Origin of the sequence: Streptomyces sp. NPDC057099 (assembly GCF_042671245.1) — a bacterium.
In the GTDB taxonomy this organism is placed as follows: domain Bacteria; phylum Actinomycetota; class Actinomycetes; order Streptomycetales; family Streptomycetaceae; genus Streptomyces; species Streptomyces purpurascens.
In genome coordinates, this window is record NZ_JBHUTX010000018.1 from 57,189 (window position 1) to 113,065 (window position 55,877).

The window sequence follows — 55,877 nt, forward strand, 5'->3', positions numbered from 1 at the left end:
TGAAGATCCCTTCAGGGGGCTTCAGCTTCCTCTCAGCCTCGGTCAGCCACCTTGGAACACGTCGAAAACAAACCGACTCGGGAGGAACCCCCATGAAGCGCAACATCGTGATCGCCGCTGTGACCGCCGCCGCCCTGATCGGAGGCGGAACGGCCACGGCCCTCGCGACCACGGGAGACGGCGGGGGCTCGGCGCAGCAGGCGGCGAACACCCGGCTGTCGGACGACGACGTCCGTGACGACCAGGACGACCGCGACGACGACGGCCGGGACGACGACGCCGCGCGGGCGGCTTCCGGCGACGTGACGGCGCCCGAGGCGATCGCCTCCGCGCTGAAGCACACGCCCGGCACGGTCGTCTCCGCCGAGCTGGACGACGAGGACGACAGCGACAAGGTGATCTGGAAGGTCGACGTCCTGTCCGGTGACAACGCCTGGCACAGCGTCAGCGTCGACCCGTCCAACGGCAAGGTCCTCGGTGCGCAGACCGACGACGAGGACGACACGGCTCAGGTGCGGGCCGCCCTGAAGGGCTCCTCCGTGACGGCCGAGGAGGCCGCGAAGGCTGCCGCCGGCAAGGGCACGGTGACGTCCGTCGACCTGGACGAGGACGGCAAGGACAAGTCCTGGGAGGCCGAGACCCGCAAGTCCGGCGGCGCCGAGCAGGACTGGAAGATCGACCTCACCACGGGCAAGGTCACGGCGGACCGCTCGGACGCCCAGGACGACGACGCCGACGACGCCGACGACCAGGACTGACCACTCCTGCCCCATTCCGACCGCCCCGGCGTCTCCCCTGACGCCGGGGCGTCGCCGTACGCGAGGGCAATGCCACGGCGTTTCAAGGCACCCGGCGTCGATGCCGGTGCCGGGTGGGTCCGCAACCCGGCGTAGCGGGATGCCTCCCCCACTCTCGGCTTCGCTCGAGCGGGGGGGACCCCCACCGCCCACCCGTGCCGCCCCTGGGGGCACCTCCCAGGCCCTTAAGGCACTGGGGGAGGCACGCATGCCCGCAGCGGGGGCGGCTCGCGGCTAAGCCGGTACGCGCCCGCACCCGCGTACGGCGAGAAGGGGACGTGTCGGGGGGTGTCCGCCCGCGGCGGTTGGCGCGTCAACGGACAGCCAGTAGGCGTCCAACCCCATCGCGCCGTTCCGAGGACGGACACCCCCCCGGCGCGGCCCCGACCCACCACCGGCGAGAAGGCGCTACACGCACCCCCACCGAAGCCGCCGAGGCTGCCGCAGGCACCGGCGCTCAGCCCTCCGTCAACCCCGCCACCAGCTCATCAGCCGCCCGATAAGGATCCAGCTCCCCGGCCACGATCCGCTCGGCCAGCGCCCCCAGGCGCCGGTCGCCGTGCAGATCCCCGATCCGCTCCCGCAGCGCGGTCACCGCGATCGTCTCGACCTCACGGGCAGCCCGCGCGGCCCGCCGCTCCGCCAGCACCCCCCGCTCCTCCATCCAGGCCCGGTGCTTCTCCAGAGCCTCGACGACCTCGTCCATGCCCTCACCCCGCGCGGCGACCGTCTTCACGATCGGCGGACGCCAGTCCCCCGGCCCCCGGGACTCCCCGAGCCCCAGCATGTGGTTCAGCTCGCGGGCCGTCGCATCGGCCCCGTCCCGGTCCGCCTTGTTCACGACGTACACGTCACCGATCTCCAGGATCCCGGCCTTGGCCGCCTGGATCCCGTCCCCCATCCCGGGCGCCAGCAGCACCACGGACGTGTCCGCCTGCGAGGCGATCTCCACCTCGGACTGCCCGACCCCCACCGTCTCGACGAGGATCACGTCACAGCCCGCCGCGTCCAGCACCCGGATCGCCTGGGGCGCGGCCCACGCGAGCCCGCCCAGATGCCCCCGCGTCGCCATCGAACGGATGTACACACCCGGGTCGGACGCGTGGTCCGACATCCGCACCCGGTCCCCGAGCAGCGCCCCGCCCGAGAACGGGGACGACGGGTCGACGGCGAGCACGCCGACCCGCTTCCCCTGCTTGCGATACGCCGTCACCAGCGCCGACGTGGACGTGGACTTGCCGACCCCGGGCGACCCGGTCAGCCCCACCACGTACGCCCCGCCCGTCAGCGGCGCCAGCGCCGCCATGACCTCCCGCAGCTGCGGGGACGCCCCCTCCACCAGGGAGATCAACCGGGCCACGGCCCGCGGCCGGCCCTCCCTGGCCTGGGCGACCAGCGTGGAGACGTCCTGCATCACAGCTCCGTTCATGAAGGAGGGGACCAAAAGCGAGAGGCCGAGGTGAGGCCGTGGAACCGCCGCTCAGCCCTTCGGTACCCGCACGATCAGCGCGTCACCCTGACCACCACCACCGCACAGCGCCGCCGCACCCACGCCACCGCCCCGCCGCTTCAGCTCCAGCGCGAGATGCAGCACGAGACGGGCGCCGGACATCCCGATCGGGTGACCCAGGGCAATCGCGCCGCCGTTGACATTCACCTTTTCGGTGGACACCCCAAGATCCTTCATTGACTGCACGGCCACCGCCGCGAAGGCCTCGTTGATCTCGACGAGATCGAGGTCCGCGACCTCCAGGCCCTCCTTCTTCAGCGCGTGCGCGATCGCGTTGGACGGCTGGGACTGCAGCGAGTTGTCCGGCCCGGCCACGTTCCCGTGGGAGCCGATCTCGGCGATCCACTCCAGGCCGAGCTCCTGGGCCTTGGCCTTGCTCATCACCACGACGGCCGCAGCGCCGTCGGAGATCTGCGACGCGGAACCGGCGGTGATCGTGCCGTCCTTGGCGAACGCCGGGCGGAGCTTCCCGAGCGACTCGGCCGTCGTGTCGCCCCGGATGCCCTCGTCCTTGCTGAACAGCACCGGGTCGCCCTTGCGCTGCGGGATCTCGACGGGCGTGATCTCGGCGTCGAACAGGCCGTTCTTCTGCGCGGCGGCGGCCCGCTGGTGCGACAGCGCGGCGATCTCGTCCTGCTCGGGCCGGCCGATGCCCAGCCGGGTGTTGTGCTTCTCCGTCGACTCGCCCATGGCGACGTTCTCGAAGGAGTCGGTCAGCCCGTCGTACGCCATGGCGTCGATCATCTCGACGGCGCCGTACTTGAAGCCCTCACGGGACTTGGGCAGCAGATGCGGGGCGTTGGTCATGGACTCCTGACCACCGGCGACGACCACGTCGAACTCACCCGCGCGGATGAGCTGGTCGGCCAGCGCGATCGCGTCCAGGCCCGACAGACACACCTTGTTGATCGTCAGCGCGGGCACGTTCATCGGGATGCCGGCCTTGACCGCGGCCTGGCGCGCCGGGATCTGCCCCGCCCCGGCCTGGAGCACCTGCCCCATGATCACGTACTGCACCTGGTCGCCGCCGATCCCCGCACGGTCGAGGGCGGCCTTGATCGCGAAGCCGCCGAGGTCGGCTCCGGAGAAGGACTTGAGCGAGCCGAGCAAGCGCCCCATGGGCGTACGGGCGCCCGCGACGATCACCGAGCTGGTCGTTGCAGAAGACATGAGCTGCGATCCCCTTACCGGCTGCACAGCCGAGGAGTGAACGAGGGTTTACTTCGAATGTACTGACCGGTACTCCACCCCGTCATCGGGCTGTCGGTGTGATCGCGCGCACGTTGCGTAACCACCTCCGGAGCGCTGCACTGAATCCATGCTGACGCGAATCGACCACATCGGAATCGCCTGTTTCGACCTCGACAAGACCGTCGAGTTCTACCGTGCCACCTACGGCTTCGAGGTGTTCCACTCCGAGGTCAACGAGGAGCAGGGCGTGCGCGAGGCCATGCTCAAGATCAACGATACGTCCGACGGCGGCGCCTCGTACCTGCAGCTTCTCGAACCCACCCGCCCGGACTCCACCGTCGCGAAGTGGCTCGACAAGAACGGCGAGGGGGTTCACCACATCGCTTTCGGTACGGCAGATGTGGACACGGAGGCGGCCGGGATCCGCGACAAGGGCGTACGCGTGCTGTACGAAGAGCCTCGACGCGGTTCCATGGGGTCACGGATCACCTTCCTGCACCCCAAGGACTGTCATGGCGTACTGACAGAACTGGTCACTTCGGCGCCTGTTGAGTCACCTGAGCACTGACCCTCGTACATAAGGGCCGGTAGGGTTGGGTGCGGTCACCGCTCAATCTGCGGCGACCGCATTCCGGGGTCCGGGTTTCGGGGGACGAGCGTCGGGGCAGCAGCCCATGCTCCGCCGATGATCTGACACCATTCCCCGGGGGCCCCGTTCGGCGGATGGACGGAGCTCGTTTGGAGAGAGTTGCGACCAGGGGACGGATGGGACCGCGCAGTGCGGGGCTACGAGAGCCAGGAGCGAGAGCCGGCGGCTGACGTCGACCACCTCTCTCGGTTCGAAGCCGAGATGAAGCGGCTGAAGACCGAGCGGGAAAAGGCGATCCAGCACGCCGAGGACCTCGGCTACCAGGTCGAGGTGCTGCGTGCCAAGCTGCACGAAGCGCGGCGCACCATCATGACCCGGCCCTCCTTCGACGGGGGCGACATCGGCTGGCAGGCCGAGCAGTTGCTGCGCAACGCTCAGATGCAGGCCGACCAGATCCGGACGGACGCCGACCGCGAGCTGAGCGAGGCCCGGGCGCAGACCCAGCGGATCCTCCAGGAGCACGCCGAGCAGGCGGCCCGGCTCCAGTCGGAGCTGCACCAGGAGGCGGTGACCCGCCGCCAGCAGCTCGACCAGGAGCTGGCCGAGCGCCGCCAGACGGTCGAGTCGCACGTCAACGAGAACGTGGCCTGGGCCGAGCAGCTGCGGGCCCGCACCGAGCAGCAGGCCCGGCGCCTCATGGAGGAGTCCCGGGCCGAGGCCGAGCAGGCCATGGCCACGGCCCGCGCGGAGGCCGAGCGGCTGGCCGGCGAGGCCCGGCAGCGGCTGACGAACTCCGCCGAGGAGGCCCGGGCCGAGGCCGAGCAGATCCTGCGCCGCGCCCGTACGGACGCCGAGCGGCTCCTCAACGCGGCCTCCTCGCAGGCCCAGGAGGCCACGGACCACGCCGAGCAGCTGCGCACGTCCACCGCCACCGAGTCGGAGTCCGCGCGCCGCGAGGCCACGGAGCTGAGCAAGGCCGCCGAGCAGCGGATGGCCGAGGCCGAGGAGGCGCTGCGCAAGGCGCAGACCGAGTCGGAGAAGCTGGTCACGGAGGCCAAGGAGGCCGCCGCCAAGGCCCTGTCGAGTGCCGAGTCCGCGAACGAGACGCGTACGCGCACCGCCAAGGAGCAGGTCGCCCGGCTGGTCGAGGAGGCCACGAAGGAGTTCGAGAACACCAAGTCCGAGGCCGAGCAGCTCGTCGCCGACGCCCGCGCCGAGGCCGAGAAGATCGTCGCGGAGGCCTCCGAGAACGCCCGTACGTCCACCGCCGAGGAGACCGCGACCCAGCTGTCCAAGGCGGCCAGGACCGCCGAGGAGGTCCTCAACAAGGCGTCCGAGGACGCCAAGAAGACCACCAAGGCCGCGGCCGAGGAGGCCGAGCGGATCCGCACGGAGGCCGAGGCCGAGGCGGACCGGCTGCGCGCCGAGGCGCACGACATCGCCGAGGAGCTCAAGGGCACGGCGAAGGACGACACCAAGGAGTACCGCGCCAAGACGGTCGAGCTGCAGGAGGAGGCCCGCCGGCTGCGGGGCGACGCCGAGCAGCTGCGGGCGGACGCCGTCGAAGAGGGCGAGAAGATCCGCGCCGAGGCCCGCAAGGAGGCCGTGGCGCAGATCGAGGAGGCGGCCAGGTCCGCCGAGGAGCTCCTCGCCAAGGCCAAGGCGGACGCGGACGAGCTGCGCACGAACGCCCAGGGCGACAGCGAGAAGGTCCGCACCGAGGCCATCGAGCGGGCGACGACCCTGCGCCGGCAGGCCGAGGAGACCCTCCAGCGCACCCGGCAGGAGGCCGAGCGGCACCGCGAGGAGGTCGTCGAGCAGGCCGAGGGCCTCAAGGCGGACGCCGAGCGCGCGGCGGTCGAGCTGCACGAGGAGACCGAGCGCGCCATAGAGGCCCGCCGTGCGGAGGCCGCCGAGGACCTGACGCGGCTCCAGACGGAGGCCGAGGAGCGGCTGACGGCCGCCGAGCAGGCGCTGTCGGACGCCCGTGAGGAGGCCGCGCGGATCCGCCGCGAGGCCGCCGAGGAGAACGAGCGGCTGCGCGACGAGGCCGCCGAGCGGATCCGCACGCTCCGGCAGCAGGCCGAGACGGAGGCCGAGCGGCTGCGCGACGAGGCCGCTTCCGACGCGTCCGCCTCGCGTGCCGAGGGCGAGTCCGTCGCCGTACGCCTGCGCTCGGAGGCTTCGAACGAGGCCGAGCGGCTGAAGTCGGAAGCGCAGGAGAGCGCCGACCGGATGCGCGCGGAGGCGCAGGCCGCCGCCGAGCGCATCGGCACGGAGGCGTCCGAGACGCTGGCCGCCGCCCAGGAGGAGGCCAACCGCCGGCGCCGCGAGGCCGAGGAGCTCCTCGGCAGCGCCCGGCAGGAGGCCGACCAGGAGCGCGAGCGGGCCCGCGAGCAGAGCGAGGAGCTGCTGGCCTCGGCGCGCAAGCGCGTGGAGGAGGCGCAGGCCGAGGCCGTACGCCTGGTCGAGGAAGCCGACCGGCGGGCCACGGAGATGGTGTCGGCCGCCGAGCAGCACGCCCAGCAGGTACGGGACTCCGTCGCGGGGCTGCACGAGCAGGCCCAGGACGAGATCGCCGGGCTGCGCAGCGCCGCCGAGCACGTCGCGGACCGTACGCGGCGGGAGGCCCAGGAGGAGGCGGACCGGGTCCGCACCGACGCCTACGCGGAGCGGGAGCGGGCGAGCGAGGACGCCGGCCGGCTGCGGCGCGAGGCGCACGAGGAGACCGAGGCCGCCAAGGCGCTCGCCGAGCGCACGATGTCCGAGGCGATCACCGAGGCGGACCGCATCCGTACGGAGGTCTCCGAGCACGCCCAGCGGGCGCGCACGGAGGCGTCGGACGCCATCGCCGAGGCCGAGCAGAACGCCTCGCGCACCCGGGCGGACGCCCGTGAGGACGCCAACCGCATCCGGTCGGACGCGGCGACGCAGGCGGACACCCTCATCACCGAGGCGCGCAACGAGGCGGAGCGGCTCACGACCGAGACGGTCACGGAGACCGACCGCCTGCGGATGGAGACGGTCACCGAGGCCGAGCGGGTCCGCACCGAATCCCTGAACGAGGCCGAGCGGGTCCGGTCCGAGGCGGTCGCCAAGGCCGACCAGCTGGTCGGGGAGGCCACCGGCGAGGCGGAGCGGCTGCGGGCCGAGGCCGCCGAGACGGTCCGCTCGGCGCAGCAGCACGCCGAGCGGGTCCGCGGCGAGGCCGGCCGGGTCAAGGCCGACGCCGAGGCGGAGGCGGAGCGGCTCGTCGCCACCGCGCGCGAGGAGGCCGACCGCACCCTGGACGAGGCCCGCAAGGACGCCAACAAGCGGCGCTCCGAGGCGGCCGAGCAGGTCGACAAGCTCATCACGGAGACCACGGCCGAGGCCGACAAGCTGCTGAGCGAGGCGCAGCAGCAGGCGCACAAGACCACGGCGGAGGCCGAGTCGCAGGCCGACACGATGGTGGGCGCGGCCCGCACGGAGGCCGACCGGCTGGTGTCCGAGTCGACGGTCGAGGGCAACTCGCTGGTGGAGAAGGCCCGTACGGACGCGGACGAGCTGCTGGTCGGCGCGCGTCGGGACGCCACGCAGATCAGGGAGCGCGCCGAGGAGCTGCGCGACCGCATCACGGGTGAGATCGAGGAACTGCACGAGCGGGCCCGCCGGGAGTCGGCCGAGACGATGAAGTCGGCGGGCGACCGCTGCGACGCGCTTGTCAAGGCCGCCGAGGAGCAGCTCGCGAAGGCGCAGGCGAAGTCGAAGGAGATCGTCTCGGAGGCCAACTCCGAGGCGGGCAAGGTCCGTATCGCCGCGGTGAAGAAGGCCGAGGGGCTGCTCAAGGAGGCCGAGCAGAAGAAGTCCACGCTGGTCCGGGAGGCCGAGGAGCTCAAGGCCGAGGCGATCCGCGAGGCCAAGCGCACGGTCGAGGAGGGCAAGCGCGAGCTGGAGGTCCTGGTCCGCCGTCGCGAGGACATCAACGCCGAGATCTCCCGCGTCCAGGACGTCCTGGAGGCACTGGAGTCCTTCGAGGCCCCGGCCGGGGGCAAGGACAACGGGGTCAAGGCCGGTGCGACGGTCGGCGCACCTCGTTCGGGTGGCAAGTCCTCGGAGAGCTAGGGCCTTCGGGTGGTACGTGACACCCTGGGCGGGAGCCGATTCCGGGGCCATCCGGGGGCTTTGACCAAGTTTTGGCAAGCCCTCTGCCGCTCAGCCACCCAAAAGGGGTCTCATTTTCCAGATCAAACGCGCATCCGCTCGATGACACACCGTTTCGGCCCCTAGGATTCCACCTATCACCTCACCGGTCTCATTCGACAGGAACCCCATGAGCGACACTTCCCCCTACGGCTTCGAGCTTGTGCGGCGTGGATACGACCGCGCTCAGGTGGACGAACGAATCTCCAAGCTCGTCTCCGACCGTGACAGCGCTCTCGCCCGCATCACCGCTCTGGAAAAGCGCATCGAAGAGCTCCACCTCGAGACGCAGAACGCCCAAGCCCAGGTCACCGACGCCGAGCCGTCGTACGCGGGTCTCGGTGCGCGCGTGGAGAAGATTCTCCGCCTCGCCGAGGAAGAGGCGAAGGACCTGCGCGAGGAGGCCCGGCGCGCGGCCGAGCAGCACCGCGAGCTCGCCGAGTCGGCGGCCCAGCAGGTGCGCAACGACGCCGAGGCGTACTCGTCGGAGCGCAAGGCCAAGGCCGAGGACGAGGGCCTGCGGATCGTCGAGAAGGCCAAGAGTGACGCCTCCCAGCTGCGTTCCGAGGCGCAGAAGGACGCGCAGTCCAAGCGCGAGGAGGCGGACGCCCTCTTCGAGGAGACCCGCGCCAAGGCCGCGCAGGCCGCCGCCGACTTCGAGACGAACCTCGCCAAGCGCCGCGAGCAGTCCGAGCGCGACCTGGCGTCCCGTCAGGCCAAGGCCGAGAAGCGTCTCGCCGAGATCGAGCACCGCGCCGAGCAGCTGCGTCTGGAGGCGGAGAAGCTGCGCACGGACGCCGAGCGCCGCGCCCGCCAGACGGTGGAGACGGCCCAGCGCCAGGCCGAGGACATCGTGGCCGACGCCAACGCCAAGGCCGACCGCATCCGTTCGGAATCCGAGCGCGAGCTGGCCGCCCTCACCAACCGCCGCGACAGCATCAACGCCCAGCTGACGAACGTCCGCGAGATGCTCGCGACGCTCACGGGCGCCGCGGTGGCCGCCGCCGGTTCGCCGGCCGAGGACGAGCCGATCTCCCGTGGGGTCCCGGCCCAGCAGTCCCGGTAACACACGGGCATACGGAGTCTGAATCTCCGCAAAGCCCTCTGCCGCTCGGGTGGCAGAGGGCTTTGTCCCGTTCTAGCGTGGCGGCATGATTGAGCTCGAGGGGCTGACCAAGCGTTACGGCGAGAAGGTGGCGGTCAACAACCTGTCCTTCACTGTCAGACCAGGCATCGTCACCGGCTTTCTCGGGCCCAACGGCGCGGGGAAGTCCACGACCATGCGGATGATCCTCGGTCTTGACCACCCCACCGCCGGCGACGTCCGTATCGACGGCAAGCACTACCAGCAGCTCAAGGACCCGCTGACGTACATCGGCGCCCTGCTGGAGGCGAAGGCCTGGCACGGCGGGCGCACCGCCTACAACCATCTGCTGTGCCTCGCGCAGAGCAACGGCATTCCGCGCGGCCGGGTGCGGGAGGTGCTGGACACGGTCGGGCTGACAGCGGTCGCGAAGAAGAAGACCAAGGGCTTCTCGATGGGCATGGGGCAGCGGCTCGGCATCGCGGCCGCGCTGCTGGGCGACCCGCGGATCCTGATGTTCGACGAGCCGGTCAACGGCCTCGACCCCGAGGGTATCCACTGGATCCGCACCCTGATGAAGTCGCTGGCCGCGCAGGGCCGGACCGTGTTCGTCTCCTCCCATCTGATGAGCGAGATGGCCCTGACCGCCGAGCACCTCGTCGTCATCGGGCAGGGGCGGCTGCTCGCGGACACCTCCATGGCCGACTTCATCGCGCGCAACTCACGGTCGTACGTCCGGGTGCGCAGCCCGCAGCGGGAGCGGCTGCTCGATGTGCTGCACCAGGCCGGGATCGTGGCCGTGGAGAGCGGGGACGGGGTGCTGGAGGTGGACGGCGGCAAGGCCGAGCTCGTCGGTGAGCTGGCGGCGCGGCACGGGCTGACGCTGCATGAGCTGAGCCCGCAACAGGCCTCGCTGGAGGAGGCCTTCATGCAGCTGACCGCGGAGTCGGTGGAGTACCACGCACACAGCGAGACGAGCCCGCAGCCGCCACAGCAGCAGCAGTGGGGCGACGGCTGGAAGAGGGGCTGAGCATGTCGACGACCCAGGTCGTTCGGTCGGAGTGGACCAAGATCAGGTCAGTGGCGTCCACGGTGTGGACGCTCTCGCTCGTGGTGGTCGTGACGGTCGCCCTCGGCATGCTGATCTCGGCGCTGTCGAAGAACGAGTTCGACAGCATGAGCGCGCAGGCCCGGGCGGAGTTCGATCCGACGTTCATCAGTTTCGCGGGGATGAGCCTCGGCCAGCTGGCGATGATCGTGTTCGGCGTGCTGGTGGTGTCGAACGAGTACAGCACCGGAATGATCCGCACCTCGCTGGCCGCCGTGCCGCGGCGTGGCTCCTTCCTGTTCAGCAAGATCGCGGTGGCGAGCGGCCTCGCCCTGCTGGTCGGGCTCGTCACCAGCTTCGCGGCGTTCTTCCTCGGGCAGGCGATGCTCGGCGGGCACCGGGCGGAGATCGGTGACCCGGGTGTGCTGCGGGCCGTGCTCGGCGGCGGCCTCTACATGGCCCTGATCGCGATGTTCTCCATGGGCGTCGCCGCGATGCTGCGCTCCCCGATGCTGTCGCTGGGCATCCTGATGCCGTTCTTCTTCCTGATCTCCAGCATCCTCGGCAATGTCGACGCGACGAAGAAGATCGGCAGGTTCCTGCCCGACCAGGCCGGCAGCAAGATCATGCAGGTGGTCACGCCGATCGACGACGACACCCCGTACGGGCCATGGGGCGGCCTCGGGATCATGGGGCTGTGGGTGCTCGCGGCCCTGATCGGCGGGTACGTGCTGCTGAAGAAGCGCGACGCCTAGGCCGGGCGGAGTCGGGGAGGGGGCTGTCGGGGCCCTTCGGGGCCCCACCCTTTACTTTGATTTGGGCGGAACCGTCAGCGCCTCGATATCCTCCTAACCCTTACGGGGGGCGTGTGCCCCGCTGTCCTGAACCTTGCGATGGGTGCGGAGCATGATCGAAGCAGTCGGCCTGACGAAGCGCTACGGCGACAAGACCGCTGTGTACAACCTTTCCTTCCAGGTGCGCCCCGGAGCCGTCACCGGCTTCCTCGGGCCGAACGGCTCGGGCAAGTCGACGACGATGCGGATGATCCTCGGCCTGGACAACCCGACGGCCGGGCAGGTGACGATCGGGGGCTATCCGTACCGCAAGCTGCCCAACGCCGCCCGCCAGGTCGGCGCCCTGCTGGACGCCAAGGCCGTGCACGGCGGCCGGGCCGCCCGCAACCACCTGCTGTGCCTGGCCCAGCTGTCCGGCATCCCGGCCCGGCGCGTGGACGAGGTGCTCGGGGTCGTCGGTCTGCAGGAGGTGGCCAAGAAGCGGTCCAAGGGCTTCTCCCTCGGCATGGGGCAGCGGCTCGGCATCGCCGCCGCGCTGCTCGGCGACCCGCAGGTGCTGCTGTTCGACGAGCCGGTCAACGGCCTCGACCCCGAGGGCATCCACTGGGTGCGCAATCTGATGAAGGCGCTGGCGGCGGAGGGTCGTACGGTCTTCGTCTCCTCCCATCTGATGAGCGAGATGGCGCTGACCGCCGACCACCTCATCGTCATCGGGCGCGGACAGCTGCTCGCCGACATGAGCGTCACGGCCTTCATCTCCGCGAACTCCGCGGACTTCGCGCGGGTCCGCACGCCCGACACCGAGCCGCAGCAGCGCGAGAAGCTGTCGGCCGCGCTCACCGAGTCGGGCGGGCACGTGCTGCCGGAGCAGGACGGCGCACTGCGGGTGACCGGGCTGCCGCTCCCCCGCATCAGCGACATCGCGCACGACGCCGACGTACGGCTGTGGGAGCTGTCGCCGCACCAGGCCTCGCTGGAGGAGGCGTACATGCGGATGACGCAGGGCGCCGTCGACTACCGCTCGACCATCGACCAGAAGGAAGGCCTCCAGCAGCCGCTGCCGCCCGGCGCGCAGCCGCCGATGCCGGTGCCGGGGCAGGGCCAGCCGGGCTGGTACGCCCCGCCGCCGCCCCAGCAGGGCGGGCAGCCGCTCCCGATGCCGCCGCAGGGCGCACCGGGACAGGCTCCGGCGGGCCCGTACGGGGCTCCCGGGGCTTCCGGGGCCCCCAGCGCGCCCGGGTCCGCGCCTGGCGCCCCCGGCGCGGGAGCACCCAACCCGTACGCCCAGGCCGCGCCCCAGGCGCCGCAGGCTCCGGCGCAGCCCGCCTCGCAGGCGCCCCAGGCCCCGGGACAGCCCGCCGGTCAGGCGCCGCAGAGCGGCCCGGCAGCCTCCGCCGCGCCCGGCGGGCCGCAGGCCGGTGCCGCTCCCGCGCAGCCCGCCGCCGCTCCGGCTCCGCCGGCGGCTGCCCAGCCGCCCGTGCCGCCGCAGGCGCCCGCCGCCGCGCCGGCTCCCGCCCCGACCTCCGACCTGACCAAGCCCGAGGACGCCCGATGAGCAGCCCCCAGTCCCAGACGCCACAGGCCGCGCCCACCTGGCAGGCGGCGGCCCCCGGCTCTGCTTACCCCGCCCCCGGCTACACCTCGCCGATCCCGGTCGTGCGCACGCACCTCGGGCATGCCATCGCCTCCGAGTGGACGAAGATCAGGTCGGTGCGCTCCACGATGTGGACGCTCGGCGTGTTCGTCCTGCTCGTCGTCGGCATCGGTGTGCTGACCGGCGTGGTGGTGGCGAACTCCGACCCGGCCCTGTCCGGCGAGAGCCCGCTCGGCCTGGGCTTCTTCGGGCTGCTGCTGGGCAGCATGTGCCTCATCACGCTGGGCGTGCTGACCACGGCCTCGGAGTACGGCACCGGCATGGTCCGCACCACGATGGTCGCGTGCCCGAGCCGCGGCCGGGTGCTGGCGGCGAAGGCCATCGTGTTCTTCCTGGTCGCGTTCGTGGTGACGCTGGTGTCCTCGTCCCTCGTCGCCTTCCTGCACGTCGCCATGCTGGAGGGCGACGGCGCCAAGTCCCCCACAGGCGGGGAGTGGCTGAAGGCCACGGTCGGCATGTCGGCCTACGTCGCGCTGCTGGGCCTGCTCTCGCTCGCCATCGGCTCGATCATCCGGCACTCGGCGGGCGCCATCACCATCATGATCGGCGCCGTGCTCGCCCCGCTGGTGATCGCGCTGTTCATGTTCTCGGAGTCGCTGCGGGCCGTGCGCGACGCCCTGTTCGAGTACTCCATCCCGAACCAGCTGAGCATCTTCTACGCCAACTCCCTCAGCGAGTCCGGCCCCTCCGGCTGGGACCCGCTGTGGATCATCCTCGGCGCCACGGCCGTCGCCTTCGCCGCCGCCTTCGCGCTGCTGGAGAAGCGGGACGTCTGAGTTCCCTCAGAATCTCGGCGAGTTACGGGACCGCTGCACCCCCGGGGTGCGGCGGTCCCGCGCGTTCCAGCAGGCCTTGTGCCAGTGCCGGCGGTCGTCGACGCCCGCGTGCTCGGACCAGGCCACCACGTGCGGCACACCGTCGGGGATCATCTGGTCGCAGCCGGGGCAGCGGTACGACTTGCCCTGCGCGCTCGCGCCGGCCACATGCCGCACGCTCCAGTTCTCACCCTGCCAGTTCTCCGAGGACTGCCAGCCGCCGTAGCGGCCGGGGCTGTCGTCCTCGGCGCTCCGGCCGGACGAACCGGCATCCTTGGGTCGGTTACGACGCGGGGACACGGGACACCTCTCGGGGATATACAGGGAGCACGAGCCGTGTCCAGCCTACGCGGCGCGGACGAGGGTACGCGTACGGCACCAATCGCCACAAGTCCCTCTCCGGGCGAGGCGGGTGCTCACCGGCTCTCAGCGGAACGCCCCATTCTGCAGACAATCCGCAAAATACTCCGCCCGGCCGTGTCCTCGGCACGTGTCAGACGGTTATGCCCTGTGGGGGAGCTCCGTGTCGGAGCCAAGGAAGCAGGAAAGCAATGCACGTTGGAAGTTTCGTGTTGGCGGCCCAGTTCCCCGGCCAGGGCGAGGGCGAGGCGCTGCACCGCGCGGTCCGCTCGGCCGAGGTGGCCGAGGAATCGGGGCTCGACGCGGTCTGGCTGGCCGAGCACCACTTCGTGCCGTACGGCACATGCCCGTCGGCGATCACCCTGGCCGCCTTGCTGCTCGGCCGCACCCGCCGTATCCGGGTCGGTACGGCGGTCAGCGTTCTGCCCACCGCCCACCCCGTGGCCCTCGGCGAACAGGCCGCGCTGCTGCACCACACGAGCGGCGGCCGTTTCACGCTGGGTGTCGGGCGCGGCGGTCCATGGGTCGACCTGGAGGTGTTCGGCGCGGGCCTCGAGGCGTACGAGAAGGGGTTCCCGGAGGCCCTGGACCTCCTGGAGCGCTGGTTGCGCGAACCGTCCGTGGCGGCCGAGGGGGAGCGCTTCCGCTTCCGTGAAGTCCCGGTGGTCCCCCGGCCGTCGGAGGCCCTGACCGACGTCCAAGGCCCCGAGCTGGTCGTCGCCTGCACCTCCCCGGCGAGCGTGCGGCTGGCCGCCGAGCGCGGTCTCTCGATGCTGCTCGGGATGCATGTGGGGGACGAGGAGAAGGCCGAGATGGTCGCCCTGTGGCGGCAGCACGCGCGGGCGAGCGGCCGGCCCGCCGAGGAGATCCGCGGCGCGTCCCATGTGTCGGCGGGCGTCTGCCAGATCGCGGACCGGCGGGTCGACGCGGCGGAGACGCTGATGAAGGCGATGCCGGGCTGGCTGAAGCAGGGGCTGGAGGCACATGTCACGGTCGACGGGCGCACACGCCGGATGCGCGACCCGCTGGCGTACACCGAACTGCTCTGCGGGCTGCACCCGGTGGGGACGCCGCGGCTGTGCGCCGACCGGCTGGCGGCGACCAGCGAGCGGACGGGCATCTCCCGCTTCGCCCTGCTCGTCGAGGGCTCCGGGGACCTGGCGGCGACCGAGGAGAACGTACGGCGGCTGGGGACCGAGGTGCTCCCCCAACTCGTCTGATGGCGCGGTGACTTCCTGGGGGCTTGCCGCTCCGGTACAAAAGCGCACCTCCCGCGTACGGAGCGGCAAGCAAGCGGCGCCGCGTCAGCAGTCCCGGAACTCGGGTGACTGGTTCAGCACCTGGCTGCGGACCGAGGTGAAGCGGTCCAGCTTCTCGTCGACCGAGGAGTCAAGCGGGAACACGGCCACCCGATGGCAGTTCTGGAAAGCCAGCCGCACACCGAAGTGCCGTTGCAGCGCGCCGCGTATCGCGTCACTCGCAAGCGCACGCAGCAACTGCCCGCGTGCCCGCTCGTCCGGCGGAGGCGTCTGGTTGTCGGCGAACGCACCGCCGTCCACCTTCAGCTGGGCCACCAGGGAGCTGATCATCTCCCACGCATAGGGCAGGGAGGTCCGGACGCAGTCGACGAATTCCGCTTCGTCGACCTCGCCTCGCTCGGCCTGTTCGAGTAGGGCCGGTGAGACGTCGAGCGACATGAGTTCTCCTCTCGCACCCCCGATGAACGGGGGTTGCCGGACAGATAGGGGAGATTCGCGATACCGGACACGCTGCGTACACGCCTCGCGACCTCCCGTTCATACGGTAAGCAACCGGCGGTGACGGCACCAGGAGAATGCGCAGATGACACACTCTCAATGAGCACACCATGCACACAATCGGCCATTACCGAACATGCGTTTTCCAGGGCGAATCGCGTCGGCAGGTGCCCGTCGAGTAGCGTTGCCGACCATGCGTCTCGTCATTGCCCGCTGTTCCGTGGACTACGCCGGGCGGCTCACCGCCCACCTTCCCTCGGCCCCGCGCCTGATCCTGGTGAAGGCGGACGGCAGCGTCTCGATCCACGCCGACGACCGGGCCTACAAGCCCCTGAACTGGATGTCGCCGCCCTGCACGCTGAAGGAGGGCACCGGCGAGGAAGAGGGCGTCTGGACCGTCATCAACAAGGCGGGCGAGAAGCTCATCATCACGATGGAGGAGGTTCTCCACGACTCCTCGCACGAACTGGGCGTGGATCCCGGCCTGATCAAGGACGGCGTGGAAGCGCACCTTCAGGAGCTGCTCGCCGACCGCATCGAGACACTCGGCGACGGCTACACCCTGATCCGCCGCGAGTACCCCACGGCCATCGGGCCGGTGGACATCCTGTGCCGGGACGCCGACGGCAAGACCGTCGCGGTGGAGATCAAGCGGCGCGGTGAGATCGACGGCGTGGAGCAGCTGACGCGCTATCTGGAGCTGCTGAACCGCGACCCCCATCTCGCGCCGGTCCGCGGTGTCTTCGCCGCGCAGGAGATCAAGCCCCAGGCCCGCGTCCTCGCGACGGACCGGGGCATCGGCTGCCAGGTCCTCGACTACGACGCGATGCGCGGCATCGAGGACGACAAGCTGCGACTGTTCTGACCCGCCCCCGCCCGACAAAGAGGGCCGGGTCCGCGCACGCGGACCCGGCCCTGCTGTGTGTACGGGGTGTCAGATCACCTGGTCCGAACTGCCGGGCGTGCCCGCGCCACTGCTCTGCGGCGCGCTCGCGGTGGTGCTCGTGGGCGCGCTCGGCGCCGGGCCGCTGGCCGAGTCGGAGGTGGACGGGCTGGTCGTCGGCGGGGTCGTCGTCGGCGTCGGCTCCCCGGTGTCCGTCGGTGTCGGCGACGACGAGGACGGCGGCGGACTCGACGGCGGCTTGGTCGATGAGGACGGCGGCTTGGTCGGGGTCGTCGGCGGCTTGGAGGACGTCGGAGGCTTCGAGGTCGTCGGCGGCTTGGACGTCGATGCCGGATCGCTCGGATCCTGCGAACCGCTCGGGTCGTCCGTAGGCGTCGGGTCGTCCGACGTGCCGAGCGTGCCGTCCGGACCCGGATCGGTCGGGCTGCTGGTGGCCGCGCCGGTGTCGCCGCCGCCCTCGTTCGCCGCCGGGTCGGCGCCCAGGCTGCCGTCGCCCAGGCCCTGGCTGGCCGAGGGGTTGACGCCGACCTGGTCGGACGGTGGGTTCCGGTCCTTGTCGGAGGTGGCGCCGAGGGTCACCACCGTGCCGAGCACGGCGACGAGCAGGGCACCGGCGCCCGCGGCCACGAGGTTGCGACGGGCCAGGCCCTTGAGACCGCCCCGGGCCTTGCGCGAGGGCGCGGACGGGCTGTGGTGGGTGACCACGGTCGGCGAGGAGGGCTGCTGGAGCGTCGGGAAGGCCGCCGGGACACCGCCGGCCGGGGACGCCGACTCCTCGTACCGGGCGTCGGGCACCTCCTCCCCCGCGGTCGGGCCGAGCCCGATCGGGGTGCCCGAGCGGTCGGAGACCAGGGCGAGGGCACGACGGCCGGCGACGGTGCCGCGCTTGTCGGCCAGGGCGCCGCGCAGGCCGATGGAGGCCTCCAGTTCGGCCCGGGCCCGGTCGAGCCGGCCGCCGCACAGGGCGAGGATGCCGAGCTCGTGGTGGAAGTAGGCCTCCTCGGCGACGTCCCCGGCGAGCCGGGCGGCCTCGGCGCCGGCCCGCAGGGCCCGTTCCCAGGCGCTCCAGTGCAGTCCGGCGGCGAAGGCGGGGGCGGCGGTGCGGGCCAGGTGGACGGCCGCGCTCTCCTCGTCCTCGGCGGGCGGCCGGGTGGCCGGCCCGAGGAGGGCCAGTGCGGCGAGGAGGGCGTCGGACTCGGCGCACACGCGCTCGGGGGTGACCGAGGGGTGCCCGGCCCACCAGGAGTAGTGCTGGGCGGCGCTGCGGGCCCCGGCCTCGGCCTCGTCGGCGTATCCGGCGGCCTCCAGCTGGGCCGGCACGCCCGCGGCGAGCCGGTAGCGGGAGCCGACCGGGGAGACCAGGCCGCAGAGGGCCAGTTCGCCGAGGGCGGCGTCCGCGTGGGTGTCGCCGACCAGGGCGGGCAGATGCGCCTGGTGCGGGACCTCGCCGCCGAGGGCGACGGCGAACCGCAGGGTGGCGCGGGCGGAGGCGCTGAGCCGGGAGGCGAGCAGCGGGGCGGGGGCGGCGGCCTCGCCGAGCGCGGGCAGCGGTACGTCGTCGCCGTCGGCGGCGTCGTACGCCTCGGCCGGGGGCGTGTCCTCGAAGACGCCGAACTCGTCGACGGCACTCGTCCCGGCGCGCAGCCGGTCGCGCTGCCGCAGCAGGGCACCGGCCTGGACGAAGCGCAGCGGCAGGCCCTCGGACTCGAACCAGAGGTCCCCCGCCCAGTTGGACTCCTCCTCGGTGAGGGACCGGCCCACCGCGTGCTCCAGCAGGTCGAGTCCGGCCGCGCGATCCAGGCCGCCGAGGGCGACCTCCTCGACGGCGGAGCCTGCGGAGGGCGCGGGCACGTCCGGGGTTGCGCCCAGCAGGAAGGCGCACTCCGGGGTCGCCTCCAGCAGCTCGTCGAGCGCGGCGCCGCCGAACTCGATGTCGTCGAGGACGACGACCGCGCCGATCTCACCGAGGTGGGTCAGCAGTTCGTCCCGGTCCGGGCGGTACAGGGGGGCGCTGAAGACGGCGCGGAAGAGCTCGTACTGGAGGTCGCCGGAGGTGCGTCCGAAGCCGTTGAGGCGGACCACGCCGTCGGGGGCGAGGTCCGAGCAGTCCTCGGCGACGAGGTCGAGGAGGCGGGTGCGGCCCGAGCCGGCGGGTCCGGTGAGGCGGACGGAGCGGCCGCGGGCGAGCAGGCGCACCAGTCGCTCGCGTTCGTCCTGGCGGGCCAGCAGCGGCAGGGCGGGACGCGCCGGGCCGGGCGGGACGGGCGGCCGGGCCGCGCGCTCGGCCTCGGCGCGTTCGGCCGTGGTGAGCTTCACGGGCCGGGCGGGCTGTTCGGCGGGCGGGCAGGCCTCTATCTCGCTGCCGTCGACGGGGTTGACCGTCAGCAGGAAGTCGCCGGCGACGAGCCGCACCGTGCGGGCGAGCGCGGGCGTGTGCTGCGCGAAGTCGGGTGTGAGGGAGTCCCGGGGCGGGCGCTGGCGCGGCCCCTGGCCGTCGCCTTCGTGGCCGTACTCCTCGGGTCCCCGGGTGTTCGGGTCCATAAGTCAAGCCCCCCAAAAGCGGGTGTGTGCTGTGAAAGCCCTTCCCGGCCTTGCTGCACACCGCGCTGTCGCTTCTGGTCCGGGCCCGCTCGAAGGGTGGCAAGGCAGCGGGCAGCCGAACCCTAAACCTTCGCACAGTATCTACGACAGTCCGGGGTACCGCGGCGTCCGAGACGTCACGGTCTCGTGAGGATTGTGCGCGTCGCACGATTCGACAACGTCCGTCCGGGTCCTCCCCGGTCTCCCGGTTCACACCCGCACGCCGGCGTCACACGCGGGGCAGTGTCTCCACCCCGATGCCCCCTTCGATCGCCAGGATCCGGTGCAGACGGGTGGCCACCAGCAGGCGCTGCATCTGCGGCGGTACACCGCGCAGCACCAGGCGCCGGCCGCAGCGACCGGCCCGCCGGTGGGCTCCCATGATCACACCCAGTCCGGTGGCGTCCCAGGAGTCCAGTTCGGACAGGTCGAGCACGAGGTCGCCGACTCCGTCGTCGACGGCCGAGTGCAGGACCGTACGGGCGTCCGCCGCGCTCCGGACGTCGAGGCGGCCCCCGACGACCAGCTCGGCGTGGTCGCCCCTGATGTACATATGCGCTCCCCGTGCGTGCGTCTCGTGCTCCGCGTTTCTGATGCCGGTGATGCAACCTCTGACTGTGTGGAGGCGGCAGAGGTTGCTTCCTGTAAGCGAACCGATACCGAATTCACCCGGGGGTGTGATGGCCCCGGGGCATGTGCGGTTTCAGTGCTTGTAGAAGCCCTGCCCGCTCTTGCGCCCGATGTCACCGGCGTCAACCATCCGGCGCATCAGCTCGGGAGCCGCGAACTTCTCGTCCTGGGACTCGGTGTAGATGTTGTTCGTGGCGTGCAGCAGGATGTCGACGCCGGTCAGGTCCGCCGTCGCCAGCGGGCCCATGGCGTGGCCGAAGCCCAGCTTGCAGGCGAGGTCGATGTCCTCGGCGCTCGCCACGCCCGACTCCTGCAGCTTCGCGGCCTCGACGACCAGGGCGCAGATGAGACGGGTCGTCACGAAGCCGGCGACGTCGCGGTTGACGACGATGCAGGTCTTGCCGACCGACTCGGCGAACTCCCGAGCCTTGGCCAGGGTTTCGTCGCTGGTCTTGTAACCGCGGACCAGTTCGCACAGCTGCATCATCGGCACCGGCGAGAAGAAGTGCGCGCCGACGACCCGCTCGGGGCGCTCCGTCGCGGCCGCGATCTTGGTGATCGGGATGGCGGAGGTGTTGGAGGCGAGGATCGCCTCGTCCTTCACGAGCTTGTCGAGCGTGCGGAAGATCTCGTGCTTGATCTCGAGCTTCTCGAACACGGCCTCCACGACGACGTCCGCGTCGGCCACGGCGTCCAGGTCGGTGGTGGCGGTGATCCGGGCGACGGCGGCGTCGGCGTCGTGCGCCTCCAGCTTGCCCTTGGCGACGAACTTGTCGTACGAGGCCTTGATGCCGTCGGTGCCCCGCTTCAACGCCTCGTCGGTGACGTCGCGCAGGACGACGTCCCAGCCCGCCTGCGCCGAGACCTGGGCGATACCGGCTCCCATGAGGCCGGCTCCGATGACGGCGAGCTTCCCTGCCACGTTACGACTCCCTGCTGACACGGCTCTTATGTATGCCTCTCGGGCGGACACTAGCGTTCGTGAGGCGCCGTGTGACCGCTAAGTAACGCGCGTCACGTCTCACATGACGGACATCACACCGTGCCGGGTCATTCGGGGTCTCGTACGGCGTAGTTGAGCACCTTCTCGCTCAACAGCTCCTCGATGTCGTCGAGGAGGACGAGCATCTCTCGTGATACTTCGTCCGGGTTGCGCCCCTTGACCATCTCGCGGCCGATCGCGACGAAGAGGGTGCCGTGGATCCAGCAGATCTGACCGGCGATCAGCCCCGGCAGCGGATCGCCGTCACCCGCGCCGACCTCCTCACGGAGGGTCGCCTCCAGGTTGTCCTGGACCTCCTGCTGGATGCTCCACAGGCGGGAGCGCAGCGGCGGCGCCTCGTCGATGCAGCGCATGAAGCGGTCGTAGCCCTCGATGAGGCCCATCCGGGGCGAGACGGCCTCGGTCTCGGCGCGCAGTTCACGCAGCACCGCCCGGGTGGCCGACTCCCCCGTGTCCCGGCCGCGCACCCAGCGGGAGAGGCGGTCGACGACGCCCTGGGAGCGGTCGAAGAAGAGGTCCTCCTTGGCCGGGAAGTAGTTGTAGACGGTGTTCACGGAGACGTCGGCGGCCTCCGCCACGTCCGCGATCGTCACCGTCACGAACCCGTGCTCCAGGAACAGCCCGGTGGCGATGTCCGAGATGCGCTGCCTGGTCTCGCGCTTCTTCCGTTCCCTGAGCCCCTCAGCCATGTCCGAATCCTAGCTTCCCTGGGGCCTCTCAAAACTTGGGGTCATTGCAAACTTTAAGAGACTCTGTTTTTCTGTGGCCATGAAGAACAAGGGCATGGAGAACAAGGGCACAGCGAACAGAGGCATGGCGATCATCAGTACGGCCGGACTGGCCCGTACCTTCCGGACGAAGCGCGGCCCGGTCCAAGCCGTACGCGGCATCGACCTGACCGTCCGCGAGGGCGAGATCCTCGGCTTCCTCGGCCCGAACGGCGCCGGCAAGACGACGACCCTGCGGATGCTGACGACCCTGCTGGAACCGACCGGCGGGGCCGCCACCGTCGCGGGCCACGATCTGGCGACCGACCCGGCCGGGGTGCGGCGGGCCTGCGGCTACGTGGCGCAGTCCGGCGGCGTGGACCCGGGGATCACCGTGCGGGAGGAACTGGTCACCCAGGGGCGCCTGTACCGGCTGACCAGGGCGGACGCCGCCGAGCGCGCCGAGGAGCTGGCCCGCGACCTGGGCCTCACCGACCTGCTCGAGAGCAAGTGCGCCGCGCTCTCCGGCGGACAGCGGCGGCGCCTGGACATCGCGATGGCGCTCACCCACCGCCCGAAGGTGCTGTTCCTCGACGAGCCGACGACCGGTCTCGACCCCGGCAGCCGGGCCGACCTGTGGGACCTGGTGCGCCGGCTGCGCGACGAGCACGGCACGACCGTCTTCCTGACCACCCACTACCTCGACGAGGCCGACGCGCTCTCCGACCGGCTGGTCGTCGTCGACCGGGGCGTGGTGGTCACCGAGGGAACTCCGAGCGCGCTGAAGCTCCGGTACGGCGGCTCGCTCGACGCCTCGCTCCAGGACACGTTCCTCGCCATCACCGGCCGCAGCGCCACGCCCGCCGACCGGGCCCCCGTCGCCGTCTAGGCGCCAGAGAGGAAACAGAGGACTCCCGATGCTGTTGCACGACACCGCGCTCGTCTACGGGCGCTATCTCCGCCAGTCCCTGCGCTCCCGTTTCGCGCTGCTGTTCGGCGTCCTGATGCCGCTGCTGTATCTGCTGTTCTTCGGTCCCCTGCTCACGGACCTGCCACTCGGCGAGCAGGGCAGCTCCTGGCAGGTGCTCGTCCCCGGTCTGCTGCTCCAACTGGGTCTGTTCGGGGCATCGTTCGCCGGCTTCTCGATCATCATCGAGAAGGGCCAGGGGGTGGTCGAACGCATGCGCGTCACCCCGGTCAGCCGACTGGCCCTGCTGCTGGGCCGGGTGCTGCGGGACGCCACGGTGTTCGTCTTCCAGGCGGTGCTGCTGGTGCTGGCGGCGGTGGCGATGGGCCTGCGGGCCCCGCTGGCCGGTGTGCTGATCGGCTTCGGGTTCGTCGCCCTGCTCTCGCTCTCGCTGGCCTCGCTGTCGTACGCGCTGGCCATGAAGCTGGACACCCCGCAGAGCTTCGGCCCGGCGGTCAACGCGCTGACCATGCCGTCCATGCTGCTGTCCGGCCTGATGCTCCCGATGACCCTGGGCCCGGCCTGGCTGGACGTCCTGTCGCACCTCATGCCGTTCCGCTATCTGGTGGACGCGGTACGGGACGCGTACATCGGCAGCTACGCGACGGCGCCCATGCTGTACGGGGTTCTGGTGGCCGTCGGCCTCACGACTCTGGCCGTGACAGTGGGCACACGCGTGTTCCGAACCGCCGGAGCGTAACTACGCTGGCCACATGGTCAATCTGACGCGCATCTACACCAGGACCGGCGACCAGGGCACCACCGCCCTCGGCGACATGAGCCGGGTCGCCAAGACCGACCTGCGGATCTCCGCGTACGCCGACGCCAACGAGGCGAACGCGGCGATCGGTGCGGCGATCGCCCTGGGCGGCCTGGACCAGGAGGTCGTCAAGGTCCTCACCCGTGTGCAGAACGACCTGTTCGACGTGGGCGCGGACCTGTCGACGCCGGTGGTGGAGAACCCGGAGTTCCCGCCGCTGCGGGTCGAGCAGTTCTACATCGACAAGCTGGAAGCCGACTGCGACCACTTCAACGAGCGGCTGGAGAAGCTCCGCTCCTTCATCCTGCCGGGCGGCACCCCGGGCGCGGCCCTGCTCCACCAGGCCTGCACGGTCGTACGCCGGGCGGAGCGCTCGACGTGGGCCGCCCTGGAGGTGCACGGCGAGACGATGAACCCCCTGACGGCGACCTACCTCAACCGCGCCTCCGACCTGCTGTTCATCCTCGCGAGGACGGCGAACAAGCAGGTCGGAGACGTGTTGTGGGTGCCGGGCGGAGAGCGCTAGGTTCTCCCCCGCGCTGCATGCCAGAGGCCGTTGGCGGAGAGGACCCCGCCGACGATCATCATCACGATGCCGACCTTGGTGAGGGTGACGACGGGGACGTCCACGTCTCCGGTGAAGCGCCACAGCAGCAGGCCGATCAGGAAGGTGACGACGCCTTCGGTCAGATACTGCTTCGCCTTGGTCATGACGGGATCCTTTCCTTCGATGTGCTGACGGTGGTGTCCTGCTCCCCGGCGGAGGGCTTGCGCGGCCAGACGAAGTAGCTCAGCGCGATCAGGCCGTGGATGCCGGCCGCGCGCCAGGCCGTATAGCGCCAGCTCTCCAGGGAGGTGACGCGGCTCGGGTCGTCCACGTACCAGATGGCGCCCTGGAGCAGCACGGTCGCGACGACCGCGCCGACCAGCGTGCCCAGCCAGATCCTGGCCTCGTGGCGCGCGCGGGCCATGCCGTCGCGCGGGGGCTTCTGCGGAGGCGGGGCACCGCCGAACCGGTGGGCGGCATGGCCGTCGAGCCACTTCACGGTGCGGTGGCCGTGCCCGACGGTGTAGCCGATGTACAGCGCGGCCAGGCCGTGCGTCCAGTTCGGGTCGGCACCGTTCTTCAGGTCCAGCGCGGTGGCGACCAGCAGCACGACCTCCAGCAGCGGCTCACAGAGCAGCAGCGCCAGGCCGGTGCGCGGCATCTTCAGCAGGTAGCGGGCGCCCAGTCCGGCGGCCAGCAGTACCCAGAAGCCGATCTCGCAGGCGGCGATCAATGCGACGATCACGGTTCGCTCCTCTCGGTCACCTTCAAGGCTCCCGGTCGGGGCGGCCGGAATCGTCGTCGCGTCTGACGAACCCGCGGTACATCGAAAGATGCAGCCAGGGACCCTACGCGGGGATCACGCACGAGGCGTCACGGCCGTGTTGGATGGAGTCATGGCCGTACGACTCCCCCGCCCACGCCGCTTCGACGTCTACATCGCGACGGGCGGCCTGCTCGGCGGACTGCTGCTGTGGGGACTCGGCCTGGCCACCCGTCCGCACACCGAGCCGTACGTGCTCCTGCCGGGCCGCTGGCCGCTGCTGCTGCCGCTCTTCGTCATGGCCGGCTGCGAGCTGCTGCGCCGGGCCGCCCCGCGCACCGCCCTGCTGACCGGCACGGCCGCGATCGTCCTGGACACCCTCACCCAGGGCAACCTGGTCACGATCCTGATGTACACCGACCTGATGTACGCGGCCGTCCTGTACGGCACGCCCGCCTCGGCCCGCCGCATTCCGCGGATCACCGGGCTGCTCACGGTGGCCGGGGCCGTGGTGCCGTTCGCCCTGTGGCGCGAGCCCGAGGCGCTGCTGATCGGCGTGGTCACGGGCATCGTCGCCTTCGGCCCCGCCGCCACCGGGCTGATCGTCCGCAACCACCGCGACGCCGCCGAGTCCGCCCGGCTGCGCGCCGAGCAGACCGCGCTGCTCGCCGAGATGGACCGCACCCAGGCGGTCACCGCCGAACGCGCCCGGATGGCCCGCGAACTGCACGACATGGTCGCCAACCACCTGTCCGCCATCGCCATCCACTCCACGGCCGCCCTCTCCCTCGACGACCCGAAGACCTCTCAGGACGCCCTGGTCGTCATCCGCGAGAACAGCGTGGAGGGGCTCTCGGAGATGCGGCGGCTGATCGGCATCCTGCGCGACAGCAGCGGTGACCTGGAACCGGCCGCGGCCCCGACGCTCGACGGCCTCGGCTCGCTGGTGGAGGGCGCCCGCGCCAACGGCCTCGACGTCACGCTGGACACCGGCCAGGACGAGGTGCCGGCGCCCGTCGAACTCGCCGCCTACCGCATCGTGCAGGAGTCGCTGACCAACGCCCTCAAGCACGCCGCATCGGGCCGGGTCACCGTGTCCCTCACTCATCGGGAGGGCTCGCTCGTCGTCACCGTGACCAGCCCGTACGGCGACCGGGACGCCCCGCGCGCGCCCGGATCCGGCGCCGGCCTGGTCGGCATGCGCGAGCGGGTGGAGCTGCTGGACGGCACGTTCGAGGCCGGGCCCGAGGACTCACCGGACGGCAAGATCTGGGCCGTACGCGCCACACTCCCCGTCAACGACACCGTCGAAGGAGACATCGCATGAGCCGGCCCATCCGGGTCCTGGTCGCCGAGGACCAGTCAGCCGTCCGCGCCGGACTGGTCCTGATCCTGCGCAGCGCGCCCGACATCGAGGTGGTCGGCGAGGCGGCGGACGGCGAGCAGGCGGTGGCGCTGGCCCGCGAGCTGACGCCGGACCTGGTGCTGATGGACGTTCAGATGCCACGCCTGGACGGAGTGTCGGCGACCCGGCAGGTCGTCACCGAAGGGCTCGCCGATGTGCTGGTGCTGACCACCTTCGACCTCGACGAGTACGTCTTCGGAGCGCTGCGGGCGGGCGCGTCCGGCTTCCTGCTGAAGAACACCGAGGCCAGGCAGCTGCTGGAGGCCGTACGCACGGTCGCACGCGGGGAAGGGCTGATCTCCCCGGCGGTCACCCGGCGGCTGATCGCGGAGTTCGCCGCGAAGCCGACGCGGGAGCCCACGGCCGACCCGGCCGTCCTGGACCGGCTGACCCGGCGCGAGCGCGAGGTGCTGTCCTGCCTCGGCGAGGGCCTGTCCAACGCGGACATCGCCGACCGGCTCGACATGGCCGAGGCGACCGTGAAGACCCATGTCAGCAGGCTGCTGGGGAAGCTGGAGCTGCGCAGCCGGGTGCAAGCGGCGGTGCTGGCACAGGAGTTGGGTGTCTGACCCGACTCTGGAGTGCGGTGGTCCAGACCTATTGACCGGTGGTCCAGACCTTTCTATTCTCACCGCACCATGAGGGGCGTGAGGCTCAGTCACGCCCCGACCACCCCACAAGGGAGGCGCACCATGCGCTTCAGACACAGAGCCGCGGCAGGGTTCGCGACCCTGTTGCTCCCGCTGGCCGGTCTCGTCGGCCTCGCGAGCCCCGCCGAGGCCGCGACATCCGCGACCGCCACCTACGCCAAGACCCAGGACTGGGGCTCCGGCTTCGAGGGCAAGTGGACGGTGAAGAACACCGGCACGACCGCTCTCAGCTCCTGGACCGTCGAGTGGGACTTCCCCTCCGGCACGTCCGTCACCTCCGCCTGGGATGCCGACGTCACCTCCTCCGGCACCCACTGGACGGCCAAGAACAAGTCCTGGAACGGCACCCTCGCCCCCGGCGCCTCCGTCTCCTTCGGCTTCAACGGCACCGGCTCCGGCTCCCCCGCGAACTGCAAGCTCAACGGCGGAAGCTGCGACGGCGGCACCACCGAACCGGGCGACAAGGCCCCGAGCGCCCCCGGCACGCCCACCGCCTCGGACATCACCGACACCTCGGTGAAGCTGTCCTGGAGCGCCGCCACCGACGACAAGGGCATCAAGAACTACGACGTCCTGCGCGACGGCGCCAAGGTCGCCACCGTGACCACCACGTCGTACACGAACACCGGCCTGACCGCCGGCACCGACTACTCGTACACCGTCCAGGCCCGCGACACCGCCGACCAGACCGGCCCGGTCAGCGGCGCCCGCGCGGTGCGCACCACCGGCGGCGGCACCGAACCGCCGACGGGCGACAAGGTGAAGCTCGGCTACTTCGTCGAGTGGGGCGTCTACGGCCGCAACTACCACGTCAAGAACCTGGTGTCGTCGGGCTCGGCCTCGAAGATCACCCACATCAACTACGCGTTCGGCAACGTCAAGAACGGTCAGTGCACCGTCGACGACACCTACGCCGCCTACGACAAGGCCTACACCGCCGACCAGTCCGTCAGCGGCACCGCCGACACCTGGGACCAGCCGCTGCGCGGCAACTTCAACCAGCTCCGCCAGCTGAAGGCCAAGTACCCGCACATCAAGGTGCTGTACTCCTTCGGCGGCTGGACCTACTCGGGCGGCTTCGGCCAGGCGGCGCAGAACGCCGCCGCGTTCGCCAAGTCCTGCAAGGCCGTCGTCGAGGACCCGCGCTGGGCCGATGTCTTCGACGGCATCGACATCGACTGGGAGTACCCGAACGCCTGCGGCCTGACCTGCGACACCTCAGGGCCTGCGGCCTTCAGGAACCTGATGTCCGCGCTGCGCACCGAGTTCGGCCCGAAGTACCTGGTCACCGCGGCCATCACCGCCGACGGCTCCTCCGGCGGCAAGATCGACGCGGCCGACTACGGCGGCGCCGTGCAGTACCTCGACTGGTACAACGTGATGACGTACGACTACTTCGGCGCCTTCGACAAGGACGGCCCGACCGCCCCGCACTCCCCGCTCACCTCGTACCCCGGGATCCCGCAGGCCGGCTTCAACTCGGCCGAGGCGATCGCCAAGCTGAAGGCGAAGGGCGTCCCCTCCGCCAAGCTGCTGCTCGGCATCGGCTTCTACGGCCGCGGCTGGACCGGCGTCACCCAGTCCGCACCGGGCGGATCGGCGACCGGCGCGGCTCCCGGCACGTACGAGGCGGGCATCGAGGACTACAAGGTCCTGAAGAACTCCTGCCCGGCCACCGGCACGATCGCGGGCACGGCGTACGCCCACTGCGGCAGCAACTGGTGGTCCTACGACACTCCCGCCACCATCGGCTCCAAGATGGCGTGGGCCAAGACCCAGGGTCTCGGCGGCGCGTTCTTCTGGGAGTTCAGCGGTGACACCGGCAACGGGGAGCTGGTGAACGCGATCAACAGCGGACTGTCGTAATCCAGTTCGGCGAGTTACGCCACATTGACGCTCCCCCAGACTTCGTCCGGGGGGACCCCCACCCAGCGAGTGAACGCGGCTACGCCACGTTCACTCGCTGTCCGGGCGGGGCTGCCTCAAGCCACGCGAGGAAACCGGTCAGCGCGTCTTCGCTCATCGCGAGTTCGAGACGCGAGCCCCGGTGCAGACAGGCCAGGATCACATGGTCGGAGAGGAGCGCCAGCTCCTCCTCGCCCTCCGGGACGCGGCGGCCGGCCACCTCGATCGCGGAACGCTCCAGGATGCGGCGCGGACGCGGCGAGTACGAGAAGACGCGGTACCACTCGACACGGTCGCCGTTGTACCGGGCCACCCCGTACGCCCACCCCTTGCCGTTGGTGTCACCCTGCTCCGGGGCGTCCCAGCGCAGGCTGGCGTCGAAGGTTCCGCCCGAACGCTGGATGAGCCGGCGGCGCAGACCGAAGACGAAAAGCCCCACCACCACGAGCGCCACCACGATTCCGCACACAGTCAGAGCGAGGACCATCGACACCGACCTCCTCGTCTCCTAGGTAACGGAACGGAAAAAACTCCCACATCTGCCTCAGCCGCGACTGGGTCCGGATCTCTCCGGTACCCAGCCGCGGCTGAGTGACGACTTCACACGGCGGACAGGATCAGCGCGCCGCCGTGGCCGTACGCAGACGGACATCCGCGCGGCGCTGGGCGTCCGCGTCGTCCTCCGCCTTCGCGCGCTCGAGCTCCTGCTCAGCGCGCTGGACATCGATCTCGTCCGACAGCTCGGCGACTTCGGCGAGAAGCGAGAGCTTGTCGTCCGCGAACGAGATGAAACCGCCGTGGACCGCGGCGACGACCGTCCCGCCATCGCTCGTGCGGATGGTCACCGGGCCCGACTCCAGCACACCGAGCAGCGGCTGGTGACCGGGCATGACGCCGATGTCGCCGGACGTGGTGCGCGCGACGACCAGGGTGGCCTGGCCGGACCAGACCTCACGGTCGGCCGCGACCAGCGCGACGTGCAGCTCAGCAGCCAAGGTGGCTCCTCGGGTCACCACCCGGCGGTAGTGCCGGGTGTTGGTTACAAGTCTAGTAGGCGTGACAGAGGGGGCGGGACGAACCCCGCCCCCTCATGACTCGAGCGCGGCTCGGGTCAGGAGACGCCCAGCTCCTTGGCGTTGTTCTTCAGGTCCTCGAGACCACCGCACATGAAGAACGCCTGCTCCGGGAAGTGGTCGTACTCGCCGTCGCAGATCGCGTTGAACGCGGCGATCGACTCGTCCAGCGGCACGTCCGAACCGTCCACGCCGGTGAACTGCTTGGCGGCGTGGGTGTTCTGGGACAGGAAGCGCTCCACGCGACGGGCGCGGTGGACAACGAGCTTGTCCTCCTCGCCGAGCTCGTCGATACCGAGGATCGCGATGATGTCCTGCAGGTCCTTGTACTTCTGCAGGATGCTCTTCACGCGCATCGCGGCGTTGTAGTGGTCCGCCGCGATGTACCGCGGGTCGAGGATGCGGGACGTCGAGTCCAGCGGGTCCACGGCCGGGTAGATGCCCTTCTCGGAGATCGGACGGGAGAGAACCGTCGTCGCGTCGAGGTGGGCGAAGGTGGTGGCCGGGGCCGGGTCGGTCAGGTCGTCCGCGGGGACGTAGATCGCCTGCATCGAGGTGATCGAGTGACCACGGGTCGAGGTGATGCGCTCCTGCAGGGTGCCCATCTCGTCGGCCAGGTTCGGCTGGTAGCCCACCGCGGAGGGCATACGGCCGAGCAGGGTCGACACCTCGGAACCGGCCTGGGTGAAGCGGAAGATGTTGTCGATGAAGAACAGCACGTCCTGCTTCTGGACGTCACGGAAGTACTCCGCCATCGTCAGGCCGGCCAGGGCCACGCGCAGACGGGTGCCCGGGGGCTCGTCCATCTGGCCGAAGACCAGGGCGGTCTTGTCCAGAACGCCGGACTCTTCCATCTCCGCGATGAGGTCGTTGCCCTCACGGGTGCGCTCACCGACGCCCGCGAAGACGGAGACGCCCTCGTGGAGGTTGGCGACACGCATGATCATTTCCTGGATCAGCACGGTCTTGCCGACACCGGCACCACCGAACAGACCGATCTTGCCGCCCTTGACGTACGGGGTGAGCAGGTCGACGACCTTCAGGCCCGTCTCGAACATCTCGGTCTTCGACTCGAGCTGGTCGAACGCGGGGGCCTTGCGGTGGATGGACCAGCGCTCGCCCTCGTACTCCTCGTCGGTGTTCAGCACCTCGCCGAGGGTGTTGAACACCTTGCCCTTGGTGAAGTCGCCGACCGGGACGGAGATGCCCACGCCGGTGTTGACCACCTGGGCCTGGCGGACCAGACCGTCGGTGGGCTGCATGGAGATCGCGCGGACCAGGCCGTCACCCAGGTGCTGGGCGACCTCGAGGGTCAGCGTCTTCTTCTCGCCCGCCTTCGCCGGGTCGGCGACCTCGACGTGAAGGGCGTTGTAGATGTCCGGCATCGCGTCGACGGGGAACTCCACGTCGACGACCGGGCCGATGACCCGCGCGACGCGGCCCGTCGCCGTGGCCGTCTCAACAGTGGTGGTCATTTTCAGTCACTCCCCGCGGTCGCGTCGGCCAGGGCACTGGCACCACCGACGATCTCGCTGATTTCCTGGGTGATTTCGGCCTGGCGGGCCTGGTTGGCAAGCCGGGTGAGATTCTCGATGAGATCACCGGCGTTGTCGGTTGCCGACTTCATCGCGCGCCGCGTTGCGGCGTGCTTCGAGGCGGCCGACTGGAGCAGCGCGTTGTAGATGCGGCTCTCCACGTAGCGCGGCAGCAGGGCGTCCAGGACGTCCTCCGCCGAGGGCTCGAAGTCGAACAGCGGAAGGATCTCGCCCTTGGGCTTGGCCTCCTCCGCGACCTCTTCGAGGCTGAGCGGCAGCAGCCGCGCCTCGACGGCCGTCTGCGTCATCATCGACACGAACTCGGTGTAGACGATGTGGAGCTCGTCCACGCCGCCCTCCGCCGTCTCCGTCTCGATCGCCTCGATCAGCGGGGCCGCGACCTTCTTGGCGTCCGCGTACGAGGGCTCGTCGGTGAAGCCCGTGAACGACTCCGCGACCTTGCGCTCGCGGAAGTTGTAGTGGGCGAGACCACGGCGGCCGACGATGTAGTTGACGACCTCCTTGCCCTCACCCTCGAGCTGCGCGGTGAGCTTCTCCGCGGCCTTGATGGCGTTGGAGTTGAAGGCGCCGGCCAGACCGCGGTCGCTCGTGAGGAGCAGGACCGCGACGCGGGTCGGGTTCTCCGCCTCCGTGGTCAGCGGGTGCTTGGTGTTCGAACCGGTGGCGACCGCGCTGACCGCGCGGGTGAGCTCGGTCGCATACGGGGTGGAGGCCGCCACCTTGCGCTGCGCCTTGACGACGCGCGAGGCGGCGATCATCTCCATCGCCTTCGTGATCTTCTTGGTCGCGGAGACGGATCGGATGCGACGCTTGTAGACCCGGAGCTGGGCTCCCATGAGTCAGGTCCCTTCCGTCGTCACTTACCGGCAGCCGGGGTGTCCTCGCCGAGCAGCTTGCCGTCGGAGGTCTCGAACTGCTTCTTGAACTCCGCGATGGCGTCGGCCATGGCCTGGAGGGTGTCGTCCGACATCTTGCCGCCCTCGCGGATGGAGGTCAGCAGGCCCTGCTCCTTGCGGTGCAGGAACTCCAGCAGCTCCTTCTCGAAGCGGCGGATGTCGACGACCGGGACCTCGTCCATCTTGCCGGTGGTGCCGGCCCAGATGGAGACGACCTGGTCCTCGGTGGCCATCGGCTGGTACTGCGGCTGCTTCAGCAGCTCGACCATGCGCTGACCACGCTCGAGCTGTGCCTTGGACGCGGCGTCCAGGTCGGAACCGAAGGCGGCGAACGCCTCCAGCTCACGGAACTGGGCGAGGTCCACGCGAAGGCGGCCGGACACCTGGCGGATCGCCTTGTGCTGGGCGGAACCACCGACTCGGGAGACGGAGATACCGACGTTCAGCGCGGGGCGCTGACCGGCGTTGAACAGGTCCGACTCCAGGAAGCACTGGCCGTCGGTGATGGAGATGACGTTGGTCGGGATGAACGCCGAGACGTCGTTGGCCTTGGTCTCGACGATCGGCAGACCGGTCATCGAGCCGGCACCCATCTCGTCGGAGAGCTTGGCGCAGCGCTCCAGCAGACGGGAGTGCAGGTAGAAGACGTCACCCGGGTAGGCCTCACGGCCCGGCGGGCGGCGCAGCAGCAGCGACACGGCGCGGTAGGCGTCGGCCTGCTTCGACAGGTCGTCGAAGATGATGAGGACGTGCTTGCCCTCGTACATCCACTGCTGACCGATGGCCGAACCGGTGTACGGCGCCAGGTACTTGAAGCCGGCCGGGTCGGACGCCGGGGCGGCGACGATGGTCGTGTACTCCAGCGCGCCGGCCTCCTCCAGAGCGCCGCGCACGCCGGCGATGGTGGAGCCCTTCTGGCCGATGGCGACGTAGATGCAGCGGACCTGCTTCTCCGGGTCGCCAGAGCGCCAGTTGTCGCGCTGGTTGATGATCGTGTCGACGGCCAGGGCGGTCTTGCCGGTCTGGCGGTCACCGATGATCAGCTGACGCTGGCCACGGCCGATCGGGGTCATGGTGTCGACGGCCTTGTAGCCGGTCTCCATCGGCTGGTGGACCGACTTGCGGTCCATGACCGTGGGGGCCTGCAGCTCGAGGGCACGGCGGCCCTCGGTCTCGATCTCGCCGAGGCCGTCGATCGGGGCGCCGAGGGGGTCGACCACACGGCCGAGGTAGCCCTCGCCGACCGCTACGGAGAGAACCTCACCGGTACGCGAGACCGGCTGCCCCTCCTCGATGCCGCTGAACTCACCGAGGACGATGGCACCGATCTCGCGCTCCTCGAGGTTGAGGGCGAGGCCGAGGGTGCCGTCCTCGAACTTCAGCAGCTCGTTGGCCATGGCCGAGGGCAGACCCTCGACCTTCGCGATGCCGTCGCCGGCAAAGGTGACCGTACCGACCTCCTCGCGCGAGGCCGCGTCCGGCTTGTACGCCTGGACGAAGTTCTCCAGCGCGTCCCGGATCTCCTCCGGCCGGATCGTGAGCTCCGCCATCTGGGTTCCCTGCTCTCCTTGTTGGGCCCGAAGTTTCTTTGGGGGTCTGGGGGCGACCCCCAGGATTCTTCTGCACGGCCCAACCAGGGCCGTCGTAAGTACGTGGTGCTATTGAGTTGCTGCTCAGCTCGCCAGACGGCGGCTCGCGTCCTCCAGCCGGTCCGCGAGGGAGCCGTTGATGACCTCGTCGCCGACCTGCACCCGGATTCCGCCGAGGACCTCGGGGTCCACGTCCAGGTTGAGGTGCATCTGGCGGCCGTAGACCTTCGCGAGGGCGGCGCCCAGGCGTCGCTTCTGCGGGTCGCTCAGCGGCACGGCCGAGGTGACGATGGCCACCATGCGGTCGCGGCGCTCGGCGGCGAGCTTGGACAGGGACTCCAGTCCCGACTCCAGGCTACGTCCCCGCGGCGCGGTCACAAGGCGCGTCACCAGACGCTCGGTGGCCGACTGCGCCCTGCCGCCGAGCAGGCTGCGCAGCAGCTCGCCCTTGGCCGAGGTGGTGGCCTTCCGGTCGGTCAGCGCGGCACGCAGCCCGGTGCTGCCGGAGACGATCCGGCCGAACCGGAACAGCTCGTCCTCGACGTCGTCGAGCTTGCCGGCCTTCTGCGCGGCGGTGAGGTCGGCCGTGTCGGCCAGCTGCTCCAGCGCGTCCACCAGGTCGCGCGACTGCGACCAGCGGGAGCGCACCATGCCGGCGACCAGGTCGGCGGCCGGGCCGCTGACCTGGGTGCCGAGGAGACGCTGGGCCAGCTCGGCCTTGGCCTCGGCGGCCTGCGCCGGGTCGGTGAGGACCCGACGCAGCGATACCTCGCGGTGGAGCAGAGCGGTGACGGCGGCCAGCTCGTCGGCGAGCGAGCCCGCGTCGACGGACGTGGAGTCCGTCAGCGCGTCGAGACGCTCTCGTGCGGCTGCCAGGGCCTCGCGGCTCGCTCCGTTCATCGCCCGGCCTCGGCCTTCTCCTCGAGCTCGTCGAGGAACCGGTCGATCACGCGGCTCTGACGGGCGTGGTCCTCGAGGGACTCCCCGACGAGCTTGCCGGCCAGGTCGGTGGCGAGCTTGCCGACGTCCTGGCGCAGCGCGGACGCGGCGGCCTTGCGGTCGGCCTCGATCTGGGAGTGGCCGGCGGCGATGATCTCCTCGCGCTGACGCTGGCCCTCGGCCCGCATCTCGGCGATGAGCGTGGCGCCCTGCTCCTGCGCCTCCTGGCGCAGGCGCGCGGCCTCGTGCCGGGCCTCGGCGAGCTGTGCCTTGTACTGCTCAAGGACGCTCTGGGCCTCGACCTTCATGGTCTCGGCCTCTTCGATACCGCCTTCGATCGCCGCGCGGCGCTCCTCCAGAACCTTGTTGATGTTCGGAAGCAGCTTCTTCCAGAAGAAGAAGAACACGATGGCGAAGGCGATGGTGCCGACGAGCAGCTCGGGGCCCGGAGGAACGAGCGGGTTCTGCTCTTCCTCGGCCGCCAGCTGCACCAGGTTGGCGATCACATCAGTGCCTTTCGTCGATGCCTGTCGGTACGGATTTTTTAGTCAATACCGAAGACGAACGGCATGACGATGCCGATGAGGGCGAGCGCCTCACAGAAGGCGAAGCCCAGGATCTGGTTGGCACGGATCAGGCCGGCGGCCTCGGGCTGGCGGGCGAGGGCCTGGGTGCCGTTGCCGAAGATGATGCCGACGCCGATGCCGGGGCCGATAGCCGAGAGGCCGTAACCGACGGAACCGATGGAACCGGAGACAGCGGCAAGGGTCTCAGTGGCAGCCATGCTGAATCTTCCTTCTCTTAACGGACCGGTGGGGGTTGGCCACCGGACGACCGGGGGTGGGGTGGGGCTCAGTGATGCTCAGCGAGAGCGCCCTGGATGTAGGTGCAGGCGAGGAGTACGAAGACGTACGCCTGGACGGCCTGCACGAAAAGCTCGAAGCCGATCATGGCGATGGTCATCACGAACGAGACACCGGCCGCCGGGATCATCCAGCTGTTCAGCAGATACCACGATGCGACGGTGAACATGACCAGCATCAGGTGGCCGGCGAACATGTTGGCGAAGAGTCGCACCGCGTGCGTGAACGGCCGGACCAGCAGGTTCGAGAAGAACTCGATGACCATCACCAGCGGAAGCACTCCGCCGAGCGACTTGTCGTAGCCGGTGACGTTCTTGAAGAACCCGACGAAACCGTGCCGCTTGAAGGTCAGCGAGACCCAGGTCACGTAGACGATCACGGCCAGCACGGCCGGGAACGCGATGATCGACGACACCGGGAACTGCGCCAGCGGGATCACGGACCAGATGTTCATGATCCAGATGAAGAAGAACAGCGAGACCATCAGGGGGACGTACTTCTCGCCCTCCTTCTTGCCGAGCGTCTCGTAGACGATGCCGCGGCGGACGAAGTCGTAGCCGGCCTCACCGACCATCTGCAGCTTGCCCGGCACCACCTTGGCCTTGCCGAAGGCCGCATAGAAGAAGCCGATGACGAGGACGGTGGTGATGATGGCGAGCAGCATCACCTTGTTGAACTCGAACCCCCCGACCGTGGCAATCGGCTTGAAGAGGAACGAGTGCAGGCCCGGTGCCGGAAAACCACACCCGTCGGACATGATCCGACAGCTCCAGTCAAAGGCGAGCTGGGTCTGGTCAGCACTCACCGGGGGCTCCTTCGGCGTGACGCATGGGTACGGCAACCTCGTTGTGTCGGCGCGGCGCGCAGCCGCGGATCGGCACTGGACTGGTGTTACGGATGTGAGGGCGGCTTTGGGGCATCGAGCCTCGCGTTCGAGCAGGCGTCAGCTCAGATGCCCGCGCCCGCGATGCCGCAGTTGGCACCGGACGATAGCAGGAGTTCTCCGTGCCCTTTATCGCGCCCCTACTCGTCACGATGACGGCCCGGTCTTCTCCGGCTTCTCACTCTTCTCGGAGTCCGGGTCGATGTAGAAGATCTTGGCCTTCATGTGCGCACGAGCCTGCGCAGCCATCCACACGACGGTCGCGACGACGATCCCGGCGGCGAACGCCTTCGGGTTGAAGAGGGAGGTGCCCTTGAAGAGGGCGACGAAAATGAGGAGCAGCAGGAGCTGGGCCATGTAGAGCATCAGCCCCATGGCCTGGAACAACTGCGGGAGCGTTTTTGCCGTCCACTGGAGAACGAAGAGGCCGATTCCCATGAAGAGGATGGCAAGCGCCGCACCGACAGCCGCTCCGACGGCTCCCTTACCTCCGGCCACCACGCCACTGACGGCGACCGCGACCGCACCGGCAGCCGCTGTGGGTACAGCGCACTGCAAGAGGTTCCGGGCGTCATTGGACGGCATGGCGGCAACTCCGCTTTCGCAGGGGGCAGGGGTGTCGTCATGGACGAGCGTAGTCCCGGGCTGAGTGGAGTCCTCACGCCAATGGACCGTCGCACTGCGGTCCTTCGGCTCTATCCGGGGGTTCTCGTGAACCGTATCACAAACTATTTGATGCAGTCTTTACCTGGGGGTGTGCGGGCTGTCACACATGAGAGTGACGCTGCGCGTCTGTGCAAGAACAGCGCCGACTTGTCTGGTATTGGGGCAGTTCGCTCCCCCATCACAACCCCACGACTTGGCAATGCTCTAGTCAGATTCTTACCTTGTCCCGGCCTTGCGCCGGTCCGCCAGACGCGAACGGGGGCCGATGGCGGTCGCCCCGTTGACACCGGAGACCCCGGCCACCCCGGACACCCCGGGCGCCACAGCCGCCGACGCCGGCGTCGAGGCCTCGGGCGCGAGGGCGGCGACCGAGACGCGGCGCCGGTAGCGCGGCGGCACGAAGCGCTCCATCCAGCGCGGAGCGCGCGGCGTGAAGCGCGGCAGCAGAAGCAGCAGGAGACCGATCGCGCTGAGGAACACGACGCCGAGCACGATCCACATGGACGCCGAGTTGACCGAGTAGGCGAGCGCCCCGAAGGCGATCAGCGCCGACCAGAAGTACATGATCAGCACCGCGCGGCTGTGCGAGTGGCCGATCTCCAGGAGACGGTGGTGCAGGTGGCCGCGGTCGGCGGCGAACGGCGACTGGCCCCGCCAGGTGCGCCGCACGATGGCCAGGATCAGGTCGGCGGCCGGCACCGCGATGATGGTCAGCGGCAGCAGCAGCGGGATGTAGACGGGGACCGTCTGGTGCACGGCCTCCTTCTCGGACCCGACGTACAGGTTGAGCGCGTCCGGGTCGACCTGACCGGTGACGGAGATCGCGCCGGCGGCCAGGACCAGGCCGATGAGCATGGAGCCCGAGTCGCCCATGAAGATCCGCGCCGGGTGCATGTTGTGCGGCAGGAAGCCCAGGCACATGCCCATCAGGATCGCCGAGAAGAGGGTGGCGGGGGCGGCGGCCTCGACGCCGTACGAGTACCAGATGCGGTAGGCGTACAGGAAGAACGCCGCGGCCGCGATGCACACCATGCCCGCCGCCAGACCGTCCAGGCCGTCGACGAAGTTGACCGCGTTGATGGTGATGACGACCAGCGCCACCGTCAGCAGCGTGCCCTGCCCCTGGGAGAGCGCGACCGAACCGACGCCCGGGATCGGCAGCCACAGGATCGTCAGACCCTGCACGACCATCACGCCCGCGGCGATCATCTGGCCGCCCAGCTTGATCAGGGCGTCGATCTCGAACTTGTCGTCCAGCACACCGATCAGCCAGATCAGCGCCGCCCCGGACAGCAGCGCCCGGGGTTCGTTCGACGTCTCGAAGACCTGGCTGAGGTTGGTCAGGTGGTCGGCGACCAGCAGCCCCGCGCACAGGCCGAAGAACATCGCGATCCCGCCGAGCCGCGGAGTGGGTTCCCGGTGCACGTCACGTGCCCGGATCTCCGGCATCGCTCCGGCCACGATCGCGAATTTCCGTACCGGCCCTGTCAGCAGATACGTCACCGCGGCCGTGATGCAGAGCGTCAGCAGGTATTCACGCACGGGCTTCCCCACAGGTCTCGCTGGCCATCACAGCCCCACACCCTAGCGATGCGCGCATATGGGTGGGGACTTCCGGGTAGCGACGATGGTTGCACGAGTGGCTGTGCACCCCGGTGCGTCTACCCCCACTCAGCGCGGATACGGCGGAAATCCACCGGCCAGCTCCCGCACTTCTTCACGGGCCCTCGCGGTCTCGGTCACGCCTCTGAGCACGCCCGCGAGCAGCTTGGCGATCCTCGCCATCTCCGCCTCCCCCATACCTTGCGTGGTCACCGCGGCCGTGCCGAGCCTGAGACCCCGGGCGTCGCCGTGAGGAAGCGCACAGCAGTCCAGGACCAGACCGGCCGCGGCGAGACGGCCGCGGGCGGTGCGTCCGTCGACACCCAGGGGTGACGGATCCGCCGTGATGAGGTGGGTGTCGGTGCCCCCGGTGGTGACGACCAGGCCCTCGGCGGCCAGCCGGGCCGCGAGAACCCTCGCATTGGCGACCACCTGATGGGCGTACGCGACGAACGCCGGGGTTGCCGCCTCCCCGAACGCGACCGCCTTGGCGGCGATGGTGTGCATCTGCGCGCCGCCCTGTGTGAAAGGAAACACGGCCCGGTCGACCCGCTCGGCCAGCTCCGCGCGGCACAGGATCATGCCGCCGCGCGGGCCGCGCAGCACCTTGTGGGTGGTCGCGCAGACGATGTCCGCGTACGGCACCGGGTTCGGCGCCGCCCTCCCGGCGACGAGCCCGATGGGGTGCGCGGCGTCCGCGACGAGGTAGGCGCCCACCTCGTCGGCGACCTCACGGAAGAAGGCGTAGTCGATGTGCCGCGGGTAGGCGATCGAACCGCACACGATCGCCTTGGGACGGCGTGTGCGGGCCAGGGTGCGCACCTGCTCGTGGTCGATGAACCCGGACTCGGCCTCCACGCCGTATCCGGCGAAGTCGAACCAGCGGCCGGAGAAGTTGGCGGGCGAGCCGTGGGTGAGGTGGCCGCCGTGCGGCAGGCCGAGGGCGAGGACGGTGTCGCCGGGGCGGAGCAGGGCGGCGTAGGCGGCCAGCACCGCCGAAGAGCCCGAGTGCGCTTGGACGTTGGCGTGGTCGGCGCCGAACAGGGCCCTGGCCCGGTCCACGGCGATGCGCTCGGCGACGTCGACGATCTCGCAGCCGCCGTGGTGCCGGGCCCCCGGGTAGCCCTCGGCGTACTTGTTGGCCAGCGGTGAGCCGAGGGCGGCCAGCACGGCCGGCGAGGTGAAGTTCTCGGCGGCGATCAGCTGGAGTGTCGTCGACTGCCGCTCCCGCTCCGCGAGCAGGACGTCGGCGAGTTCGGGGTCCTGGTGGCGCAGGACGTCGGCCTCGATGGCAGGGGTGACCGTCATGATGGGCTCCGGGCGGCGTCGACGGTGACGTACGTCCAATGTAGGCCCGGGGCCCCCGGGGCGCTCGGTCGGTTACGTCTTCGCGGGGACACCCGTGAGGGCCGTGACCACCGGATCGAGTGCCTGGTGTATCTCGTCCCCGATGGACCGGAAGAACGTCAGGGGCGCCCCGTACGGGTCGTACACCTCGTCCGCCTCGGCGTTCGGCGCCAGGAGCCACCCGCGTAGAGCCGCCGCGGCACGCACCAGCGCACGCGCGCGGGTGACCACGCCCTCCTCCAGGGGAGGCAGGGTCGCCGGGTCGATGGCCTTCACCAGACGGGTGAACTCCTTGAGCGTGAAGGTCCGCAGGCCCGCCGAGTGCCCCATCGAGATGACCTGGGCCCGGTGGTCCCGGGTGGCGGTCAGCACCAGGTCGGCGCGGATCACGTGCTCGTCGAGGAGTTCGCGCCCGGTGAAGCCGGAGGCGTCCGCGCCGAAGTCCGCGAGGACCGTCTCGGCGTGGGACTCCATGGGCGCGCCCTCGTGACCCCAGGTGCCCGCGCTCTCCACGATCAGCCCGCCGCCCAGGATCCCCAGCCGCTCCCGCACGGCATGACGGGTCAGCCGCTCGGTGATGGGCGAGCGGCACACATTGCCGGTACTGACGTGGAGGATGCGGAAGCTGTCACGCGGAAGCCCCACGAACGTCGTCGTGATCTCCGCCGCGCTTTCCCCGTTGCCTATGCCACGCCCCGCTCCAGGGGCCGTCAATTCGCCACCTCGAGGTCGGGTACGACCTTTCGCAGCTCGTCGGCCGAGATCGCGCCCGCGCGCAGCAGCAGCGGCACCTCACGGGTCACGTCGACGATCGACGACGGCACGTTGCCGGGGGTCGGGCCGCCGTCGAGGTAGACGGAGACCGAGTCGCCGAGCATCTCCTGCGCGGCGTCGCAGTCCTCCGGCGCCGGGTGGCCGGTGAGGTTGGCGGACGACACGGCCATCGGGCCGACCTCGGTGAGCAGCTCGATGGCGACCGGGTGCAGCGGCATGCGCACGGCGACGGTGCCACGGGTGTCCCCGAGGTCCCACTGCAGGGACGGCTGGTGCTTGGCGACGACGGTCAGCGCGCCGGGCCAGAAGGCGTCGACCAGCTCCCAGGCCAGCTCGGAGAAGTCCGTGACGAGCCCGTGCAGGGTGTTCGGGGAGCCGATGAGGACAGGGGTGGGCATGTTGCGGCCCCGGCCCTTCGCGTCCAGCAGGTCGGCGACGGCCTCCGAGGAGAACGCGTCGGCGCCGATGCCGTACACCGTGTCCGTCGGCAGCACCACGAGCTCGCCACGGCGGACGGCGGACGCTGCCTCACGCAGACCGGTCACACGGTCGGTCGCGTCGTTGGTGTCGTATCGCCGTGCCATCTTTAGCTGGCCTCCTCGTACACGTGCTGCTGGGGTGAAGACTGCGAAGACTGCTGTGCGCTCGGGGCGCTCGGTGTGCTCACGGCAGCGCCTTGCGGGCCGTGGCGAAACGCGGGCGCTTGTTGAGGTCCGGATGGTCGGCCGCGTCGGCCCAGCCCCGCTCCTCGGTGAAGATCCACGGCACCTGGCCGCCCTGGGTGTCGGCGTGCTCCACGACCACGACGCCGCCGGGGCGCAGCAGCCGGTGCGCGGTGCGCTCCAGGCCGCGGATCAGGTCGAGGCCGTCCTCGCCGGAGAAGAGGGCCAGGTCGGGGTCGTAGTCCCGCGCCTCCGGGGCGACGTACTCCCACTCGGTGAGCGGGATGTACGGCGGGTTGGTGATGACCAGGTCGACCTGGCCGTCCAGGTCGGGGAAGGCCGTCAGGGCGTCTCCCTGGCGCAGCTCGACCCTGGACCCCTCCACGTTCTTGCGGGTCCACCTGAGGGCGTCCTCGGACAGCTCCACGGCGTGCACGCGCGAGCGCGGCACCTCCTGGGCGAGGGCGAGCGCGATGGCGCCGGAGCCGGTGCACAGGTCGACGATGCACGGCTCCACGACGTCCATGGCCCGTACGGCGTCTATGGCCCAGCCGACCACGGACTCGGTCTCGGGGCGCGGCACGAACACCCCGGGGCCGACCTGGAGTTCCAGGTACCGGAAGTAGGCACGCCCGGTGATGTGCTGGAGCGGCTCGCGGGCCTCGCGGCGGGCGATGACCTCCCAGTAACGGGCGTCGAAGTCGGAGTCCTTGACGGTGTGCAGCGCGCCGCGCTTGACGCCGTGCACGAACGCGGCGAGTTCCTCCGCGTCGGTGCGCGGCGAGGGCACGCCGGCGTCGGCGAGCCGCTGAGTGGCCTGGGCCACCTCCGCGAGCAGCACGCTGCGGGGGCTTGGGGGTCGCCCCCCAAATGACTGCTGCACGCCAGTCCTCCGGTACTCGTCTCCTACGTGTCTTACGCGGCGGCCAGCTTGGCCGCCGAGTCCGCGTCGACACACGCCTGGATCACCGCGGCGAGGTCGCCGTCCAGGACCTGGTCCAGGTTGTACGCCTTGAAGCCGACGCGGTGGTCCGAGATGCGGTTCTCCGGGAAGTTGTACGTGCGGATCTTCTCGGAGCGGTCGACGGTGCGGACCTGGCTGCGGCGGGCGTCGGCGGCCTCCCTCTCCGCCTCCTCCTGCGCCGCTGCGAGCAGCCTCGAGCGCAGGATACGCAGTGCCTGCTCCTTGTTCTGCAGCTGGCTCTTCTCGTTCTGGCAGGAGGCGACGACTCCGGTGGGAATGTGCGTGATGCGCACCGCGGAGTCGGTGGTGTTGACGGACTGTCCGCCCGGCCCGGAGGAGCGGTAGACGTCGATCCGGAGGTCGTTGGGGTTGATCTCCACGTCGACCTCCTCGGCCTCCGGCGTGACCAGCACACCGGCCGCTGAGGTGTGGATACGGCCCTGGGACTCCGTCGCCGGCACCCGCTGCACGCGGTGCACACCGCCCTCGTACTTCATCCGCGCCCAGACGCCCTGTCCGGGCTCGGTGGCGCCCTGGCCGCCCTTGGTCTTCACGGCGACCTGGACGTCCTTGTAGCCGCCCAGCTCGGACTCGGTGGCGTCGATGATCTCGGTCTTCCAGCCGACCCGCTCGGCGTAGCGCAGGTACATGCGCAGCAGGTCGCCGGCGAACAGCGCCGACTCGTCGCCGCCCGCGCCGGCCTTGATCTCGAGGATGACGTCCTTGTCGTCGCTGGGGTCGCGCGGGACCAGGAGAAGGCGCAGCTTCTCCGTGAGCTCCTCGCGCTGCCGCTCCAGGTCCTTGACCTCGGCCGCGAAGTCGGGGTCGTCGGCGCCCAGTTCGCGCGCGGTCTCGATGTCGTCGCCCGTCTGCGTCCAGGAGCGGTACGTGGCGACGATCGGGGTGAGCTCGGCGTAACGCTTGTTCAGCTTGCGCGCGTTGGCCTGGTCGGAGTGCACCGACGGGTCGGCGAGCTTCTTCTCCAGGTCGGCGTGCTCGGCGACGAGTTCCTCGACGGCCTCGAACATCTTGGGCTCCTGTGTACGGACGGGGGGTGAAGGGGCGGGCGACCAAAAACGCCGGTCCCGGAGCGCCCGGTGAGGGGGCGCGTCCGCGGACCGGCGAATGGAGGCTCGCTACTTCTTGGAGCCGGCGGCCTTGCCGAAGCGGGCCTCGAAGCGGGCCACACGGCCACCGGTGTCGAGGATCTTCTGCTTGCCCGTGTAGAACGGGTGGCACTCGGAGCAGACGTCGGCACGGATGGTGCCGGACTCGATGGTGCTGCGAGTCGTGAACGACGCGCCGCAGGTGCAGCTGACCTGCGTCTCGACGTACTCGGGGTGGATGTCGCGCTTCAAGGTGTCTCCTAGGTTTCGGGAGGGCGCCGGGTCGCTGACGCGGGGTGCGGGAGCGTGAACCGGAGCCGACGTACCAGTCTGCCAGGACTGGGGCCATCCCCCAAAACCGGGGGTTGCCGTTGTTTGTTCCCTGCGGGCCGTCGTGGGTTGTTCGCGCAGTTCCCCGCGCCCCTTACGGGGCGCTCACGACACCCTTGGCTTCGCCCGCTGCCGAGCCCTTCGTCGCTGACTTCGGGATCGGCTTGTCGTGTTCCAGGGCCTTCCAGATCTGGTCGGCCTTCTTCTCCTGGAGGAGGACGCGGTTGGGGTCGGCCGGGTCGTAGGCGACGGGCATCGTGACCATGTTCATGTTCGACGGGGTGATGCCCTTGAGGCCGTTCGCGAAGGAGACGAGCTTGTTGACCGAGCCGAGGTCGGAGTCGGCGGTCACCGTCTTGGTCGCGGTTTCCGCGAGGTCGTAGAGCTTCTTCGGGTTGGAGAAGACGCCGACGTCCTTGACCTGGTTGAGCAGGGCCTTGATGAAGGCCTGCTGGAGCTGGATGCGGCCGAGGTCGGAGCCGTCGCCCACACCGTGGCGGGTGCGGACCAGGCCGAGGGCCTGCTCACCGTCCAGTCTGTGGGTGCCGGCCTTCAGCTTCAGGTGGCTGTCGGGGTCGTCGATGCGCTCGGTCGTGGTCACCTCGACGCCGCCGAGGTCGTCGATGAGCGTCTGGAAGCCGGCGAAGTCGACCTCCAGGTAGTGGTCCATGCGCAGGTCGGTGATCGACTCGACGGTCTTCACGGCGCAGGCGGCGCCGCCCGTGGAGTACGCGGAGTTGAACATGACGCTGTTCGCCGCGGGGTACTGCTTGCCCTTGGTGTCCGTGCAGGAGGGCCGGTCGATGAGGGTGTCACGCGGGATGGAGACCACGCTGGCCTTCTTGTGGCCCTTGTTGACGTGCACGATCATCGCCGTGTCGGAGCGGGCGCTGCCGTCGTCGGTGCCGCCGCCGAGCTTCTTGTTGCCGCCGGCGCGGGTGTCGGAGCCGAGGACCAGGATGTTCTCGGAGCCGTTGTCGGCCTTCTCGGGCCGGTCGGTGCCGAGGGCCTGGTCGATGTCGACGCTCTTGAGGTTGCCGTTGAGCTTGAAGTACACGTACCCCGCCCCGGTCCCGCCCAGGACGACGATGCCCGCCGCGGTCCAGGCCATGATCATCAGGCCCTTGTGACGCTTGCGGGGGGCGCGGCGGCGGCCCTTGGCGCGGTGGCGCGGTCCGTTGGTGCCGGTCTCGCCCGGTATACCCGGGCCCGGCGTGCTCTCGGCAGACATGTGCTCCTCGGCTCGTCTTCGGTCGGTTACCCCCTGCGGTCGGTGCCAGGCCTTCTCGGTCGGGGGACTACCCCCTGGCACCATCGTCGCTCCGCCTGGTCAGACGGGGAAACTCGGGAAAGGGTTGCACAACGGACTGTGCCCACCGCGTACGGCGGTGGGCACAGTGCGTGTTCGTCACAGCGGGGTATATCCCGCTCACCAGCGGTTTCAGCCGAAGATGTCGTACTGCTTGAAATCGGTGCCTACGGACTTCCTTGTGGCAAAGATCTCGCTGGTCGCCTTGCCGGTGCCCGGGTACAGGTAGAGCGTGCCGCCGGGGGTGCGGGCCAGGAAGTCGGCCTTGCCGTCGCCGGTGATGTCGCCGGTCGCGTCGAAGGCGTTGTAGCCGCCCCAGGAGCGCACCTTGACCCGGGCCGAGAAGGCGCCGGAGCCGGACTTGCCGGTGCCCTTGTAGAGGTAGATGTGGCTGCCCGACTTGCTGCGGGCGATCAGGTCGGTCTTGCCGTCACCGGTGAAGTCGCCCTTGCCGCGCACGGAGTTGTACTGGTTCCAGCCCGAGCCGACCTTCACTCGGGACGCCAAGGTGCCGTTGCCCTTGCCCGGGTAGATCCACAGCACGCCCGCGGAGTCGACCGAGAGCAGGTCGGGCAGGTAGTCGCCGGTGACGTCGCCGGGGGTGAGGATGCGGGTGCGGGACTTCCAGTTGTCGGCGATCTTCTTGGTGGACCAGGCGTTGTCGGCGAGCACGAAGTGGGTCCAGAAGACGTCGCCGTCGCTGCTGCGCCGGTAGACCAGGTCCTGGTAGCCGTCGCGGTCGAAGTCGGTCTGCAGGACGACGTTGAAGCCGTCCCAGTTGCCCCAGGACTGGCGGGCGGCGAACGACGTGCCCTTGGAGTCCTTGGAGTAGCCGGTCTTCGTGGAGGCGTTGCGCACCCACAGGTCGGCCTTGTGGTCACCGCTGATGTTGGTGTCGTCGACGCGCGGATAGGTAGCGCCTACGTATGTGCTGACCTTGCTGAAGACGCTGTAGGCGCCCTTCTCGACACAGTCGGTCACGCCCCAGGACACGACACCGACGATCCGGTTGTTGACGACGAGCGGGCCGCCGGAGTCGCCGTTGCAGGCGGAGGTGGTGCCGGAGTCGCTGCCGGTGGCGGGCTTGCCCGCGCAGACCATGTGGCCCTTGACGAAGTCCCTGCCGTAGGCGCCGGCGCAGGTGGCGTCGGACTGCAGGGGCAGCGTGGCCGTCTTCAGCTTCTCGGAGACGGCGTCGCTGGTGGAGGTGGTGCGGCCCCAGCCGTAGACCTTGGCGCTGGTGCCGGCCTTGTACGAGGCGGTGTCGCCGGACGTCGTCATCCGGATCGTCTTGGCCTTGACCGGCTCGGGCAGGGTGAGCACCGCGATGTCGTTGTCGATGGTCGACGCGTTGTACGACGGGTGGTTCCACTGCCGCCAGACGGCGGTGGCGGTGCCGCCGTGCAGGTCGGTGCCGTTCGCCGAGGGCAGCTGGGCGGTGCCGGTGACGACCGCACCGTTGGCGTTCCAGTTGTAGCCCTTGACGCAGTGCGCGGCGGTGAGGATCTTCGTCGGCGCGACGACGGCGCCGCCGCAGAAGAAGCCGATGTCGTCGCTGGTGCTGGACGTGCCCCGGTCGTCGAAGTAGTGGAGCTGCGCCATCCACGGGGCCGTGGTGATGGTGGTCTGGCTGCCGCCGATGATCTTCGGGTCGATGCGGCCCTCGTTCGTGCTCGCGCTCAGCGACGCCTTGCTCGTCTTGCCCGCGATGTCGTCGCCGGCCAGGGCGCCCGCCACGCGCTTCTCCAGCTCGGCGGCGGACGGCGAGCTGGTGACGGGCTTGATCGTCGGCTGCGGCAGCGGGGTGGCCGCGTCGGCCGACGACGTCAGCAGCGCTGCGGCCACGGCGGCGGCGATAGCGGCTGATGCCACGGGCAGTGCGATGCGTATCCGGCGTCTGTGCCGTCCGCCCCCAGGCATGGATGTACCCACGTAGGTCCCCCCTCGGGATCACATGTTCGAAGAGCGTGATCCTACCTGCACACGAACACCACAAAGGGCCGCCCCCGTCCTGTTCCGGACGGGGGCGGCCCTTTGTGTCAGACGGTGCCTAGTCGCCGTTGCCCGGCATCGGCGTCGTCTTCTGGATCTGCATCAGGAACTCGGCGTTCGACTTCGTCTGCTTCATCTTGTCCAGGAGCAGCTCGATCGCCTGCTGCTGGTCGAGCGCGTGCAGCACACGGCGCAGCTTCCAGGTGATGGCGAGCTCGTCGCTGCCGAGCAGGATCTCTTCCTTACGGGTACCGGACGCGTCCACGTCCACCGCCGGGAAGATGCGCTTGTCGGCGAGCTTCCGGTCGAGCTTGAGCTCCGCGTTGCCGGTGCCCTTGAACTCCTCGAAGATCACCTCGTCCATGCGGGACCCGGTGTCCACCAGCGCGGTGGCGAGGATGGTCAGCGAGCCGCCGTCCTCGATGTTGCGGGCGGCACCGAAGAAGCGCTTCGGCGGGTACAGGGCCGTCGAGTCGACACCACCGGACAGGATGCGGCCGGAGGCCGGGGCGGCGAGGTTGTACGCACGGCCCAGACGCGTGATCGAGTCGAGCAGCACGACCACGTCGTGGCCCAGCTCGACCAGCCGCTTCGCACGCTCGATGGCGAGCTCGGCGACCGTCGTGTGGTCCTCGGCGGGACGGTCGAAGGTCGAGGAGATGACCTCGCCCTTGACCGACCGCTGCATGTCGGTGACCTCTTCCGGACGCTCGTCGACCAGGACGACCATCAGGTGGCACTCGGGGTTGTTGTGCGTGATCGCGTTGGCGATCGCCTGCATGATCATGGTCTTGCCGGTCTTCGGCGGGGCCACGATCAGACCACGCTGGCCCTTACCGATGGGCGAGACGAGGTCGATGATGCGGGTGGTCAGGACGCCGGGGTCCGTCTCCAGGCGGAGGCGGTCCTGCGGGTACAGCGGCGTCAGCTTGTTGAACTCCGGCCGCCCGCGCCCGGATTCGGGCGCCATACCGTTGACGGAGTCCAGGCGGACCAGCGCGTTGAACTTCTCGCGGCGCTCGCCCTCCTTCGGCTGGCGCACGGCACCGGTGATGTGGTCACCCTTGCGCAGGCCGTTCTTGCGGACCTGGGCGAGGGAGACGTACACGTCGTTCGGGCCGGGCAGGTAGCCGGACGTGCGGATGAAGGCGTAGTTGTCGAGGATGTCCAGGATGCCCGCGACGGGGATCAGGACGTCGTCCTCGGTGATCTGCGGCTCCTGCACGTCGTCGCGGCCACGACGGCCCCGGCGGTCGCGGTAACGCCCGCGACGGCCACGACGGCCGCCCTCGAAGTCGTCGTCGTCCTGCTGCTGCTGGCCACGGTCCTGACGACCGCCACCGCCGCCCTGCTGCTGGTTCTGCTGCTGGCCGCGCTGGCCGCCCTGCTGGTCGTCGCCCTTGTTGCCCCGGCCACCGCGGTCACCGCGGTCACCGCGGTCACGGTCCCGGCCGCGGTCACGACGGTCGCGGCGGCGGCCCTCGCCGCCGTCACCGGAGTCGGACTTGGCGTCGTTCTGGGACTGCTGCTGCGACTGCTGCGCCGGAGCCTCGGCCTTGGCGTCGTTCTTCGCCTCGGCGGCGACCGTCTCCGGAGCGGAGGCCGGGGTTCCGGCATCGGCGGTGGCACGGCGACGACGGCGCTCGGAAGGCGCGTCCTCTCCCCCACGCTCGGCTTCGCTCGCGCGGGAGGGGCCCCCAGCGGGCTGACCGGGAATCTCGATCTGCTGCTGCGCTACGGCCTTGTCGGCCTTCTCGGCGGGGGCCTCGGAGGCCTGCTTCGCGTCCGCCTTCTTCTCCGCCTTCTCGGCGTTGTCCCCCGTACGGGTCCGGGAGGTGGCGCGGCGCTTCGGCTTGGTCTCGGCGGGTGCGTCGGCCTTGGCGGCCGGAGCGGCGCCGCCGGACGCCTGCGCCTCCTTGATGACCTCGATCAGCTGGCTCTTGCGCATACGCGCGGTGCCCTTGATGCCGAGGCCGGATGCGACCTGCTGCAGCTCGGCCAGCACCATGCCGTCGAGGCCGGTACCGCGGCGCCGCCGGGAGCCGGCACCGCTGGCAGGCGCGGAGGCGTCCGTGGCGGGCGCGGCAGCGGTCTCCTCGACACGTGCGCCCATCAGATCGGTGGTGTCGCTCACGAAGGGTCCTTCCCTGGAGCGGACGTCGGCCTGTCTGGCTCGGCGACCGGTTGTGCTGTCCGACTTCGGTCCGTGTGGTGTGAACCGTGCCGGGGCGGTGGTCCGCCTAAGCGGCGGAGGAATCTGGTGATGGCGCTTCCTTGAGCCGTGGCACCCAGTGTCAGTGTCACGCGGCGTGGTCGCACCGGTTCCGGAGCGTGCCCTGCGCCCCGCTCAGTGTCCGCGTACGGCGTACGGTCCGACGTACGAAACACAGTGCGGCTTGGGGGGCTCCCGGAAGAATGTCTGTCCCGGACGGGGACACGAGGCACCTCGCCATGGTGGGGTCGGGTGCAGACTTGAGGTTAACACTACCGGATCCAACAAACATTCCCCCTCTCGAAATCCGGCAACCGTGTGCTTTTAGAAGTCACCGGGGGCCGCGAGCGGAAGAACACTCGCGCCCTGCTGATCGAGGCTCAGCCGGTTCGCGGCCCAGTCCGCGCCCGCCAGCGCCTCGACCTTGTCGGCGGTGCCCGCGTCGGTGAGCGCCATGACCGTCGGTCCGGCGCCGGAGATGACCGCGGGGACGCCCTCGGCCCGCAGCCGCTCGACCAGCGCCGCGCTCTCGGGCATGGCGGGCGCGCGGTACTCCTGGTGCAGGCGGTCCTCGGTGGCGGGCAGCAGCAGCTCGGGGCGCCGCGTCAGGGCCTCGACGAGCAGGGCGGCCCGGCCCGCGTTGACCGCGGCATCGACGTGCGGAACGGAGCGCGGGAGCAGGCCGCGCGCCGTCTCCGTCAGTACTGGCTTTCCGGGCACGAAAACCACCGGAACGATGGAATCGGCGGGCTCCATCCTGATCGCGCGGGCCGCGCCGCCCTCCATCCAGGAAAGGGTGAAGCCGCCCAGCAGACACGCGGCGACATTGTCGGGGTGGCCCTCGATCTCGGTGGCGAGCTCGAGCAGCGCGGTGTCGTCGAGCTTGGCGTCGGCGCCTATGGTCACGGCGCGGGCGGCGACGATCCCGGCGCAGATGGCGGCCGAGGAGGAGCCCAGGCCCCGGCCGTGCGGAATGCGGTTGGCGCAGACGATCTCCAGGCCGCGCGGCTGTCCGCCGAGCAGGTCGAAGGCCGTGCGCAGGGAACGGACGAGGAGGTGCTTCTCGTCGCGCGGGAGCGTCTCGCTGCCCTCACCCGCGATGTCGATGTGCAGCCCGGAGTCGGCCACCCGGACGACTACGTCGTCGTACAAACCCAGCGCGAGGCCGAGGGCGTCGAAGCCCGGGCCGAGGTTGGCGCTGGTGGCGGGGACGCGCACCCGGACGGCGGCGGCGCGGAACGCTGGACCGGCCATCGCTCGATGACTCTCCTTGAGCTGCGTGATTGTCGAATGACGTTCGATGGACATTCGATGCGTACGAGAACCCTGGGGGCCGCTGCCGACCGGGATGGCCGGCCGCTGTCCCGGCCGCAAAGACGGCGCGGCACCGTGCTCTATGCGGAGGCATATGCGGCGGGCGGGTTCAGTACAGCCTATCGAAAGAAGGTTCTGTGGCGACATAGGGCGCACAGGAGGCGCACGATGCGTGTCGTATGAGCCCTGTGCACCCCCTGCGGGGAGCCTTCCGGGGCAAGCGCCGTCTTACGCCGGACCGTGCCGAGCGCTCCACCGGCGCTCGGCACGTCCGCGCACGTCAGACGAGTCCGAGGCGCTCCGCCGCGGCCGCCGAGTCGACGGGGACGGTGACCGGCTGCGGGGCGCCGGCGACGGCCCAGTCGGGGTCCTTCAGCCCGTTGCCGGTGACCGTGCACACGATCCGCTGCCCCGGGTCGACCTTGCCCTGCTCGGCGGCCTTCAGCAGACCGGCGACGGACGCGGCGGACGCGGGCTCGACGAAGACGCCCTCCTGCGAGGCCAACAGCCGGTAGGCGCGCAGGATCTCACGGTCCGTCACCTCGTCGATGGAGCCGCCGGACTCGTCCCGCGCGGCGATCGCGTGGTTCCACGACGCCGGGTTGCCGATGCGGATGGCGGTGGCGACGGTCGACGGGTCCTTGACGATCTCGCCGCGCACGATCGGGGCGCTGCCGGAGGCCTGGAAGCCCCACATCCGGGGAGTCCGGGCGGAGACGCCGTCGGCGGCGTACTCCTTGTAGCCCTTCCAATAGGCCGTGATGTTGCCCGCGTTGCCCACCGGCAGGACGTGGATGTCGGGCGCGTCGCCGAGCATGTCCACGATCTCGAAGGCGGCCGTCTTCTGGCCCTCGATACGTACCGGGTTGACCGAATTGACCAGCGCGACGGGGTAGTTGTCGCTCAGCGCGCGCGCGAGGGTGAGGCAGTCGTCGAAGTTGCCGTCGACCTGGAGGATCTTCGCGCCGTGCACGAGGGCCTGGCCCATCTTGCCGAGCGCGATCTTGCCCTGCGGCACGAGCACGGCGCAGACCATCCCGGCCCGCACGGCGTACGCGGCGGCGGAGGCCGACGTATTGCCGGTGGAGGCGCAGATGACGGCCTTCGCGCCCTCCTCCTTGGCCCGGGTGATGGCCATGGTCATGCCGCGGTCCTTGAAGGACCCGGTGGGGTTCGCGCCCTCCACCTTCAGGTGGACCTCGCAGCCCGTGCGCTCGGAGAGCACCTGCGCGGGCACGAGCGGCGTGCCGCCCTCGCGGAGCGTCACGACCGGCGTGGTGTCGGATACCGGCAGCCGGTCCCGGTACTCCTCGATGATTCCGCGCCACTGGTGGGTCATTGCTGGTTACTCTCCTTCAACCCGCATGATGCTGGCGACACCACGCACGGTGTCGAGCTTGCGCAACGCCTCGACGGTCCCGGTGAGGGCGGCGTCGGACGCACGGTGCGTGACGACGACGAGGGAGGCCTCGCCGTCCTTCCCCGACTGGCGAACCGTATCGATCGAGACTCCGTGCTCGGCGAACACGGTCGCGACCTGGGCGAGAACACCCGGTTTGTCGGCCACGTCGAGGCTGATGTGATAGCGCGTGACCACCTCGCCCATCGGCGACACCGGCAGGGCGGCGTAGGCGGACTCGCCCGGTCCGGTCGCGCCGCTGAGGCGGTTGCGGCAGACGGCGACGAGATCGCCGAGCACGGCGGAGGCGGTCGGGGAACCGCCCGCTCCGGGCCCGTAGAACATGAGCTGCCCGGCGGCGTCGGACTCGACGAACACGGCGTTGTAGGCGCCGCGGACGGAGGCCAGCGGGTGGCTCAGCGGGATCATGGCGGGGTGCACGCGCGCGGTGACGGACGCACCGTCCGCGGCCCGCTCGCAGATGGCGAGCAGTTTGATGGTGCAGCCCATCTCGCGGGCGGAGGCGAAGTCGGCGGCGGTGACCTCGGTCATGCCCTCGCGGTAGACGTCGTCGAGGCGCACGCGCGTGTGGAAGGCGATACCGGCGAGGATGGCGGCCTTGGCGGCGGCGTCGAAGCCCTCGACGTCGGCGGTGGGGTCGGCCTCGGCGTATCCCAGGGCGGTGGCCTCGTCGAGGGCCTCCTGGTAGCCGGCCCCGGTCGAGTCCATCTTGTCGAGGATGAAGTTGGTCGTGCCGTTGACGATGCCCATCACCCGGTTGATCTTGTCGCCGGCGAGGGACTCGCGCAGCGGCCGGATCAGCGGGATGGCACCGGCGACGGCGGCCTCGTAGTAGAGGTCCTTGTCGTGCTGCTCGGCGACGGCGTGCAGGGCCGCCCCGTCCTGGGCGAGCAGCGCCTTGTTGGCGGAGACGACGGAGGCGCCGTGCTCGAAGGCGGTGGTGATGAGGGTCCGGGCGGGCTCGATCCCGCCGATCACCTCGACCACCACATCGATGTCGCCGCGCTTGACGAGGGCGGTGGCGTCGGTGGTGACGAGGTCCTGGTCGATGCCCTCCCTGACCCGGTCGGGCCGCCGTACGGCCACGCCCGCGAGCTCCACGGGGGCACCGATCCGGGCTGCGAGGTCGTCGGCGTGCGTCGTCATGATGCGCGCCACCTCTGAGCCGACCACTCCACAGCCCAGCAGCGCCACCTTCAGCGGACGCGTACGCATCATCCGACCTCGTTTCCTCATACCGTCTACGGTTGCACCAGTCTCACTCACCGGACGGGACTTTCTGCCCTTCGTCCGGATCGTGAGATATCTATTTCATTTGTACGGGGGTGGAAGACAGGAGATCTTCCACCCCTGGCGTGGCTCAGCCGACGTCGAGACGCAGCAGGTCCTCCTCGGTCTCACGACGGACGATCACCCGGGCCTCGCCGTCCTGCACGGTGACGACCGGCGGCCGCAGCACGTGGTTGTAGTTGCTGGCCATGGACCGGCAGTAGGCGCCCGTCGCCGGTACGGCGACGAGGTCACCCGGTGCCAGGTCGGCCGGCAGGAACGCGTCCTTGACCACGATGTCCCCGCTCTCGCAGTGCTTGCCGACGACACGGGCGAGCATCGGCTCGGCGTCGGAGGTGCGGGAGACGAGCGCGACGCTGTACTCGGCGTCGTACAGCGCGGTGCGGATGTTGTCCGACATGCCGCCGTCGACGGAGACGTACGTCCGCAGCCCGTCGAGGGGCTTGATGGTGCCGACCTCGTAGAGCGTGAAGGCGGTCGGGCCGACGATGGCGCGGCCGGGCTCGACGGAGATGCGCGGCGTGCGCAGCTTGGCGGCCTCGCACTCCCTGGTGACGATCTCGGTGAGCGCCTTGGCGATCTCGTGCGGCTCGCGCGGGTCGTCGTCGCTGGTGTACGCGATACCGAGCCCGCCGCCGAGGTCGATCTCCGGCAGCTCGACGCCGTGCTCGTCGCGGACGTCCTTGAGCAGCGAGACGACGCGGTGGGCGGCGACCTCGAACCCGGACATGTCGAAGATCTGCGAGCCGATGTGGCTGTGGATGCCGACGAGCTCCAGCCCGTCGAGGTGCAGGGCACGGCGTACGGCCTCGGCGGCGTGCCCGCCGGCCAGCGGGATGCCGAACTTCTGGTCCTCGTGGGCCGTGGCGATGAACTCGTGGGTGTGGGCCTCGACGCCGACGGTGATCCGGATCAGGACCTTCTGCCGCTTCCCGAGGCTCTGCGCGATGTGGGCGACCCGGGCGATCTCCTGGAAGGAGTCGAGCACGATGTGGCCCACGCCGGCCTCGACGGCCCGGGTGATCTCGTCGACGGACTTGTTGTTGCCGTGGAAGGCGATGCGCTCGGCGGGCATGCCGGCGGTGAGGGCGGTGGCCAGCTCGCCGCCGGAGCAGACGTCGACGTTCAGCCCTTCCTCGTGCAGCCAGCGCACGACGGCGCGGGAGAGGAACGCCTTGCCCGCGTAGAAGACGTCGGCGTCGGTCCCGAAGGCGGTGCGCCACGCACGCGCGCGTGCCCGGAAGTCGGCCTCGTCGAGGACGTAGGCGGGGGTGCCGAACTCCTCGGCGAGCTCCGTGACGGTGATACCGCCGACGGTGACGACCCCGTCCTCGTCCCGCGTGACGGTCTCGGCCCACACCTTGGGGTCGAGGGCGTTGAGGTCGGCGGGCGGGGCGGAGTAGTGACCCTCGGGGTAGACATCGGCGTGACGGGGCCCGGCGGGGTGTGCGGAACGGCTCATGTTCGTGTCTCTCAGAGGTGATCGGGTGCTTTGATGCCGAGCAGGGACAGGCCGCCGGCCAGCACCGTCCCGGCGGCTTCGGCGAGCGCGAGCCGGGCACGGTGGGCGGCCGAGGGTTTCTCCTCGCCGAGGGGCAGCACGGCGGAGAGCAGCGGCAGCGTGGCGTCGGCGACGGTGACGAGGTGCCGGGCCAGGCGGTCGGGGGTGTGGTCGGTGGCGGCGGCCGCGAGGATGCGGGGGTGGTCGCCGAGTACGGCGATCAGCGCTTCCGCACCGCTGACGGGGCCTGGCTCGGGGCGGAAGCCGAGGTCGTCGGCGTTGCGCAGCAGGGCCCGGGTGCGGGCGTGGGCGTACCGGACGCGGAAGAGGGGGTTGGTCTCCCGCTGGACCAGATGATCGCCGTTGATCCTGGGCCGGTCGTGTGCGGCGGGGTACAGCAGGGCCCAGCGGGCGGCGTCCCGGCCGAGGGAGAGGGGGTCGTCGGAGGTGGGGACGGGGACGGGGCGGATGGTGACGCCCGCTCCGTCGATGTCCGCGCCCTGGGTGTCCACACCCTTGATCCCCACGCCCAGGACGGATTCCCACTCCGGCGCGGGCCGGCCGTCGTACGTGATGCGGACGGAGTCGCCCTGGCTGCGCAGCAGTCGGGCCGTGGCATCCGCGACCACGGCGGCACGGACTTCTGCCGGGCACCGGAGCCGGACGATGTTCCCGCTGGGCACTGTGGCATGCCCGTACCGCCGCCCGCGCCTCAGGATCTCCTCGACGAGCGCGGCGGACGCCGCGCCTTCCAGGCTGAGGTTGAGGAACCCGGCCCCGGTGACGACGACGTCGGTGATGCGCTGGTCGTCGAGGAGACGTACCCGCAGGATCTCGGCCACGCGCCGGGGCGGCTGCTCCGCCGCACGGGACAACTGGAGGGCGATGTTGGTGGCGTAGTCGCCGCAGCCCCCGGGCCCCGGGGGCGTGACCACGGCCCGCTCCGGCACGGTCACGCTGAGCTCACCCTCGTCGACAGCGCGACGC

51 protein-coding genes (1 of these 51 only partly in view) are annotated in these 55,877 nt (G+C 70.3%); 16 read left to right on the forward strand and 35 right to left on the reverse strand.

Annotated elements, in window-relative coordinates; genetic code table 11:
• Positions 1-92: 92 nt before the first annotated feature.
• The gene (locus ACFT4A_RS22770) at positions 93-758 is read left to right on the forward strand and encodes a PepSY domain-containing protein (protein WP_382832839.1); all 666 of its coding nucleotides are present in this window, start codon (positions 93-95) and stop codon (positions 756-758) included.
• Positions 759-1,254: 496 nt separating this feature from the next.
• On the opposite strand, the gene meaB is transcribed toward ACFT4A_RS22770, so the two are convergent.
• Together meaB and ACFT4A_RS22780 are read right to left on the reverse strand one after the other, a co-directional pair.
• Positions 1,255-2,211, reverse strand: a complete 957-nt coding sequence (gene meaB, locus ACFT4A_RS22775; RefSeq protein ID WP_382832841.1) for a methylmalonyl Co-A mutase-associated GTPase MeaB — start codon at positions 2,209-2,211, stop codon at positions 1,255-1,257.
• A gap of 66 nt (positions 2,212-2,277) precedes the next feature.
• Positions 2,278-3,477 (reverse strand): acetyl-CoA C-acetyltransferase, encoded by a 1,200-nt coding sequence (locus ACFT4A_RS22780; protein WP_382832843.1) that lies wholly within the window; start codon positions 3,475-3,477, stop codon positions 2,278-2,280.
• 148 nt (positions 3,478-3,625) lie between these two features.
• On the opposite strand from ACFT4A_RS22780, the gene mce reads away from it, so the two are divergent.
• From mce to ACFT4A_RS22815, 7 genes are all read left to right on the forward strand, one after another.
• Positions 3,626-4,066, forward strand: a complete 441-nt coding sequence (mce, locus tag ACFT4A_RS22785) for a methylmalonyl-CoA epimerase (RefSeq protein ID WP_382832845.1) — start codon at positions 3,626-3,628, stop codon at positions 4,064-4,066.
• Between the two features lie 210 nt (positions 4,067-4,276).
• Positions 4,277-8,191: a polarized growth protein Scy gene (gene scy, locus ACFT4A_RS22790; RefSeq protein ID WP_382832847.1), complete on the forward strand. Its 3,915-nt coding sequence runs from the start codon at positions 4,277-4,279 to the stop codon at positions 8,189-8,191.
• A gap of 208 nt (positions 8,192-8,399) precedes the next feature.
• Positions 8,400-9,335 (forward strand): cellulose-binding protein, encoded by a 936-nt coding sequence (locus ACFT4A_RS22795; RefSeq protein WP_382832848.1) that lies wholly within the window; start codon positions 8,400-8,402, stop codon positions 9,333-9,335.
• An 85-nt stretch (positions 9,336-9,420) separates the two neighbouring features.
• Positions 9,421-10,383, forward strand: coding sequence for an ABC transporter ATP-binding protein (locus ACFT4A_RS22800; protein WP_382832850.1), 963 nt, complete (start codon positions 9,421-9,423; stop codon positions 10,381-10,383).
• A 2-nt stretch (positions 10,384-10,385) separates the two neighbouring features.
• Positions 10,386-11,156: an ABC transporter permease gene (locus ACFT4A_RS22805; protein WP_382832852.1), complete on the forward strand. Its 771-nt coding sequence runs from the start codon at positions 10,386-10,388 to the stop codon at positions 11,154-11,156.
• A gap of 151 nt (positions 11,157-11,307) precedes the next feature.
• Entirely contained in the window at positions 11,308-12,750 is a 1,443-nt protein-coding gene (locus ACFT4A_RS22810; RefSeq protein WP_382832854.1) for an ABC transporter ATP-binding protein, read from the forward strand.
• The gene (locus ACFT4A_RS22815) at positions 12,747-13,625 is read left to right on the forward strand and encodes an ABC transporter permease subunit (RefSeq protein WP_382832856.1); all 879 of its coding nucleotides are present in this window, start codon (positions 12,747-12,749) and stop codon (positions 13,623-13,625) included. Before ACFT4A_RS22810 ends, ACFT4A_RS22815 begins: the two co-directional genes overlap by 4 nt.
• A 6-nt stretch (positions 13,626-13,631) precedes the next feature.
• On the opposite strand, the gene ACFT4A_RS22820 is transcribed toward ACFT4A_RS22815, so the two are convergent.
• Entirely contained in the window at positions 13,632-13,964 is a 333-nt protein-coding gene (locus ACFT4A_RS22820; RefSeq protein WP_189723247.1) for an ATP/GTP-binding protein, read from the reverse strand.
• A 251-nt stretch (positions 13,965-14,215) separates the two neighbouring features.
• Between ACFT4A_RS22820 and ACFT4A_RS22825 the strand changes: the two genes are divergently transcribed.
• A complete protein-coding gene (locus tag ACFT4A_RS22825; protein WP_382832858.1) occupies positions 14,216-15,244 on the forward strand; it encodes an LLM class flavin-dependent oxidoreductase in 1,029 nt (342 codons plus the stop codon).
• 84 nt (positions 15,245-15,328) lie between these two features.
• Here the strand turns inward: ACFT4A_RS22825 and ACFT4A_RS22830 are convergent, their stop codons facing one another.
• Positions 15,329-15,721 (reverse strand): SCO5389 family protein, encoded by a 393-nt coding sequence (locus tag ACFT4A_RS22830; RefSeq protein WP_381431452.1) that lies wholly within the window; start codon positions 15,719-15,721, stop codon positions 15,329-15,331.
• A gap of 253 nt (positions 15,722-15,974) precedes the next feature.
• Between ACFT4A_RS22830 and nucS the strand changes: the two genes are divergently transcribed.
• The gene (gene nucS, locus ACFT4A_RS22835) at positions 15,975-16,646 is read left to right on the forward strand and encodes an endonuclease NucS (protein ID WP_184590411.1); all 672 of its coding nucleotides are present in this window, start codon (positions 15,975-15,977) and stop codon (positions 16,644-16,646) included.
• 69 nt (positions 16,647-16,715) lie between these two features.
• On the opposite strand, the gene ACFT4A_RS22840 is transcribed toward nucS, so the two are convergent.
• From ACFT4A_RS22840 to ACFT4A_RS22855, 4 genes are all read right to left on the reverse strand, one after another.
• On the reverse strand, positions 16,716-19,226 hold the full coding sequence (locus ACFT4A_RS22840; RefSeq protein WP_382832860.1) for an ATP-binding protein: 2,511 nt from the start codon (positions 19,224-19,226) through the stop codon (positions 16,716-16,718).
• Between the two features lie 268 nt (positions 19,227-19,494).
• Positions 19,495-19,818 (reverse strand): STAS domain-containing protein, encoded by a 324-nt coding sequence (locus ACFT4A_RS22845; protein WP_030246483.1) that lies wholly within the window; start codon positions 19,816-19,818, stop codon positions 19,495-19,497.
• Positions 19,819-19,968: 150 nt separating this feature from the next.
• Complete coding sequence (locus tag ACFT4A_RS22850) at positions 19,969-20,817, reverse strand: 3-hydroxyacyl-CoA dehydrogenase family protein (RefSeq protein WP_215118507.1); 849 nt, start codon at positions 20,815-20,817, stop codon at positions 19,969-19,971.
• A 128-nt stretch (positions 20,818-20,945) separates the two neighbouring features.
• A complete protein-coding gene (locus ACFT4A_RS22855) occupies positions 20,946-21,587 on the reverse strand; it encodes a TetR/AcrR family transcriptional regulator (RefSeq protein ID WP_382832863.1) in 642 nt (213 codons plus the stop codon).
• Between the two features lie 124 nt (positions 21,588-21,711).
• Here ACFT4A_RS22855 and ACFT4A_RS22860 point away from each other — a divergent pair, with 124 nt between their 5' ends.
• The 3 genes from ACFT4A_RS22860 to ACFT4A_RS22870 are packed head-to-tail and all read left to right on the forward strand — an operon-like array spanning position 21,712 to position 23,858.
• Positions 21,712-22,494: an ABC transporter ATP-binding protein gene (locus ACFT4A_RS22860; protein WP_382832952.1), complete on the forward strand. Its 783-nt coding sequence runs from the start codon at positions 21,712-21,714 to the stop codon at positions 22,492-22,494.
• Between the two features lie 28 nt (positions 22,495-22,522).
• The gene (locus tag ACFT4A_RS22865) at positions 22,523-23,272 is read left to right on the forward strand and encodes an ABC transporter permease (RefSeq protein ID WP_382832865.1); all 750 of its coding nucleotides are present in this window, start codon (positions 22,523-22,525) and stop codon (positions 23,270-23,272) included.
• A gap of 13 nt (positions 23,273-23,285) precedes the next feature.
• A complete protein-coding gene (locus tag ACFT4A_RS22870; protein WP_382832866.1) occupies positions 23,286-23,858 on the forward strand; it encodes a cob(I)yrinic acid a,c-diamide adenosyltransferase in 573 nt (190 codons plus the stop codon).
• On the opposite strand, the gene ACFT4A_RS22875 is transcribed toward ACFT4A_RS22870, so the two are convergent.
• A complete protein-coding gene (locus tag ACFT4A_RS22875; protein WP_189723238.1) occupies positions 23,855-24,043 on the reverse strand; it encodes a DUF5708 family protein in 189 nt (62 codons plus the stop codon). The two genes, ACFT4A_RS22870 and ACFT4A_RS22875, sit on opposite strands and share 4 nt — an antisense overlap.
• Positions 24,040-24,624, reverse strand: a complete 585-nt coding sequence (locus ACFT4A_RS22880; protein ID WP_382832868.1) for a hypothetical protein — start codon at positions 24,622-24,624, stop codon at positions 24,040-24,042. The genes ACFT4A_RS22875 and ACFT4A_RS22880 overlap by 4 nt, the downstream gene beginning before the upstream one ends.
• A 151-nt stretch (positions 24,625-24,775) precedes the next feature.
• Between ACFT4A_RS22880 and ACFT4A_RS22885 the strand changes: the two genes are divergently transcribed.
• From ACFT4A_RS22885 to ACFT4A_RS22895, 3 genes are all read left to right on the forward strand, one after another.
• On the forward strand, positions 24,776-25,969 hold the full coding sequence (locus tag ACFT4A_RS22885) for a sensor histidine kinase (RefSeq protein WP_382832870.1): 1,194 nt from the start codon (positions 24,776-24,778) through the stop codon (positions 25,967-25,969).
• A complete protein-coding gene (locus tag ACFT4A_RS22890; protein WP_382832872.1) occupies positions 25,966-26,616 on the forward strand; it encodes a response regulator in 651 nt (216 codons plus the stop codon). Before ACFT4A_RS22885 ends, ACFT4A_RS22890 begins: the two co-directional genes overlap by 4 nt.
• Positions 26,617-26,739: 123 nt before the next feature.
• Positions 26,740-28,563: a glycosyl hydrolase family 18 protein gene (locus ACFT4A_RS22895; protein WP_382832873.1), complete on the forward strand. Its 1,824-nt coding sequence runs from the start codon at positions 26,740-26,742 to the stop codon at positions 28,561-28,563.
• Positions 28,564-28,642: 79 nt separating this feature from the next.
• On the opposite strand, the gene ACFT4A_RS22900 is transcribed toward ACFT4A_RS22895, so the two are convergent.
• The 25 genes from ACFT4A_RS22900 to nrtL form a co-directional block, all read right to left on the reverse strand.
• Complete coding sequence (locus ACFT4A_RS22900) at positions 28,643-29,089, reverse strand: DUF2550 domain-containing protein (RefSeq protein WP_382832875.1); 447 nt, start codon at positions 29,087-29,089, stop codon at positions 28,643-28,645.
• Between the two features lie 130 nt (positions 29,090-29,219).
• Complete coding sequence (locus tag ACFT4A_RS22905) at positions 29,220-29,597, reverse strand: F0F1 ATP synthase subunit epsilon (protein WP_382832876.1); 378 nt, start codon at positions 29,595-29,597, stop codon at positions 29,220-29,222.
• A gap of 116 nt (positions 29,598-29,713) precedes the next feature.
• Positions 29,714-31,150 carry a F0F1 ATP synthase subunit beta gene (gene atpD, locus ACFT4A_RS22910; protein ID WP_382581212.1) on the reverse strand — a complete coding sequence of 479 codons (1,437 nt, stop codon included), beginning with the start codon at positions 31,148-31,150 and terminating at the stop codon, positions 29,714-29,716.
• A gap of 2 nt (positions 31,151-31,152) precedes the next feature.
• A complete protein-coding gene (locus ACFT4A_RS22915; RefSeq protein ID WP_382832878.1) occupies positions 31,153-32,067 on the reverse strand; it encodes a F0F1 ATP synthase subunit gamma in 915 nt (304 codons plus the stop codon).
• 20 nt (positions 32,068-32,087) lie between these two features.
• Positions 32,088-33,677 (reverse strand): F0F1 ATP synthase subunit alpha, encoded by a 1,590-nt coding sequence (gene atpA / locus ACFT4A_RS22920; protein WP_382832880.1) that lies wholly within the window; start codon positions 33,675-33,677, stop codon positions 32,088-32,090.
• Between the two features lie 123 nt (positions 33,678-33,800).
• Positions 33,801-34,616, reverse strand: coding sequence for a F0F1 ATP synthase subunit delta (locus tag ACFT4A_RS22925; protein WP_382832882.1), 816 nt, complete (start codon positions 34,614-34,616; stop codon positions 33,801-33,803).
• Complete coding sequence (locus ACFT4A_RS22930; protein ID WP_382832884.1) at positions 34,613-35,161, reverse strand: F0F1 ATP synthase subunit B; 549 nt, start codon at positions 35,159-35,161, stop codon at positions 34,613-34,615. Before ACFT4A_RS22930 ends, ACFT4A_RS22925 begins: the two co-directional genes overlap by 4 nt.
• 38 nt (positions 35,162-35,199) lie before the next feature.
• Complete coding sequence (locus ACFT4A_RS22935; RefSeq protein ID WP_030246434.1) at positions 35,200-35,439, reverse strand: ATP synthase subunit C; 240 nt, start codon at positions 35,437-35,439, stop codon at positions 35,200-35,202.
• A gap of 68 nt (positions 35,440-35,507) precedes the next feature.
• A complete protein-coding gene (atpB, locus tag ACFT4A_RS22940) occupies positions 35,508-36,275 on the reverse strand; it encodes a F0F1 ATP synthase subunit A (RefSeq protein ID WP_382832954.1) in 768 nt (255 codons plus the stop codon).
• Between the two features lie 273 nt (positions 36,276-36,548).
• Complete coding sequence (locus ACFT4A_RS22945) at positions 36,549-36,986, reverse strand: hypothetical protein (RefSeq protein WP_328343414.1); 438 nt, start codon at positions 36,984-36,986, stop codon at positions 36,549-36,551.
• Positions 36,987-37,283: 297 nt separating this feature from the next.
• Positions 37,284-38,609 carry an MraY family glycosyltransferase gene (locus ACFT4A_RS22950; protein ID WP_382832886.1) on the reverse strand — a complete coding sequence of 442 codons (1,326 nt, stop codon included), beginning with the start codon at positions 38,607-38,609 and terminating at the stop codon, positions 37,284-37,286.
• 129 nt (positions 38,610-38,738) lie between these two features.
• The gene (glyA, locus tag ACFT4A_RS22955; protein WP_382832888.1) at positions 38,739-39,977 is read right to left on the reverse strand and encodes a serine hydroxymethyltransferase; all 1,239 of its coding nucleotides are present in this window, start codon (positions 39,975-39,977) and stop codon (positions 38,739-38,741) included.
• 72 nt (positions 39,978-40,049) lie between these two features.
• A complete protein-coding gene (locus ACFT4A_RS22960) occupies positions 40,050-40,730 on the reverse strand; it encodes a protein-tyrosine-phosphatase (protein WP_215118527.1) in 681 nt (226 codons plus the stop codon).
• Entirely contained in the window at positions 40,727-41,374 is a 648-nt protein-coding gene (locus ACFT4A_RS22965) for an L-threonylcarbamoyladenylate synthase (RefSeq protein WP_382832890.1), read from the reverse strand. Before ACFT4A_RS22965 ends, ACFT4A_RS22960 begins: the two co-directional genes overlap by 4 nt.
• A gap of 79 nt (positions 41,375-41,453) precedes the next feature.
• On the reverse strand, positions 41,454-42,293 hold the full coding sequence (prmC, locus tag ACFT4A_RS22970) for a peptide chain release factor N(5)-glutamine methyltransferase (RefSeq protein WP_215118529.1): 840 nt from the start codon (positions 42,291-42,293) through the stop codon (positions 41,454-41,456).
• 74 nt (positions 42,294-42,367) lie between these two features.
• Positions 42,368-43,444 carry a peptide chain release factor 1 gene (prfA, locus tag ACFT4A_RS22975; protein ID WP_382832892.1) on the reverse strand — a complete coding sequence of 359 codons (1,077 nt, stop codon included), beginning with the start codon at positions 43,442-43,444 and terminating at the stop codon, positions 42,368-42,370.
• Positions 43,445-43,552: 108 nt separating this feature from the next.
• Complete coding sequence (rpmE, locus tag ACFT4A_RS22980; protein WP_003992975.1) at positions 43,553-43,774, reverse strand: 50S ribosomal protein L31; 222 nt, start codon at positions 43,772-43,774, stop codon at positions 43,553-43,555.
• Between the two features lie 172 nt (positions 43,775-43,946).
• Positions 43,947-45,083, reverse strand: a complete 1,137-nt coding sequence (locus ACFT4A_RS22985) for an LCP family protein (protein ID WP_382832894.1) — start codon at positions 45,081-45,083, stop codon at positions 43,947-43,949.
• Positions 45,084-45,293: 210 nt separating this feature from the next.
• A complete protein-coding gene (locus tag ACFT4A_RS22990) occupies positions 45,294-47,081 on the reverse strand; it encodes a trypsin-like serine protease (protein ID WP_382832956.1) in 1,788 nt (595 codons plus the stop codon).
• A gap of 130 nt (positions 47,082-47,211) precedes the next feature.
• Entirely contained in the window at positions 47,212-49,287 is a 2,076-nt protein-coding gene (gene rho / locus ACFT4A_RS22995) for a transcription termination factor Rho (protein ID WP_382832896.1), read from the reverse strand.
• A 402-nt stretch (positions 49,288-49,689) separates the two neighbouring features.
• The gene (gene thrB / locus ACFT4A_RS23000) at positions 49,690-50,619 is read right to left on the reverse strand and encodes a homoserine kinase (RefSeq protein WP_189723219.1); all 930 of its coding nucleotides are present in this window, start codon (positions 50,617-50,619) and stop codon (positions 49,690-49,692) included.
• 340 nt (positions 50,620-50,959) lie between these two features.
• Entirely contained in the window at positions 50,960-52,018 is a 1,059-nt protein-coding gene (thrC, locus tag ACFT4A_RS23005) for a threonine synthase (protein WP_215118533.1), read from the reverse strand.
• 6 nt (positions 52,019-52,024) lie between these two features.
• A complete protein-coding gene (locus ACFT4A_RS23010; protein ID WP_382497355.1) occupies positions 52,025-53,317 on the reverse strand; it encodes a homoserine dehydrogenase in 1,293 nt (430 codons plus the stop codon).
• Between the two features lie 142 nt (positions 53,318-53,459).
• A complete protein-coding gene (lysA, locus tag ACFT4A_RS23015; protein ID WP_382832898.1) occupies positions 53,460-54,851 on the reverse strand; it encodes a diaminopimelate decarboxylase in 1,392 nt (463 codons plus the stop codon).
• A gap of 11 nt (positions 54,852-54,862) precedes the next feature.
• A protein-coding gene (nrtL, locus tag ACFT4A_RS23020; protein ID WP_382832900.1) for an ArgS-related anticodon-binding protein NrtL crosses the window boundary here: on the reverse strand, positions 54,863-55,877 show its 3' portion. Its footprint extends 41 nt past the window's final position; only the last 1,015 of its 1,056 coding nucleotides appear in the window; its start codon lies off the right edge, out of view — the gene reads right to left on this strand; it ends in the stop codon at positions 54,863-54,865.

Excerpts from the sequence above, each read along its gene's own strand:
- ACFT4A_RS22770 (WP_382832839.1), top strand. The coding sequence starts at position 93 with ATGAAGCGCAACATCGTGATCGCCGCTGTGACCGCCGCCGCCCTGATC.
- meaB (WP_382832841.1), bottom strand. The coding sequence starts at position 2,211 with ATGCAGGACGTCTCCACGCTGGTCGCCCAGGCCAGGGAGGGCCGGCCG.
- ACFT4A_RS22780 (WP_382832843.1), bottom strand. The coding sequence starts at position 3,477 with ATGTCTTCTGCAACGACCAGCTCGGTGATCGTCGCGGGCGCCCGTACG.
- mce (WP_382832845.1), top strand. The coding sequence starts at position 3,626 with ATGCTGACGCGAATCGACCACATCGGAATCGCCTGTTTCGACCTCGAC.
- ACFT4A_RS22795 (WP_382832848.1), top strand. The coding sequence starts at position 8,400 with ATGAGCGACACTTCCCCCTACGGCTTCGAGCTTGTGCGGCGTGGATAC.
- ACFT4A_RS22800 (WP_382832850.1), top strand. The coding sequence starts at position 9,421 with ATGATTGAGCTCGAGGGGCTGACCAAGCGTTACGGCGAGAAGGTGGCG.
- ACFT4A_RS22805 (WP_382832852.1), top strand. The coding sequence starts at position 10,386 with ATGTCGACGACCCAGGTCGTTCGGTCGGAGTGGACCAAGATCAGGTCA.
- ACFT4A_RS22810 (WP_382832854.1), top strand. The coding sequence starts at position 11,308 with ATGATCGAAGCAGTCGGCCTGACGAAGCGCTACGGCGACAAGACCGCT.
- ACFT4A_RS22815 (WP_382832856.1), top strand. The coding sequence starts at position 12,747 with ATGAGCAGCCCCCAGTCCCAGACGCCACAGGCCGCGCCCACCTGGCAG.
- ACFT4A_RS22825 (WP_382832858.1), top strand. The coding sequence starts at position 14,216 with ATGCACGTTGGAAGTTTCGTGTTGGCGGCCCAGTTCCCCGGCCAGGGC.
- ACFT4A_RS22830 (WP_381431452.1), bottom strand. The coding sequence starts at position 15,721 with ATGTCGCTCGACGTCTCACCGGCCCTACTCGAACAGGCCGAGCGAGGC.
- nucS (WP_184590411.1), top strand. The coding sequence starts at position 15,975 with ATGCGTCTCGTCATTGCCCGCTGTTCCGTGGACTACGCCGGGCGGCTC.
- ACFT4A_RS22840 (WP_382832860.1), bottom strand. The coding sequence starts at position 19,226 with ATGGACCCGAACACCCGGGGACCCGAGGAGTACGGCCACGAAGGCGAC.
- ACFT4A_RS22845 (WP_030246483.1), bottom strand. The coding sequence starts at position 19,818 with ATGTACATCAGGGGCGACCACGCCGAGCTGGTCGTCGGGGGCCGCCTC.
- ACFT4A_RS22855 (WP_382832863.1), bottom strand. The coding sequence starts at position 21,587 with ATGGCTGAGGGGCTCAGGGAACGGAAGAAGCGCGAGACCAGGCAGCGC.
- ACFT4A_RS22860 (WP_382832952.1), top strand. The coding sequence starts at position 21,712 with ATGGCGATCATCAGTACGGCCGGACTGGCCCGTACCTTCCGGACGAAG.
- ACFT4A_RS22865 (WP_382832865.1), top strand. The coding sequence starts at position 22,523 with ATGCTGTTGCACGACACCGCGCTCGTCTACGGGCGCTATCTCCGCCAG.
- ACFT4A_RS22870 (WP_382832866.1), top strand. The coding sequence starts at position 23,286 with ATGGTCAATCTGACGCGCATCTACACCAGGACCGGCGACCAGGGCACC.
- ACFT4A_RS22875 (WP_189723238.1), bottom strand. The coding sequence starts at position 24,043 with ATGACCAAGGCGAAGCAGTATCTGACCGAAGGCGTCGTCACCTTCCTG.
- ACFT4A_RS22885 (WP_382832870.1), top strand. The coding sequence starts at position 24,776 with ATGGCCGTACGACTCCCCCGCCCACGCCGCTTCGACGTCTACATCGCG.
- ACFT4A_RS22890 (WP_382832872.1), top strand. The coding sequence starts at position 25,966 with ATGAGCCGGCCCATCCGGGTCCTGGTCGCCGAGGACCAGTCAGCCGTC.
- ACFT4A_RS22895 (WP_382832873.1), top strand. The coding sequence starts at position 26,740 with ATGCGCTTCAGACACAGAGCCGCGGCAGGGTTCGCGACCCTGTTGCTC.
- ACFT4A_RS22900 (WP_382832875.1), bottom strand. The coding sequence starts at position 29,089 with ATGGTCCTCGCTCTGACTGTGTGCGGAATCGTGGTGGCGCTCGTGGTG.
- atpD (WP_382581212.1), bottom strand. The coding sequence starts at position 31,150 with ATGACCACCACTGTTGAGACGGCCACGGCGACGGGCCGCGTCGCGCGG.
- ACFT4A_RS22915 (WP_382832878.1), bottom strand. The coding sequence starts at position 32,067 with ATGGGAGCCCAGCTCCGGGTCTACAAGCGTCGCATCCGATCCGTCTCC.
- atpA (WP_382832880.1), bottom strand. The coding sequence starts at position 33,677 with ATGGCGGAGCTCACGATCCGGCCGGAGGAGATCCGGGACGCGCTGGAG.
- ACFT4A_RS22925 (WP_382832882.1), bottom strand. The coding sequence starts at position 34,616 with ATGAACGGAGCGAGCCGCGAGGCCCTGGCAGCCGCACGAGAGCGTCTC.
- ACFT4A_RS22935 (WP_030246434.1), bottom strand. The coding sequence starts at position 35,439 with ATGGCTGCCACTGAGACCCTTGCCGCTGTCTCCGGTTCCATCGGTTCC.
- atpB (WP_382832954.1), bottom strand. The coding sequence starts at position 36,275 with ATGTCCGACGGGTGTGGTTTTCCGGCACCGGGCCTGCACTCGTTCCTC.
- ACFT4A_RS22945 (WP_328343414.1), bottom strand. The coding sequence starts at position 36,986 with ATGCCGTCCAATGACGCCCGGAACCTCTTGCAGTGCGCTGTACCCACA.
- glyA (WP_382832888.1), bottom strand. The coding sequence starts at position 39,977 with ATGACGGTCACCCCTGCCATCGAGGCCGACGTCCTGCGCCACCAGGAC.
- ACFT4A_RS22965 (WP_382832890.1), bottom strand. The coding sequence starts at position 41,374 with ATGGCACGGCGATACGACACCAACGACGCGACCGACCGTGTGACCGGT.
- prfA (WP_382832892.1), bottom strand. The coding sequence starts at position 43,444 with ATGTTCGAGGCCGTCGAGGAACTCGTCGCCGAGCACGCCGACCTGGAG.
- ACFT4A_RS22985 (WP_382832894.1), bottom strand. The coding sequence starts at position 45,083 with ATGTCTGCCGAGAGCACGCCGGGCCCGGGTATACCGGGCGAGACCGGC.
- ACFT4A_RS22990 (WP_382832956.1), bottom strand. The coding sequence starts at position 47,081 with ATGCCTGGGGGCGGACGGCACAGACGCCGGATACGCATCGCACTGCCC.
- thrB (WP_189723219.1), bottom strand. The coding sequence starts at position 50,619 with ATGGCCGGTCCAGCGTTCCGCGCCGCCGCCGTCCGGGTGCGCGTCCCC.
- thrC (WP_215118533.1), bottom strand. The coding sequence starts at position 52,018 with ATGACCCACCAGTGGCGCGGAATCATCGAGGAGTACCGGGACCGGCTG.
- ACFT4A_RS23010 (WP_382497355.1), bottom strand. The coding sequence starts at position 53,317 with ATGATGCGTACGCGTCCGCTGAAGGTGGCGCTGCTGGGCTGTGGAGTG.
- lysA (WP_382832898.1), bottom strand. The coding sequence starts at position 54,851 with ATGAGCCGTTCCGCACACCCCGCCGGGCCCCGTCACGCCGATGTCTAC.